This is a genomic window from Paenibacillus tarimensis, assembly GCF_021532315.1.
Taxonomy (GTDB): Bacteria; Bacillota; Bacilli; order Paenibacillales; family Paenibacillaceae; genus Paenibacillus_I; species Paenibacillus_I tarimensis.
Window position 1 is genome coordinate 1 of the sequence record NZ_JAKGAO010000011.1, and the last position, 57,671, is coordinate 57,671.

The following is a 57,671-nucleotide window of genomic DNA, read 5'->3' on the forward strand; positions in this document are numbered from 1 at the left end:
CCAGCGTTCGTCCTGAGCCAGGATCAAACTCTCCATTAAAGTGACTTTCGATTTCAGCCGAAGGCTGATGTCGAATGTGCACGGGTGAAGATTTGACTTGCTCATTACTATATCAATCTTGGATTGACGTGATCCATTTGTTCAGTTTTCAAAGAACTTGTAAGCAACCAAGTTATCGTGGTCACAAGATAAGATAATATCAGCTTTCGTCATTCCTGTCAACTATCCGATATATTTCAACTAAAGCTGTCAGTACCTATCAATAAATGTTGCTGATGTCGGGCTGATTCTACACTTATCGCAGTTGCTGCCTTCTTCTCCAGTCATTTAACAAAGAGCGTTGCCGGCAGCAGCGGCAGTTAATAATCTATCACGCCGCTCATTCCCTTTCAATGCAACAATTATGGCAGCCTAACCATACAGTAGCTGCAGGGATAATTGCTACCCTTGATAAGAAATGGCACCAGCCCGCCCAGCAGACTAGTGCCATTAGTATAGTCAGTATAGAGGTACCGCCTGTTATACAGATGACCTCCTCTATAAATAGGTAACGGCTACTCGCCCAGCATACGAACGAATTCCTCTTCGTCTTCAATTACGGCTACACCAAGATCGCGTGCTTTGGTCAGCTTGCTCCCTGCACTCTCGCCTGCAATGAGGAAGTCGGTTTTCTTGGAGACACTGCCTGACACCTTAGCGCCCAATGCTTCAAGCTTCTTAGCTGCTTCATCACGTGTCATTAAGGACAGCGTGCCGGTCAGTACAACCGTTTTACCGCTGAACGGGCTGTCTGTACGAACCTCCGCTGGCTTGTCGGCTTCCGCCTTTACTCCCGCTTCCCGCATCCGGCGGATGCTGTCCCGAACAACCGGGTCTGCGAAGAAGTTACTAATACTCTCCGCTACGATGCCGCCAACGTCCGGCAAAGCCATCAGTTCCTCCGGCGAAGCCTGCATAACCGCTTCCAGATCCCCATAGTGTTCAGCCAGCATCTTCGTTGTCGCCTTCCCTGTATTCGGAATACCAAGGGCGTACAGGAAGGCAGCCAGGTCACGTGATTTGGACTTGTCGATCGCATCGAGCAGCTTGCGGGCCTTACGATCCCCGAACCGCTCCAGATTAATCAGTGAGTCGTAATTCAGCTCGTACAGATCGGCTGGATCACGCACTTCACAGGCTTCGTACAGCTGCTCGGCCGTCATGACGCTGAAGGTATCGATGTCCATTGCATCGCGGGAGGCAAAATGAGCAATCCGGGCTACCGTCTGCGGCCGGCAGGACAGCTTATTGTTGCAGAACAGATGCGCGCCCCGCTGCTCTAGCGGCGTACCGCATGCTGGACAAGCGGACGGGTACTCGATCTCCTGCCCGACTTCCTCATCGGCCTTGCCTAATATTTCAGGTATGACATCGTTTGAGCGGCGGATAAACACCCGGGTGCCCAGAGCAAACTTCAGGTTCTTCCGTTCAATATCGCCTGCGTTGTTAAGTGTACAGTTCTGAACGGTAACGCCCGCCAGTTCAACCGGCTCCACGCGGGCGACTGGGGTTATTTTCCCGGTGCGGCCCACTTCCCAGTTGACTGTCTGCAGGATCGTTGTCGTCTCTTCGGCCTCGAACTTGAACGCGACCGCCCAGCGTGGAAATTTATCCGTATAGCCAAGCACTTCCCGTGTCCGCATATCCGTGAGCTTGACTACTGCACCGTCGATCAGGTAATCCAGCGCCGCACGCTTGTCTACAATTGCAATCATCTCTGCCATGACGTCTTCTATGTTATCAAAGTACTTGATGTAAGGATTCACATTAAAGTGATTCTCCCGCAAAAATCCAATCATCTCTTGGTGGGAGTTGAAGGAAACACCGTCGGCATAACCTACGTTATAGAAGTAGGCGTTCAGTTTCCGTTCAGCTGTCACCTTGGGATTCAGGTTGCGCAGCGCCCCTGCCGCAGCGTTCCGGGCATTCTTCAGCGGCTCAGCTGCCGTCTTGTTGTAAGCTTCCAGAACAGAGAGATTCATAATCCCTTCACCCTGCACCTCAATGATGCCGTCAAACGGTATGGACAGCGGCACAGAACGAATGGTCCGAACCTGTTCCAGTATCCCTTCGCCAACCACACCATTGCCCCTTGTTGCAGCCTGCACGAGCTGCCCGTCTTCATAAGTAAGGTTCAAGGTAAGGCCGTCGAACTTTAACTCGACCACATATGTAGGATGGGGGAGCGGGTTATCCGGATGCTTGCTGTTATAATCCGCAATACCCTTCATGACCCTGGCATTCCACGCCATAAGATCCTCACTGTCCTGAGCCTTATCCAGACTCCATAACCGGGAACGATGCCGGTGAGGCTCAAAGCCTTTAAGGATCTCGCCGCCCACCCGGCGGCTTGGCGAATGCGGCAGAACAACACCGCTTTCCTGTTCGAGCCTGATCAGTTCGTCATACAGCGCATCATATTCTTTATCACTGATTGTCGGTTGATCCATCGTATAATACTGATAATTATGCCGGTTAATCTCCCCGACCAGCTGTTCCATCCGTTCCTGAAAGCCCTGCTCCATCGACCATGTCATCCTTTCGTCCCCGCCGAGAAGAAACCGGCCGCTAGGCCGGTCCGTCTTCAGCTTACACTATATCAATTAAATGCCTGCCGTATACGGCTAGTATGCCCTAAACCTTCGTAACTGGTGCAAAAGCAGCCAGCAGACGTTTCACGCCGACCGGCGCCGGGAATGCAATCTGAAGCTCCATGTCATTGCCTTCGCCCTTGACGGCAACAACGGTACCGGTGCCCCACTTGGCGTGGGCTACCTTGTCGCCAGCCGCAAACGTGCGCGTCCCTTCGCCAGCCGCCGAGCCGCCGGCCATTGGCATCGTCATACGGACGCCGCCGCCACTGCCGCCTGCGGCGGCACCGGACGCCCCGGCCTGTCCCGGGCGTCCGCCAAAAGCAGGCGCGCCTGCTGCGGGGGCGCGCCCTCCGGCGCGGAAGCCAAAGCCGCCTCCGGCCGGCTCGGCTGCGCCGTATCCGCGGCTGCCGGCGCCTATGCCGCCGCCGGCAATCCGCCCGCCAGGAGAGAGCACGGTCTTCACCGTGTCCGGCACCTCCTGGAGGAAGCGGGACGGCGCGTTAGCCGCCGTGCGCCCAAACAGCGTGCGCATTCTCGCGCACGTCAGGAACAGCTGCTGCTCAGCCCGGGTGATGCCCACATACGCCAGCCTGCGCTCCTCCTCCAGCTCCTCGTTATCCGAGAACGCCCTGCTGTGAGGAAAGACCCCCTCTTCCATACCAATGATGAATACGACCGGGAACTCCAGCCCCTTGGCGCTGTGCATCGTCATCAGAACAACAGCGTCCTGCGCGTCCTCGTCGTCGGTTTTGTTCATTGAATCGATATCCGCGATCAGCGCAAGGTCGGTCAGGAAAGCAACGAGCGACTTGTCATCATTCCGCGCTTCAAATTCCATGGTCACTGACAGGAACTCATCAATGTTCTCCAGCCGTGACTTGGACTCCAGCGTATTCTCGCGCTCCAGCTCCTCACGGTACTTGATGAACTCCAGCATCTTCTCGGTAAGCTCCGTAACGGACAGATAATCGACCATGCGGGTCAGATTATCAATCAGCTCACGAAAATCTGTCAAAGCCGCCCGCGTCTTCCCGGCTACGTCAACGCCTTCCAGATTGCCGAGCACCTCGTACATCGATACGCCGCGAAGCGACGCTTCGGAAGCGATTTTGCCCAGTGTCGTATCGCCGATGCCTCGTTTAGGCACATTGATAATCCGTGCCAAGCTGATGTCATCAGTCGGATTGGAGATCAGCCGCAAATATGCGAGAAGGTCCTTGATCTCTTTACGGTCATAGAATTTGATGCCGCCCACGATCTGATACGGGATATCAGACTTAATAAGTATTTCCTCAATTACCCGCGACTGGGCATTGGTTCGGTAGAGAATGGCATGGTCGGCATATTTGCGGCCGTTCATCCGGTTTTTACGGATTTCTCCGGTCACAAAATAACCCTCCTCATGCTCCGAATCCGCTTGATACACGGCTATCGGCTCTCCCTCGCCCCGGTCGGTCCAGAGCTTCTTCGGCTTACGTCCGGTGTTCTGCTTGATCACCGCATTAGCCGCATTCAGGATGTTCGCCGTCGAGCGGTAATTTTGTTCCAGGAGAATCGTCTTCGCTTCGGGGTAGTCTTCCTCAAAATTCAGGATGTTCGTAATGTCCGCGCCCCGCCAGCGGTAGATCGACTGGTCACTGTCACCAACCACACAGATGTTGTGATGCTTATCGGCCAGCATTCGGCACAGCATGTACTGTGCACGGTTCGTATCCTGATACTCATCCACGTGGAGATAGCGGAACTTGTTCTGATAGAAGTCCAGGACCTCGGGCACTTCCTTGAACAGCTGAATCGTCGTCATGATCAAATCGTCGAAATCCAGGGAATTGTTGCTCTTGAGCCGCTTCTGGTAGGACTTGTAGACATCTGCCACTATCTGCTGAAAATAATCTCCCACCTTCTGCTCGAAGCGTTCCGGACTGATCAGCTCATTCTTCGCACTGCTGATTGCCGCCTGCACGGCCTTTGGCTCAAATTTCTTCGTGTCGATATTCTGATCCTTCATACAGTTGCGGATAACGGACAGCTGATCTGCTGAATCGAGGATCGAGAAGCTTGTGTTGAAGCCGATCCGGCTGATATCCTTGCGCAGAATCCGTACGCACATCGAGTGGAAGGTCGATACCCATATATCATCCCCGCCGGGTCCGACAAGCGCAGCTACCCGCTCCCGCATTTCCCTGGCTGCCTTGTTCGTAAAGGTTATCGCCAGGATGCTCCAGGGAGCAACCCGCCGTTTGTCAATTAAATAAGCAATGCGATGAGTCAGCACGCGTGTCTTGCCGCTGCCCGCGCCTGCCATAATCAGCAAAGGTCCTTCCGTTGCCTTTACCGCTTCCTGCTGGCGCGGATTCAGACGTTCAACGGCCTGATCGATATCTATCCGATTAAACATAATAATCTCCTTTGTTCGCGTTCTTGTTCGCCTGCTTTCAGTCTAGTCCACCCATCCGTGTGTGTCAATTTAAGTTTAGTGAAAGGAGAGCATGTAAATATATGCTTTTTGCCCCTGCTGCAAAAAAAATGCTTCTCCCGCCAGACAAGCCGTCAGCAGAGAAGCCTTTGGAATATATAGTAGGTACTACGAGATGTTAAAACCAGCTTTCTTCACAGCCTCAACAGTAGCCAAGGCAGCTCCCAAATCGCTGTAGATGACATTGCCAACGACAATGGTATCCGCCGCCTGAGCCGCCAGCACCGCCTTCTCCGGTCCGTCAATACCCCCGCCGTAGAACAGCCTGCCTTCAGACATTGCCAGCCGCATCGCCCGGACCAGCTCCATGTCGCCAAAGCAGCCGCTGTATTCCGCATATACGACAGGCAGCCGCATCAGCCGGTCCGCCAGCTTGGCGTAGGCTGCCGCATCAGCCGCACTAAGGGCTGTCTTGGCTTCCGTCAGCCGGGCAACCGCGGCATCCGGATTCAAAACAACGTAACCTTCGGCAGCTGTCATCTCCCATGGGATAAAAGCATCATACTGCGCAATCGCCTCCGCCTGCCTGCCCGTTACCCATTCAGCTGCCCCCGTGTTAAGAACCAGGGGGATAAAATAGTAGTCGAACCCCGGCACAGCTGCTTCCACGGTTGATACTTCAAGGGCGCACGGCACTTCATAGCGTCTGATCCGTGCCATCAGATCAACCGTATTATCGTAGGTGACGCCTGTTGTTCCACCCACCAGTATGGCGTCAGTCCCCGACATGCAGATCGCATCCAGCGAATCATCATCAAGCAGCCGCTCGGGGTCCAGTTTGAATACATGCCGCCATGCGGCAAATGGCTTGTCCTGCTGCCGGTTATTCATGCTGCGTTATCCTCCGTTCCATGTCACGTCCCTCTCAGTCTATTCGACTGGTGCTTGGCTGTCAATTATGGCAACGGACCGGTTGGGACCCGCACTCCTGCCGAACCTCACGATGGGGTACAGGCCTTTCGCGGAAGGCCATCCGCCTGTTTCAATCCTATGGAACGGTTGGTATTAACGTGTAAGACAAGCGTCATGATGTTTCCCGCAGGAAGCGTAGATGCCGCTGTTTCAAGGGAGGGAATTGTAATGAAGGAGCACTACTACGTATCCATTTCTTCAGGAACGATTGAGAAGCAACGGCCGGAAGCGGACTATATGGAAATAGAGGCCACCCCAGAGGAGCTAGAGCAGCTTCAGCGGCTGATTGTCCGGGAGGAAGCGGATGACCGGATCAGCCATTTTAAAGCGCAGATTCCATACAAGTCGAATGACAAAGAACAGACTGCTACCGATTTTAGCGATGACATCCGTGACCTCTACGCCATGATCTATAAGCTCGGCACAGAATCCACCAAGCAGTTTATCCGGGATAACCGCCTCATTGAAAAGCTTCAGGATACCGACTATGATTACCCAGGCTACGAAACGAGCAAGGGCGGCGGATAAGTATAGCGTAAACCCGAATATAACCATGAAGGTTCACGAAAGGGCAGCCCGGCAGCCGAACCATTCGGAAGCAGGCTGCCCTTACAGCAGTCTAATGACTAATAAAATCAGCTTAATAGCTCCCCGCTGGCTATTGCTCGCCCTCAAGTCCCGCTAAACGCTGCAAAACGGCATATTCATCCGGATAAATCATGACATGCTCCGTCAATCCGACCAGCCGGAACAGCTTCTGATAATGAATGGATACGCCACAAACAAACATACGGTATCCCGTCTTGCGCCCGTGCCGGGCAATACGGATGAGCATGGCCATCCCAGCGCTGTCCAAGTAGTTCACCATATGTAGATTCAAAATAAGATATTTGCAGTCCTGAAGACCATTCTCAACATCCAGTTCATCTCTTAATCTACCCAAAGTAGAATGAACCAGATCGCCTTCAAGTGTAACCGACAGAGCTTGATCGTGCCGCGCAGCCGCCACCTTCAGCTCCTGAACATTCGGCGGGGTAGAAGCCGTTTCCATCATATTCTCGTTCCCCCGATTTTCGTCAAACTTCTCCCAATAAGCGTTTTGTCTCGGCAAGAGGCTCCGTTCCGAGCTCCTCCCTGCACTTCTTCTCAAGACGCCTGTACCAGCTGAGCGCTTCCGCGCGCCTGCCGCGCTTAAGCCAGTAGCGGATCATTTCCTGATAAGCTTCCTCCTGGTCGGGACGAAGCTCTATCCAGGCGGAGAGCCATTTTTCCGTATGGCTGTCATCTGTTGAAGCCGCATAATACTCGCCTAACCGCCGGAGCATCTGTGTCTGCCGTTCGAGCAGCTGCTCACGCCAACGCACAAGCCAGTCCAGCTGCGGCATGTCCGCTCCCAGCAGCCCGTACAGTCTCACAGCGTCCTGATACAGGCGGAAAGCTTCCTCCCGGTCATCGGTCCAGAGATCATCCCCCACCTTGGAAAGCGTCATGTAATGTCCGACATCCACCACTTCAACCACCGATTCACGGAAGCCGATAATGCCTCCGCGCGCCTCTACCGCATCCTCAAAGCCCAGTGCAGCAAGTGCGCTCCGCAGTTCATGCAGGGAAACGTACAAGTGGTTAGCCAGCTTCGTCGGGTCGCCATCTCCGAACAGCTCGTCAATAACCTGCTCACGAATGGCTCTAAAATCCGGCTGCAGCAGCAGATAAACCAGCAGCTCCTTGGACCTTTTGCGCTTCCATTTCGGTGTCAGTACGGTTCCGTCCAAGCTCAGCAGGCGGATGCCTCCCATTAACTGAATGCGAAGCCGGTCTGCACCGTCTTGAGGGGTGCCTGGCAGCGGCTCATCCTCGAAGGAAAGGTTTGGCATGAGCGGCACATAACCGGAAGGACTGCTTAATTTGCCCCGCAACTCTTCCACCCAACCCGCTGTACGAGGCGTTGACATTTCCTCGGCCATCAGTTCCATCTGCCTCAGTGACATCGCCGCTTCCGTCCGTTCCCCGGTTGTCAGCTTGCGCGTCACGTTGGCGCGGGAAGCGAAGAGTTGAATTTCCACATCATATTTGAGATCACTGGCCGGCGGCTTAATCGGTCCTGTCGAATTCCACTGCTGAGTTGACTGCAGGATACCCACCATATAAGCAAACCGGCTTGGCAGCAGCATCAACGCCTCCTGCGGCAGCGTCTCTCCGCTGATCGCTCTCAGAACCGTATCGCATTCACGGCGGAGCGCCCCCCACTGGCGCAGATGGTTGAGCCGCTTCTGCCATTCAGGCAGCTGCATGCAGCTGCCGTCGTAGAGCCAACAGTCAAGGAGAAGATGCCCGAACGAAGCGGCATCCCCAGCCTCTGCAAAGCTGTCCGCAGCGCGTCCGAAATAAGCATCCGGGGAGAGAGATTGGATTACAGGAGCCATCCGGTTCCAGCTTTTCCCGCGGGCGAGCGCCCACCACACAAAGCCGCCGCAGGCCTCCGGCGACCGGAGCCCCTCATCCTCAAGGAACTGCAGCAGGGTTTCGGTTTCCGTGAAGTCACCGATCCGCACATATAATAATGTTAATAAACCGATCATTGACAGCATTTCAACGTGGTCCGCCTGGACCGCATAGCCTCTAATGGCTGCCTGAACCCATTCGCGGGCTTCCTGCAGCTGGCCTTCCATTATGAGACGGATTGACCCGGCGCGCAGCAGCAGCGGCGAACCAAGAAAGGCTTCCTCTGGCAACTGCTCCAGTATATCAGACTCCGGAACTCGCCCGTCCAGCACAGATTGCTCCAGCGCCAGTACAAGCTCCTTCACGTGATCCGGAATTTCAGGTTGAAACGATAGACGCATCGCAATCACCACATTGTTCTATATTTATAGGTTAATAGTACTAAAGGATTATAAAAAATGAAATCATTATTATTGATCTTGACTGGATTTCCTTATAAAAAGTTACAATTTCGACTAAAAAATTTTCCCGCCCTCTTCAACTAGACCCTTATTGAACGAAAAAAGCGTCACCCGGTTAAGTCCAGGTGACGCCAACTTTTTTTGTCCGAAAGGCACTCATGGCCTCCTTAAAGTCACATGAGTGGGCCCTTATACTATTTTACAAGCTGTCCACGGGTTACGCCCAGCTGGTTAATCGCTTTAAGGCTTCGCCAAACCTGCGTGCCCGTGATTCTTCCTGCTATTGCATCGGTATAGAGGCTGATGACTTCTTCCACCTTCTCAGCCGTCTCCTCCAGAAACTCCACCCGCAGGGAATGGACGCCCAGGTCCATGAAAGTTCGCAGGTATTCGGCTCCCGATTGCTCAATCGCATTGTAAACGGTATTCCGGCAGCCCTCATCCACCCTAACCGGGTGAGACATGCCGATTCTGTCCTGCAAAGATACATTGTGCTCCTCACACGGTCTGCCGCAATTCGTGTAATCCGTTCCTTCACTGAGAAAGGTGCAATAGACACAGTGCTCCGTGTGGAACATCGGCAGATGCTGATGAATCACTACCTCCAGCTTGGAGGTGTCCGAGCGCTCCAGCAGGTCCATCATCTGCTGCACATTCAGGTCGTACGATGGCGTAACCCGGCTGCAGCCCGCTTCTATGAACAGGTTAACGGTCTTGTGATTAGCCGCGTTAAGCGAAAAATCCCCGATCAGCTCTGGAAATGCCGCGGCAGGATTCTCCGCCCTGGCACGCATGTAGAAATACAGAGCACCAGTGTTCCGTACCAATATGGCATCCGGCTTCAGCTTCAGAATATTGTTATGGTAGCCGTTCTCGCCGGGCATATGAATCCGTGGCGTTGCCAGCGCGATACGTTTGCCTGCCTGTCTGGCAGTCTCCACCGCAGCCGGGAACTGCTTGATAAACTCAAAGTCCGCGTAAATCATGCTGACATTCGTCTTAACAGCCGCTTTAACCTGCTCCAGTGTCCGGCACAGAGCTGTCAGCTCCGGCACCCGGCCGGATACCTGCTTAGGACCCGCAGCATCAGCGAGCACATCAATCTTGTGATGATGCACATAGACCGGCGGCTTCGGACGCTCGCCCGTCAGCTGCTCAACCGCCACGCGGCGTATCCGGTTGAGTTCGCGGATTGGAACAATCAGATCACCTTCCAGCCCGAGCTCCAACGTCTCGAGCTGAAACAAGGTTCCACCGAGCCGCCCAAGCTGCTCGCGCAAAACCTCTTCATCCAGAGGACGCTTCTTCGCCTCCTCCAGCGGTAGCTCAGAGCATACCTCAACCGTTGTACCTTTTTGCAAATCTGTCCACAAGGTCCGCATCGGTTCGCCAGCCCGGCCTTCAGCTCTCACATGAAGCGGGAATACCCGGTAAGGCTTCTCCGTCTCGAAGGTCTGACGCAGCCGCTTGTCCAGAGCCGGATCGCTTGTTTTCCAGATTCGGTCGCCGACATGAACCTTCTGCAGATTTACATCATTACGGCCAGGGACGATCTCAATGACCGTATTTTCCTGCACCTCACCCTCTACCTTCACACCCTGCCGCCGCAGGTCATAGACGCGTCCTCCTTCTTCCTTCTTGGTCGGGTCGCCCGCATCAAAGACGATGCCGTCCCCGCGCTTAAGCGGCGCATCCAACCGGCAGACTACTGCGTCCCGCAGAATACGCTCTACTCGCCCGAGGTATACGCCACGGCTCTTCGGAAAGGTGCCCTCCACCAGCTGCTTGTTATTCGTCCCTTTCAGGAAGCCCGGAGTAAAGCCGCGTGAGAAGCTCTGCTGCAGCTCCCGCACTTCCTCCTTCGCAGGCGCTGAACGGTCACCGGCAAAATACCGGTCGATCGCCTTGCGGTACTTGCTGACCACATTGGCCACATACTCGGGACTCTTCAGCCTGCCTTCAATCTTGAAAGAGGTAACCCCCGCTTCAATCAGCTCGGGCACCAGCTCGATTGCTGCCAAATCCTTGGGCGATAGCAGGTACGCCACGTCCCCCATCGGCTTTTGCACACCGTCAATCATGAGATCATACGGCAGGCGGCAGGCCTGGGCACATTCCCCTCGGTTAGCGGAGCGACCTCCCCACATCTCCGATGTCAGGCATTGGCCTGAATAGGATACGCAGAGCGCACCATGCACGAATACCTCCATCGGAAGCTTGGCCTGTTCGCCGATCGTCCTAATCTGCTTGAGATTGTTCTCACGCCCGAGTACGACCCGCTCAAGATCAAAGGGCTTGGTGAATTCAACTGCTTCAGGCGAGGTAATGGTCATCTGGGTTGAGCCATGAATCGGGAAATCAGGAGAGATCTCACGGATCATTTTTACAAGTCCCAAATCCTGAACGATAACCGCGTCTACCCCTGCCTCAATGCAGGCTTCAATAAGCTGCTTCGCATCCTCCAGCTCATTCTCAAATACCAATATATTAAAGGTCAGAAACCCCTTCATGCCGTAGCTGTGCAGGAAAGCCATAATTTCGGGAAGCTCATCCATCCTGAAATTGTTAGCCCTGGCCCTTGCATTAAACTTCTCCACACCGAAAAACACGGCGTCGGCACCATTCGCCGCGGCAGCCCGCATACAGTCCCAATCCCCCGCAGGCGCGAGCAATTCTATATCTTCACGTTGTACTTGTATCATCTTGCTGTTATTACCTCCACTTCAGGGCGGATGCGCCCATTTCCACTACTAGTGTACCACCCGGCCCCGTCTGAATCCACCAGCCAAGCGAGCTAAATGCTTTTTGCTGACTTTTGTTGACTTTGTGTTCAAAATTGGCAAAGTACGCCTCCCCCATTTCATTGGTTTTTGGGGGCATGCTATAATACGTTGGAAAGCGATACCATTCGGTTAAGGAGGGCATTATTGAGATGAAACTGGGTGTATTCACTGTACTGTTCAGTCAAAAGCCGTTTGAGGAAATGCTGGATTTGGTCGCAGCCAAGGGTGTACAGGCCGTCGAGATCGGAACCGGCGGTTATCCCGGCGATGCCCACTGCAACAGAGAAGAGCTGCTCGCCGACGAAGGTAAACGCAAAGCCTTCAAGCAGGCTGTCGATTCGCGCGGCTTGATCGTCAGCGCGCTCAGCTGTCATGCCAACCCGCTCCATCCGCAGAAAGCCATCTCAATTGAGCACGACCGGCTGATTCGTGAAACGATAGATCTGGCTTCCAAGCTGGAGATTCCTGTAGTCAATACATTCTCGGGCTGTCCCGGCGACCATGAGGATGCCAAATATCCAAACTGGCCGGTAGCTCCCTGGCCGAACGATTATCAGGAAATTCTCGATTGGCAGTGGACTAACAAGGTCATCCCATACTGGACAGAGATCGGCCGTTATGCAGAAGAACGCAATGTGAAGATCGGGCTTGAGCTTCATGGCGGCTTCTCCGTCCATACACCGGCTAATATGCTTCGTCTGCGTGAAGCGGCGGGAGAGGCTATCGGTGCGAATCTTGATCCAAGCCACATGTGGTGGCAGGGAATTGACCCGGTACAAGCCATTCATATTCTTGGACGCGCGGGCGCCATTCATCACTTTCACGCGAAGGACACGACCATTGATCCGGTTAACGTCAACCGTCACGGCGTAACCGACATGCAGTCTTACTCGCTGATGCTTGACCGTGCGTGGCAGTTCCGGACGGTTGGCTACGGCCACGATATGAAGGTATGGGGCGACATCATCAGTGCGCTTCGCCTGGTCGGCTACGATTATGTTGTAAGTATTGAGCATGAGGACGGCCTGATGTCCGTCGAGGAAGGCTTCACCAAAGCGGTCGATAATCTTCAGCAGGTGCTGATTCGTGAGCCGCTTGGCGAGATGTGGTGGGTGTAAGGTGCTTCAAACAACAAGGAGACCCTGGGACATATCCCGGGGTCTCCTTGTTGTTTGTCCATATCGTTAGGTCAGGACGTTGGGGATTAGCCCATCCACACCTCAAAAATCATGATGTAATCCACATACAGGAAGGTTGCGAGCGACACAAACGTAAAGCCGATCGCAAAGAGATTCTTCCTCGGGCGGGCCAGCAATAGCCGGACAAATCCCAAGAAAATAAGCAGGGTAAACACTAGCATAAAGATATCAAAGGTGTTGAAATTACTCGCTGTTGCTGCTGCCTCTGTAGCTTCTTCTGCTGCCAAAAACATGTTGGACCTCCTTCACTAAAATCACACGTAACCTATCTTAGCTATATGTTAGCCTTTCCTTGGTGCGGATGCAATAAAAATGTTCAAAAAAATGTGATTTATGTCTCACTTAAACCCGTTAGTGCTGGCAGTCCCACTACTCATCGTCGGTTGACTGATCCGGTATGCCTTCATCCCCCGTAAGATGAGATGTACTACAAATATAATACCAATCATAAAGAGAAGATCTTCCTGGGCGAGCTGCCAAATTCTAACCACCAGATCATGCTCTTCACTTCCCGCAGCAATAAGACCACTAGATACAAGCTGCTGGATGAATTGATCATTCCAGATGGATAAGTCAGAGAACATGACGACCGCAAGTATAAATTGCAGGATGTGAACGACCATATCCAGTCCAATTAGAGGAAGGGACCACCTGCCGGCTGCGAGCTTGACACCCTCCATGAGAATATTCAAGGCCAGGAAGAACAAGATCAACGGGAGGAAACGCTGGAACTCCGTTTCATTGAACAAGGGAATGACCACCCAGTTCTGGCTGCCCTGGTTTGTCCATACCCCAAGAAGATCGGTAGAGGAAATGAACAGGATTGAGAATAAGATGGTGAATGTGATGCTAAAGAAGGAATCGGCTCTGTTGATCCGAGTCTGGCGGTCAGGCAGTGAAGGGAGTATCGATAGATCCCACGCTGCTGTATCTATCTTGACCGGTTCACCCTTCTGGGTCTTCCAGTATTCCAGTAATCCAAAGGTAATGGTAACCCAGCTGAACCCCTGAAAGCATGCATTAAGAGTATTTACCAGGTAGCTGATAAAATGCTCAAGCAGCGATCCCGGTTTCACCAGTATCTCAATTACGAAGACGGCCAGCATCGAAAAAGCTATCGAAGCAAGCACAATTTTCAGAACGGTCATATACGTTCCCATAAGTTCAGGCCCAATCAAGAACCTGCTGCCATCTCTGTATTGGTCTGCCAGCTTACCCGGCGCACCCAGCTCCATAAGCACCTGTTCCACATCCTTCTGGTCCGCCCTGCGGCCCCCGGTGCGCTCCTCCAGCATATCGGCGATCAAACTCTCAATTTCCTTTCCAATTTCCTCCCTTTGCTTCAAGGGCAGCTTCTGGGTAACTGCGTAAATATACCGCTCAATGATCTCCATCTCCATCGCCTCCTCTAATTAAGCTCTCCAAGCTTACAGACATACTCCTCCACTCCTCGCAGAGCTGCACATAAACCGTCCTACCCATCGGGCTAAGCAGATAATACTTCCGGGGTCTGGTCTGATCGGTATCCCAGCGGCTCTCTAGCAAGCCCTGCTTCTCTAATCTGCGCAGCAGCGGATAGAGTGTACCGGCATCGATAGAGAAGCCCTTCCCCTGTAAGACCGTTACCAATGAATAGCCATACTGGGGTTCAGCTAACTGGCTAAGCACCCCGATGATGATCGTCCCCCTCCGTAATTCCTGCGTCAACCCATTAATTGTTTCCTGCATATCCGTCATGGCAATCAGCTCCTGCGCTCATTATACTGTATGATACACACTATTGTGAATAACTGAATATTATTTATTTTCTGGTACAAAAAAGGAGCCACTCCCTGTCCGCTAAGACATGGAGTGGCTCTCATATGCTATCATCCGGCGTTATTCAGCTAACCCAGCAGCTACGCCATCCTCAATCTGCCGGCGTTCCTCTGTGCGCCTGCGGTCTCTCTCCAGTACAGGCTTCAGATAACGGCCTGTATAGGAAGCTTCCACCTCTACCAGCTTCTCCGGCGTTCCGGCTGCAACGATGCTTCCGCCACCGCTGCCGCCTTCAGGTCCAAGGTCGATCAGGTAATCGGCCGTCTTGATAACATCCAGATTATGCTCAATAACAAGTACTGATTCGCCTGAATCGACGAGACGATGCAGCACATGGAGCAGACGGTCAATGTCATCCACATGAAGGCCAGTCGTAGGCTCATCCAAAATGTACAGCGTCTTGCCTGTGCTCCGCCGATACAGCTCGGAAGCCAGCTTCACGCGCTGCGCCTCACCACCTGACAGTGTTGTAGCCGGCTGGCCGAGGTTCATATAACCAAGCCCCACATCCAACAGGGTCTGGAGCTTACGGTGGATCTTCGGAATATTCTTAAAAAATTCGCAGCCATCCTCAATAGTCATGGCCAGGACATCCGAAATGCTCTTGCCCTTGTACTTCACTTCAAGAGTTTCCCTGTTGTAGCGTTTGCCTTTGCAGATTTCACAGGGAACATACACATCCGGCAGGAAGTGCATCTCGATCTTGATAATGCCGTCGCCGCGGCATGCTTCACAGCGCCCGCCCTTGATATTGAAGCTGAAGCGGCCTTTCTTATAGCCGCGTACCTTGGCTTCATTCGTATTGGCAAACACGTCCCGGATGTCATCGAATACCCCTGTGTAGGTTGCCGGGTTCGAACGCGGTGTACGACCGATTGGTGACTGGTCAATGTCAATGACCTTCTCAAGATGCTCAAGGCCCCGGATTTCCTTATAGACGCCAGGGCGCACCTTCGCCTTATTCAGATCCCGGGCCAGCGTCTTGTACAGGATTTCGTTCACGAGTGTCGACTTGCCTGACCCGGACACGCCTGTTACAGCCGTAAAGACGCCCAGTGGCACCTTGACATTAATGCCGCGAAGATTGTTCTCCTTAGCTCCGCGGATCTCAATCCACCGGTCATCCGTCGGACGGCGCGACAGTGGAACGGGGATGAATTTCTTGCCGCTCAGATACTGTCCGGTTAGTGATTTCTCATCATTCATTACCTCTTCAGGGGTACCGGCGGAAACAACCTGTCCACCGTGAAATCCTGCGCCCGGTCCGATATCAATAATGTAGTCTGCTGCAAGCATTGTATCCTCGTCATGCTCCACCACGATAAGCGTGTTGCCGAGGTCACGCATATGCTCCAGTGTCTTGATCAGCCGGTCATTGTCCCGCTGATGAAGGCCGATACTCGGTTCATCCAGAATATACAGGACCCCCATCAGGCTGGAGCCGATCTGTGTGGCCAGACGAATCCGCTGCGCTTCGCCGCCGGACAGCGTACCTGCAGCGCGGCTGAGCGTCAAATACTCAAGCCCCACATTAACCAGGAAGCCCAGACGGCTGTTGATTTCCTTCAGGATCAGGTTGGAGATGGTCCGGTCCTTCTCACTGAGCTCAAGCGCACTGAAGAACCGGTCGGCCTCTCCGATGGATAACGAGGTAACATAAGCGATGTTCTGCTTGCCAACGGTAACCGCCAGACTCTCCTTGCGAAGACGGTGGCCCTTACAGGTACCGCAAGGCTTGGCACTCATATAGCCCTCGATATATTCGCGAATGCCATCCGATGCCGTATCACGGTAGCGGCGCTCCAGGTTGTGAACAATGCCTTCGAAGGCGACGTAAGCTTCCTTTTTATGACCAAAATCATTCTCATAACGGAATCGCACCCGGTCGCCGCCCGTGCCGTACAGCAGCTTCTTCAATTGCTCGGGCGCGAGCTCATTCACCGGCTTCGTCGTATCAATGCCGTAATGCTCGCAAACTGAACGGAGGAATTGAGGATAATAGTTGGATGTGCTTCCGGCCCATGCCTCAAAGGCACCTTCTTCAATCGACTTCTCCGGATTCGGAACCAGCAGGTCCGGGTCCACGATCATCTTCACACCCAATCCGTCACATTCCGGACATGCGCCATACGGGCTGTTGAAGGAGAACATCCGCGGTGCCAGCTCCTCAATGCTGAAGCCGCATACCGGACAGGCTAGATTTGAGCTGAACAGCAGCTCCTCCTGGTCCATAACATCGACCAGAACCTGCCCTTCCGACAGCTTGAGCGCCGTCTCAATCGAATCCGCAAGCCGGGATTCAATCTCGCTCTTGATAACAATCCGGTCAACAACTACTTCGATTGAATGCTTCTTGTTCTTCTCAAGCTCTATCTTCTCGCTGAGGTCACGAATCTCTCCATTGACCCGGACACGTACGAAGCCCTGCTTCTGGATATCGGCCAGCAGCTTGGTATGCTCGCCCTTGCGGCCGGATACGACTGGCGCCATAATCTGCAGCCTTGTACGCTCCGGGTATTCCATAATGCGGTCTACCATCTGCTCAACCGTCTGCGATGTTATCTCAATGCCGTGCTCCGGACAGTGAGGCTTGCCGATCCGCGCGAACAGCAGGCGGAGATAGTCATAAATCTCTGTAACCGTCCCTACTGTCGAGCGCGGGTTCCGGCTTGTTGTCTTCTGATCAATGGAGATCGCCGGCGACAATCCTTCGATCGAATCGACATCCGGCTTCTCCATCTGACCGAGGAACTGCCGCGCATAAGCGGACAGCGACTCCACATAACGCCGCTGACCTTCCGCGTAGATCGTATCGAATGCAAGGGAGGACTTGCCGGATCCGCTCAGCCCCGTCAGTACGACGAACTTATCCCGCGGAATCGTAATGTCGACATTCTTCAGATTGTGGGCACGCGCCCCTTTGATAACAATGTTTTCACTAGCCACAACTTATCCTCCCCTTAGGCTTCCGCCTTAAGCTCAAGCAGCGCATCACGCAGCTCTGCCGCACGCTCGAACTGTAAATTTTTTGCCGCTTCCTTCATCTCCGCCTCCAGGCGCTGGATAACAGCCTGACGATCCTTCTTGGACATTTTCCCAAGGTCTGGCCCCGCCAGATAGTCAGCCTTCTGCTCCGCAACCTTCGTTGCCTCGATCACATCATGGACCTTCTTGCGGATAGTCTGTGGTGTGATGCCATGCTTCTCGTTATAAGCAATCTGGATCTCCCGGCGGCGTTCTGTCTCGCTGATGGCCTTGGTCATCGAATCCGTCATCTTATCGGCATACATGATAACACGGCCTTCACTGTTCCTTGCGGCCCTGCCGATTGTCTGAATAAGCGACCTCTCGGAACGGAGGAAGCCTTCTTTGTCCGCATCGAGAATCGATACTAGCGAAACCTCGGGCAGATCCAGACCTTCCCGAAGCAGGTTAATTCCGACCAGTACATGGAAGGTACCGACCCGGAGGTCACGCAGAATGGCCATCCTCTCCAGCGTCTTAATATCCGAATGCAGATAACGCACCTTGATTCCGACTTCCTTCAAGTAATCGGTCAGGTCCTCCGCCATCTTCTTGGTCAGCGTCGTTACCAGTACCCTCTCGTCCTTGTCGATCCGGTCCCGAATCTCGCCCAGCAGATCATCGATTTGCCCTTTCGTCGGCCTGATCTCAATAATCGGATCAAGAAGCCCGGTAGGACGGATGATCTGCTCCACCATTTCCGGACAATGCTCAATTTCATATGGCCCCGGTGTGGCGGAAACATAGATAACCTGACTCAGCTTTTGTTCAAACTCCTCAAACTTAAGCGGCCGGTTATCCATAGCAGACGGCAGACGGAAGCCATGATCAACGAGCACTTCCTTCCTTGCACGGTCCCCATTATACATCGCCCGGATTTGCGGCAGGGTTACATGGGATTCATCAATAACCATCAGCATGTCATCGGGGAAATAATCCAGCAGCGTAAAGGGCGTAGCGCCCCGCTCACGGAAGGTCAGTGGGCCTGAATAATTTTCAATGCCCGAGCAGAACCCCATTTCCTGCATCATCTCGATGTCATAGCGTGTACGCTGCTCCAGCCGCTGCGCCTCCAGCAGCTTACCCTGCCCGCGAAGCTCTGCCAGCCGTTCTTCAAGCTCCCGTTCAATGTTAACGAGTGCTACCTTCATCGTTTCCTCGTGCGTAACGAAGTGAGAGGCCGGGAAGATCGCCGCATGGTCGCGTTCACCGATAATTTCTCCAGTCAATACATCAATCTCCGTAATCCGGTCGATCTCGTCCCCAAACATCTCGACCCGGATAGCCCGTTCATTGTTAGAGACCGGGAATATTTCAATAACATCCCCTCTGACCCGGAATGTACCACGGACAAAGTTAATATCGTTGCGCTGGTATTGAATATCGACCAGCTTGTGCAAAATAGCATTACGGGATTTCTCCATGCCCACCCGGAGAGACAGAACAAGGCTCTTGTATTCCATAGGAGAACCCAAGCCATATATACACGAAACACTTGCCACGATAATTACATCCCGGCGTTCAAACAAAGCGCTCGTTGCGGAGTGGCGCAGCTTATCGATTTCGTCGTTAATACTGGAGTCCTTCTCAATGTAAGTATCCGAAGACGGGATATACGCCTCCGGCTGGTAATAATCGTAATAGCTGACGAAATACTCAACGGCATTGTTCGGGAAAAACTCCTTGAACTCGCTGCACAGCTGCGCGGCCAATGTCTTGTTATGCGCTATGACCAGCGTCGGCCTGTTCAGCTTCGCAATCGTATTAGCAATCGTGTACGTCTTGCCTGTACCCGTTGCTCCGAGCAGTGTCTGATGCCGCCGTCCCTCTATCACACCTGTATACAGCTGTTCAATTGCACCCGGCTGGTCGCCCTGCGGCGTATAGGCGGACAGAAGCTCAAACTTCCTGTCCTGCACGTGTACTCCCTCTTTCATCGCGATGGCCTTTCACTCCCTTACAGAGGATTGTATAATAATAAACGATCTATAGGATGACATCTGGTTGCTTATTTAGAAGACTATATTATGATGTATACCCAAAGTCGGGTACATAATAGACAGGATTCATTTCATGAGAATGAATGTTCCCATCTATTATACCGGGATCATCCGCCGCATGCAATCGGTGGATCATCCCTTGATGCCCAATCTTAAGCAATGGCAAAAGGGCAGCGAATCCCGTCGAGAGGAACGCTGCCCTGCAGATATCTGTGTCATGATTCTTCTACCTTACATCGTGACCGTTGTCTCACGCCGACGCGTCATCCGTCTGCCCCGAAGCAGATCAACCAGCGAAGCCGCCAGTCTGCCGGCTACATGGGGGGCCCCCTCATCAGGAGCCAGCACAACGCCCAGCTGATGATGTTCCCCTTCAAACCGTGCCCGCTGAACAAATTTCACATGGCCTTCGTGATTGATAATCTCCATCTTGCAAAACGCCGAGTTAACTTGAAGACCGTTATAGAGATCTTCTGTTGTCCGCACCCGCGTACCGTTAACCTTGTGCAGAATTTCACCGGTCTGAATACCCATCTGGTCGGCCGGCATTCCCGGCACAACCGCCAGCACACGCAGTCCTTGCGCATCATGGACGAACACAGGGCTTGCCTGCTCCTCCCGTCTCAGCTCCAAATAATAAATCAGCTCATGACAAACGAAGGCAGCTGCCGCAGCCGCTGCTACCAGCGGCTCCCACCATACGGCCAGCAGTGCTGCAGCAATAAGACCGACACTGTAATACAGCTGGCTACCCGCAAGCTTGCGGGCCTTAGCCCGCGGAAGCCTCGAAGTGGCCAGGCTGCTGAAGCCGACCACTACCGGCAAGGCCAGCATCGTCCAGCTCCCGCTGTAGCCGCTGGAATAGGCTAAACCCGGCGTCCAGCTGAGCTCTGCTATGGCAGACGCCGAACTAGCTGGCACAAGAAGCAGCATAGGCACGGGCCAGAAGGCTGGCAGCTGGTAACCGCCTACAAGCAGGCCTCTCTTCCCTTCCACAATCAGAGCACCGGCCGCGTAGTCGCCCTGCCAGCGGAGCAGCAGCGCCTCCATCATATGCAGCAGTCCCGCAAGCAGCAGCAGAGCAGCCCCGTCCTGTTCCGCGAGAGATTCCAGTGCAGCACCATACCACTGCCCGTTGTCCAAGCTGCCGGAGAACAGCCCCGCAATTACACTCAGCAGAGCGATCACAGCCGCACTGTAGGCAATACAAAAATAACGTATACGTATAAACACAAGCACAACTGCGGCTCCCCAGAGCCAATATACCGTCTCGTTCGTGAAGGCAAATCCGATAAAGAGCGACATCGCGGAGATAAACAGTCCGGCAAGCAGACCTGCCACAACAGCAGGCACGATCTGCTTCGGCCAGGATGTTAGCTTAACATGAAACAGTCTCCGCTCAGTACGGGTCTGCCTGGCCAAAAGCAGAATGATAAACAAGACCGTCATATAGTAAAACGGCTGCATAAACAGCCTGACTGCAGCTAACCCGGTATGCCTGAGCAATTCCAGTGCAATATCCAACCTGCGTTCACTCCTTTGCTGAAGGCGAAACTAAAAATAAGAGGGCGAATCTCCAAACCGCGAGACCCGGCCCTCTTTATCATTCGACAGTTACCCGCCGGAATCCTCCAACAACCGTTGCCCGGCGTCTATCAGCTTTTGGAAAGCTGCTCTTTGACTGTCTTTACTGCTTCCTGAAGCTGAATGTCCTCGTCGCCGCTTATGATTTTTTCCAGCAGCTTCTGCTCCAGCAGCTCAGTTGTCTTCGGATCGCTTTCACCCGTTGGCGCGAGCCCGGCATCCTGCTGGAACCGTTTCAACGCTTCTGCCGTTGACGGGCTGAAGTAGCCGTCCTTCCGGTCCGGCTCATAGCCGAGTGCTTCCAGCATCACCTGGAGACTCTTCACGAATTCCCCGTTCGATTCGGGAACCAGGGTCACATCACGCGGTATCCGGGCGACCGTATAATATTCCGGCTGAGATATAGCCTTATCGGGCTCGACACCCTTCTCATTCACCCAATTGCCATCCGGTGTCAGCCACTTCGCAATCGTCAGCTTGATGAGACTGCCATCCCCGAGGAGCTTGTCATAGCTGACCTGTACAGTTCCCTTGCCATAAGAGGTTTCCCCAACGACCACTGCACCTGCGGATTCTCTCAGCGCCCCGGCAAGAACCTCCGAGGCACTGGCACTGCCCTTATTAATCAGAACGGCGATTGGATATTCCTTCCCCCCGCCCTTAGATAAGGTCTTCTCCCGCTCACCCTCCCGGTCTTCCACCTGAACAATCGTTTTGCCTTCCTCTATAAAATGCTGCGCGATCGTGACAACGACCGGGAGAACGCCGCCCGGGTTGCTGCGAACATCGATTACTAGCCCCTTCATGCCCTGCTCTTCCAAGCTCTCCAGCTCTTCGGCAAACCGTTCCGCCGAATTGACGGAGAACTGCCGGATCTCTATATAGCCAACGCCATCCTCGAGCATCTCGGCCTGTACGGTTTCTACATCAATGTCATCGCGGGTCAGCACCAGCTCAAACGGCTGGGATACACCCTCGCGCTGAATGACCAGCTTTACCTTCGTCCCCTTGGGACCGCGGATTTTGGCAACTGCCTCGGAAAGCTCCAAGCCTGCCAGTGCTTCTCCATCAGCGGACAGGACAACGTCCTTGGCATGCAGCCCCGCTCGCTCTGCCGGTGAGCCCTTCATCGCTGACATGATAACCACCTTGCCGTCTTTTAGCGTCACTTCGGCACCGATCCCCGAGAAGCTGCCTTCTATGGATTCGGAGAAGCGGGTAGCATCCGATGCTTCCATATAGGTAGTGTACGGATCTTCAAGGGAGCCCAGCATGCCCTGAATAGCTCCGTTCACCATGTCCTCCCGCTCGACACTCGTATAGTACTTGCTTTGAACGAGCGAGAACACCTTGTTAAGCTTCTCGATTTCCTTACTGCTTAGAGTTGTTAACCCATCAAACGCTCCGGTTGCCCCCGAGAGTTTCGCTTCCTCCCGCAGCAGCCAGCGGTCTGCCACTGTCAATGTTATTAAAGCCGTTGACACCATGGCAATCAGTACATATACGACTACCGTCCGTCCACGAAAATTCATGATGACCTCCTTCAGTTTAGAGCAGTATGCCCGTACATCACTCTATGAACATTGTAGACTAATTATTTGCCGCTGTCTGCTCCAGCCGGATAGGATGAAAAACCGCCATGCCGGTCAGAGCCGGCTGGCGGTGTCATCCCGGCAGCATGCTGTGCAGCCGGCAAGTTTAGTTTTTCTTCAGATAACTGATCGGGTTAACCGGCTGTTCATTCAAGCGGACCTCAAAGTGCAGGTGAGGACCAGTGGAACGCCCTGTGCTGCCTACCTCGGCAATCTTCTGGTCGCGCTTAACGGTCTCGCCCTTACTTACAAGAAGGCCGCCGCTGCGGATGTGTCCGTACAGCGTCCACAGGCCGTTGCCATGGTCAATAATAATACAGTTGCCGTATCCGCTCCAAGACTGGGATACAATGACGGTCCCGGCTTCAGCCGCGTAGATCGCTGTCCCCTGCGGTGCGGAGAAGTCGATACCATTATGCATCTTGCCCCTCTGCCCGGTTATCGGATCAATACGGGGGCCGAAGTTGGAGCTCATCCGGTAATTATCCCGTACTGGCAGGGCAAGCTTACCTCCTGAATAATAGACCTTGTTCTTCTTCTTCTGCTGCTTCTCGATTTCGGCCTTCTCCTTCTTGGCCAGCTCAATCAGCATCGACTCCTGCTCTTCGGAGATATCCTCAAGCTCTTCGGATTTCTCTTCAAGATCCTTCAATTGGGCATTATACTGAAGAATCATTTTTTCCTTTTCTTTTTCCTTAGCAACCAGGTGGTTGTAATACTTCTCCTGCTTATCATAGAGCTTCTTGACATCCCCAAGCTTAACTTCAACTTCGCTCTTCTTGGCAAGAATCAGTTCTTTATCCCGCTTATGCTCCTCGAGAATTTCCTTGTCCTGATTAAGAATCGACTGCAGTGCGTCAAACCGGTCAAGGAAGTCCGAGAAGCTGTTCGAGCTCATCAGAACATCCAGATAGGAGACAAAACCGCTCGTATACATCAGACGGACACGGGACTGCAGCAGCTCGTCACGGGCTTCAATGCGGGCTTCAGCATCCACCAACTCCTGGCCGGCCTTAAGCAGCTCGGCTTCCGTAGCGGCGATCTGGTCCGTTACGCTCTGCATATCGGCGCTGATCTGGTCGATCTGGCTCATCACCGCATTAATCGATTCAAGCGTCTGTTCCTTCTGGACCGATACCACCTGCTTGTTTTCCTCGATCTGCTGCTTCGTATTTTCCGTCTGGTTCATTTCCTTCTTCAACCGGTCAATTTGATTACGGATCTTATCCAGCTCCGAAGCGGCTTCCCCTTCAACTGGCTGGAATACAACAGCAGCAAGTACGATAAATGCGATTAATAAAAATGCTCTCTTCACGCTTCTTTATCACCTACACTTTCAGATACTTGCGCACGGATATCGTGCTTCCCCAAATTCCGATCAACGTTCCAAGTCCCAGCAGCAGCGAGCCGACTAAGAGACCGGATTCTTCAAGTGTTACAAGTTGAATCATCATCAGGCCGAGCTCCAGCTGCGAGACCTGAACGAGCTGGCCGTAACCAAACAGCAGAATACTCACCGACACAGCTGAACCAATAATGCCAAGCAGGGCGCCTTCAATAAAAAACGGCCAGCGGATAAAGTGGTTGGTCGCACCGACCAGCTTCATAATGCTGATTTCACGCCTGCGGGCAAAAATCGTCATCTTGATTGTGTTCGAAATCAAGAACATGGCGGTTACGCCAAGCGCCAGAACGAGCACAAGCCCGATATTCCGAACAGCAGTCGTCACCTTGAACAGCGATTCGACCGTACCCTGCCCATACTTCACGCTCATAAGCGGATTAGGCGATGCGGCCTCACCGGCCGCTTTGATTTTCTTCGCTACAAAAGATATTTCCTCCGGATTGACAACCTCAACGGTAAACGAGTCCGGCAGCGGGTTATTCGTCTCGTCGAAGCCTTCCAGCAGGTCCTGGCCGTCTTCCCCCAGGTTCTCCCTCAATATCTCAAGCCCTTCCTCGCGGGAAACGAACGTTACCTGGCTGACATCCTCCATATTGCCAATTACATTGTGCATCTCATCGATCTGCTGCTGCTCGGTGTTCAGCTGCAGGAATACCCGGATCTGCACCTGGCTCTCGATCTGCTCGGTCAGCTTGTTCACGTTAAGCGCAAGCAGAAGAAAGACACCTAATATAGACAGCGATACCACGATAGAACCGATTGAAGCAAAGGACATCCAGCCGTTGCGGACAATATTAAGCGCACCTTCGCGGATGTGCCGGAGCAGTGTACTAAATTTCATACCCGTACTCCCCTCTTGCCTGGTCACGGGCGATCAGGCCATCCTCAATCGCAATAACCCGCTTGCGCATCGTGTTGACGATTTCCTTGTTGTGGGTGGCCATCACGATTGTCGTGCCGCGAAAATTAATCTCTTCCAGCAGGTTCATAATCTCCCACGAGGTTTCGGGGTCAAGGTTGCCGGTAGGCTCGTCCGCCACGATGACAGACGGATTGTTCACAATCGCACGGGCGATTGCAATGCGCTGCTGCTCGCCGCCGGACAGCTGAGCCGGCAGGCTTGCATGCTTATGCTTCAGCCCGACAAGGTCCAGCACCTCCATGGTCCGCTTCTTGATCAGCCGTTTGGGAGCCTCAATGACTTCCATGGCAAAGGCTATGTTCTCATAAGCGCTGAGCTTCGGCAGCAGACGGTAATCCTGGAAAATAACGCCGATATTACGGCGCACATACGGTATTTTGCGCTGCTTCAGCTTGCCTATATTGAACCCGTTAACGGAAAGCTGACCCTTGGTCGGCACTTCCTCACGGTATATCAGCTTCATGAAGGTAGACTTGCCGGCACCCGACGGACCGACCAGATAAACAAATTCATTACGGTCGATCAGCACCGACACCCCACGCAGGGCATGCGTGCCATCGGCATAGGTCTTCCATATATCTTGCATTTCAATCACGGTATCACATCCTGTAGATAGTCAACTCTTAGTGTTTCGACATAAAGAGCGCATTTCCTTTTAAAAACTATTAAAACTTCATTTTTCACAATTCTCATTTTTGAAAAACCCGCTAGAATACTGAGTTTTTTCGCAATATAAAAATGTAGAACTATGTCGAATTTATTCGGCAGGCAACTCACTCGGCATTGTTTGTGGTTGAAAAACATATGTATACAGAATGAACACTGCATATCCGGAGGTTTGGAGGTCCTTATCATGATTCGCTATAAGAAGCTTGTTCTCATTGGCATAACGCTACTTCTGCTGGCAGCTGCGGCTTGGGGAGCGCTCTGGTTCTATGCCACACGCAGCCATATACCGGACGGTGTACGCGCCGGCGGAGCGGATATCGGCGGATTGCCCGCTGACGAGGCCATTACCCTGCTGTCGGAGAATTGGAATCAAGCCGAACAGCGCAAGGTTATCATTGAAGGAATCAACGGCAAACAGCAGACCTGGGCGCTGAAGGAGCTAGGCTATCAGATTAAACGCGAGCAAGCGCTGGCGGCCATCCGGAAGCTCGAGGAAGGCTCGCTCTGGGAGCGCGCTAGGTACCGCTATCATTTTCCCAAGGAGCTCGTTATAGAGGAACAGTGGCGGCAGGACATCTTCACGAAGATGGTAAAGAAGGAGTGGGCATGGATGGAAGCCATGAAGCCTGCGGATGCGGTGCGCAAGATTACGCCGGATGACCGGGTTCTATACCAGCCCCATAATGTCGGCTATAAGGTGGATGAGAAGAAGCTCCTGGAGCAGGTGAAGCAGGCAGTAAAGGCGGGCAGCGCACCTTCATCTGCTGAAGAGGCCGCTCCAATCAGGCTGCCGCTGCCCTTCACCAAGGTTATGCCCGCTGTCACCTTGGAACAGCTGAAGGCTCAGGGGGTAGACCGGATGATCGTCTCCTTCTCGACTTCGCTTGGCAGCAGCTCAGCGGGCAGAGTTCACAATGTATCGGTAACCGCACGGGTGCTAAGCGATCTGGAGCTGAAGCCTGGTGAAGTTTTCGATTACGGCAAGATCGTCCAGGCAGCCGAGCAGGAATACGGCTACCGTGAGGCGCCAGTCATTCTGAACGGGAAGCTCGCTCCTGGTATAGGCGGGGGGATCTGCCAGGTCTCCAGCACGCTCTACCACGCAGCGCTGCAAGCAGGGCTTGAAATTGTGGAACGGCGAAACCACTCCCTGCCCGTATCCTATATCCCGAGAGGACAGGACGCCACATTCGCGCAGGGCGCCATTAACTTCCGTTTCAAAAACACAACCGGCAAGCATCTCGTTATCAAAAGCCGGGTAGAAAACGGAACGCTTACCGTGAAGCTGTTCGGGACCATGCCGGAGAATGAGCGTTACGAGATTGAGTCGGAGACGGTCGAGCTGATCGATCCGCCTGTCAAGGAAATTACCGACCCAGGCGCTCCGCTTGGCAGCCGCAGGGTCATTGAACAAGGCAAGGCCGGGTATAAAGTGGAAACCTACCGGATCCATTACCGGGACGGCAAAGCAGTTAAGAGGGAACTCATATCCCGCGATACGTATAAAGGCCAGCCCACTGTCGTTCAGATAGGCGGCAGCAAGCCAAATAAGAGCAGCAGCTCGAAGAACAGCGAGCCTCTGCTTGAGGATGGTATCACAGCAGCAGAATGAAACAGCAAAGACCGCCGGGGCTGCAGAAGTCCCGGCGGTTTTCAAGATGATATAATCTTAACCTAGTGTGTGTAATGCTTTATTTGCTGCGCTCTGCATATTCTGCGACCCAGGCAGCTGTCTGCTCGAGCCCCATTTCAGCACGGGTAATCGCTTCGCTGACCTGTGCTGTAGCCGTGCCGCCGTATACGTTACGGGCGTTCACGACATTTTCCGGCTGCAGCACGTCATAGATCCGCTCGTCGAACAGCTTGGAGAACTGCTTGAATTCCTCCAGCGTGAGGTCCAACAGGAACTTGTTCTGCTCGATGCAATACAGCACCGTCTTGCCGATCACCTCATGCGCCTGGCGGAACGGCAGGCCCTTGCCGACGAGGAAATCCGCAATGTCCGTCGCATTCGAGAAGTCCATATTAACCGCCTCACGCATCCGGCTCTTGTTGACCTTCATCGTGGCAATCATCGGGGCGAAGAGCTGAAGGGCGCCCTGCATCGTCTTCACCGTGTCGAACATGCCCTCCTTGTCCTCCTGCATATCCTTGTTATAAGCCAGCGGGAGCGACTTAAGCACAGTCAGAAGGCCCATCAGATTGCCATAGACCCGTCCTGTCTTGCCGCGGACAAGCTCCGGAACATCCGGATTCTTCTTCTGGGGCATAATGCTGCTGCCTGTGCAGAAGGCATCGTCCAGCTCGACGAAGCGGAATTCGCTGCTCGACCAGAGGATCAGCTCCTCACTAAGGCGCGACAGATGCATCATGATGATCGAGGCGTGAGACAGGAATTCAAGAATAAAGTCCCGGTCGCTGACCGCATCCAGGCTGTTCTCGTAGATTCGGTCAAAGCCAAGCTGCGAGGCGACAAAATGCCGGTCGATCGGGAACGTTGTGCCTGCCAGCGCTCCTGCTCCGAGGGGCAGGGTATTGATCCGCTTATAGCTGTCCTGCAGCCGCTCCGCATCCCGTCCGAACATCGCCACGTATGCCATCAGATGATGGGCAAAAAGAATCGGCTGTGCCCGCTGCAAATGCGTATAGCCCGGTACGATGGTATCCAGGTTGGCCTTCGCCTGCTCCAGCAGCGCCGCCTGAAGCTTATGCAGCAGGTCTACAAACTCTACGACACGCTTGCGCAGGTACAGGTGCATGTCGGTTGCCACCTGATCGTTGCGGCTGCGCCCGGTATGCAGCTTGCCGCCTACGGCGCCGATGTCATCGATCAGCGTTTTCTCAATATTCATATGAATATCTTCATCCGCAACCGCAAACTCGATCTCGCCCCGCTTGATCTTCTGCATCACCCGGTGCAGTCCTTCCTTGATCGTATCCACGTCATCCAGCGGGATAATTCCCTGCTTGCCGAGCATGGTCACATGCGCCAGACTGCCCTGGATATCCTCCTCCGCCAGCTCTTTATCAAAGGTAATCGAAGCTGTATATTCTTCCACCAGCTGGTCGGTCTTCTTCGTAAATCGTCCGCCCCATAATTTACTCACGTATCCGAACACTCCTTTTGGGAGATCTGCTTGATAAGATCTATTGTTTTTTCGACTGCTCCACGCCAGAGGACACCTTCAGACGAAGGGCATTCAGACGGATAAAGCCTGTTGCATCGCCTTGGTCGTAGGCCTGTGTCGGATCGGCTTCCATTGTCGCAATATCAGGGTTGTACAAGCTGACCGGGCTCTTCACGCCGGCACCGATCACATTGCCCTTGTACAGCTTCAGGCGGACAACACCAGTAACGTTCTTCTGGCTCTCCTCAACAAGCGCCTGCAGTGCAAGCCGCTCCGGTGCAAACCAGAAGCCGTTATACACGAGCGTGCTGTACTTGGAAATCAGCGAGTCCCGCAGATGCATTACGTCACGGTCCATTGTCAGGGATTCCATCTTGCGGTGCGCCGTGAACAAAATAGTGCCGCCCGGCGTCTCATATACGCCCCGGCTCTTCATGCCGACGAAGCGGTTCTCCACCATATCGACGCGGCCGATGCCGTGCTTGCCGCCCAACTCATTCAGCTTCTCCATGACAGCCAGCGGGCTCATGCTCTCGCCGTTAACCGCTACGCAGTTACCTGCCTCAAACGTCAGCTCGATATATTCCGGCTGGTCAGGCGCTTTTTCCGGAGAAACGCTCAGCACATACATGCCCTCGTTCTCCTCCGCGCTTGCATCAAACCAAGGGTCCTCCAGCATGCCGCTCTCAAAGCTGATATGCAGCAGGTTGCGGTCCATCGAATACGGCTTGGCCGCGGAAGCCTGCACCGGAATGTTATGCTTCTCCGCATAGGCGATCATCTCCGCACGTCCCGGGAACTGCTCGCGGAACGCCTCAATGCGCCAAGGTGCAATCACCGCGATATCCGGTGCCAGGGCAGCGGCCGCAAGCTCAAAGCGTACCTGGTCGTTGCCTTTGCCGGTCGCCCCATGCGCAATAGCCGTCGCGCCTTCTGCGCGTGCAATGTCGACCATCCGCTTGGCGATCAGCGGTCTTGCAATGGAGGTGCCCAGCAGATACTGTCCCTCATACAGCGCTCCCGACTGAAACATCGGGTAGATAAAGTCCGCCGCGAACTCCTCGCGCAGGTCATCAATGTAGACCTTCGATGCACCGGTAGCCAGTGCCTTCTCCTCCAGGCCGTCCAGCTCATCCTTCTGTCCGATATCCGCCGTGAAGGCGATGATTTCAGCGTCGTAGGTTTCCTTCAGCCATTTGAGGATGACAGAGGTGTCAAGCCCCCCTGAATAAGCTAATACAATCTTTTCTTTTGCCATATCGGTCCAATCGCTCCTTATCCGTTGATCTCCCGTCCGTCGTGCCGCCGTGCAAGTATATCCTTACATTGTAGCTGCCATAATGGCCTTCTGAGCGTGCAGCCGGTTCTCAGCCTCGTCGAAAATGATAGAATGCTTGCCGTCGATGATACCCTCGCTTACTTCTTCGCCGCGGTGGGCCGGCAGGCAGTGCATGAATACGTAATCGTTCTTCGCATAGCGGACCAGCTCCTCGTTGACCTGGTAGTTCGCAAACGCAATTTCCCGTTCCTTCTGCTCGTCTTCCTGGCCCATGCTGGCCCATACATCCGTATACAGGACATCCGCCTGAGATGCCGCTTCCTGCGGATCACGAAACACTTCGATCACCGATCCCGTCTGGCTGCCAATCTCCTTCGCCTGCTTAACCAGCGCTTCGTCCGGCTCGTAGCCCTCCGGAGAAGCGACAGACATATGCATGCCAAGCTTGGCTGCGCCGATGAGCAGGGAGTGAACCATATTGTTGCCGTCACCGATATAGGCGATCTTCAGCCCTTCAAGGCGTCCCTTATGCTCAAGCACCGTCTGGTAGTCGGCCAGTACCTGACAGGGATGCGCATAATCGGTCAGCCCGTTGATTACCGGCACCGTCGCACCGCGTGCCAGCTCGATAACAGTGCGGTGCGCATAGGTGCGGATCATAATGCCGTCCAGGTAGCGGGACATCGTCTGGGCTGTATCCCATACGGTTTCGCCGCGGCCGAGCTGCAAATCGTTCTTGCTGAGAAACAGCGCGTGGCCGCCTAGCTGGTACATCCCTACCTCGAAGGAAACGCGGGTACGCGTGGAGGACTTCTCGAAAATCATGCCAAGGGTCTTGCCCTTCAGCGGCTGATATACTTCGCCTGCCTTCTGCTTGCGCTTCAATTCAATCGCAAGATCGATCAGATAGCGGATTTCCTCCGGTTTATAATCAGCCAGCGCCAAAAAATCGCGCCCCTTAAGTTTAGCGGCCATTTCTTCCTTCACGGTGTTCTGCACATGGATCACTCCTTTATCGTAAGCCGTGCCGCTCATGCAGCACCAGCATCAATCTGTTCATATGTTCCGTCCGTCACCCAGGATGAAGCCTGTGCTCAGACAGCCTTCTTGGCTTTTACGTTGTACGTTAACTTCCTAGACATGGGAAGCAGCATCCTCTTTTGACAGCAGGCTGACCAGAACGCCAACCGCCTGATCAATTTCCTCCTGCGTGACCAGCAGGTTCGGCAGCAGCCGAATGACATTGGGCCCCGCTGTTACGACAAGCAGCCCCTGCTCCCGCGCTTCCGTTACGAGCTCTGAGACCGCCGCTTTGCACTCAATTCCCAGGATCAGTCCCCTGCCGCGGATCTCCTTCACGAACGAGCTGCCTGACAGCTGATCCTCAAGCTTCTGACGCAGGTATTCCCCCATCTCCGCTGCACGCTCAGGCAGTCTGGCGTCCACAATTGCTTTCACTGTCGCCTTGACGGCTGCGCATGCCAGCGGTGTACCGCCAAAGGTGGAGCCGTGGCTGCCCGGCCCAAATGCCGGGGCAAGCTTGCCCTTGGCGAGCATCGCGCCCACCGGGAAGCCGCTGCCCAGCCCCTTGGCGAGCGTGAAGATGTCCGGCTCTATGCCATAGTGCTCGAACGCGAACAGCTTGCCTGTGCGGCCCATGCCGGTCTGAATCTCATCTAGGATCAGCAGCAGTCCATGCTCTTCACACAGCGCCGCCACTTCCTTCAGAAATGCAGGATCAACGAGGTTTACCCCGCCCTCCGCCTGGATCATCTCCAGCATGACCGCTGCTGTCTGGCTGCTTATTGCTCCTCTGAGCGCTTCCAGATCATGCAGCGGCACGTGCTTGAAGCCGTCCGGCAGCGGCTGGAACCCTTCCTTCACCTTATCCTGCCCGGTAGCGGTCAACGTGGCCAATGTACGGCCATGGAAGGACTGCTGGAACGTGATGATCTCATATCTGCCACTCCCCAGCACCTGCTGCTGATACCGGCGGGCCAGCTTGATCGCCGCTTCATTGGCCTCGGCTCCCGAGTTGCAAAAGAAGACAGCGTCTGCATGACTGTTCGCAGTCAGCAGCGCAGCGGCCTCTTCCTGTCCCGGAATCCGGAACAGGTTGGACACATGCCACAGCTCATCAAGCTGCTGCACAAGCGCTTCCTTGATTTCCTGGGGCGCGTGCCCAAGGTTGGTGACTGCCAGCCCGCTCATGAAGTCCAAATATTTATTTCCTTCCTCATCCCACAGCCAGCTGCCCTGACCCTTAACGAGCGCAACCGGGTTGCGCGCGTAGGTCGGGAACAGCGAGCTTCCAGCCGGGCTGCCCGGGGCCTGCTGACTTCCTGCTCCTGCTGCTTGCTGCATTCCTTTAACTTCGCTCATCACGTTCCACCTCCGCTTGTTTCAGCCCTGCACGATCCGCGTGCCGACTCCGCCCTCTCGTACCGCCTTTGTGAGTACGCCCGGCTCACTGCCGCTGACAATGACAACCTCGCGCACCCTGCCTGTAATACACTGAACAGCCGCCCGCACCTTCGGAATCATGCCGCCGTAAATATCGCCGCTCTCAATCATGGCCTCAATTTCTTCCACCGTTACTACCGGCAGCACCTGCAGCTCACCGTCAATCCTGCGCATGATGCCGGGAACATCGGTCACAACAATCATCCGCTCAACCCCAAGGTGAGAAGCCACCGCTCCTGCCGCTGTATCCGCGTTAATGTTATACCGCTGTCCAGCATCGTCGATTCCGACCGGCGCAAGCACCGGTATGTAATCCATCGCCATGATGCCTTCGATGACTTCAGCATTCACACCAGTCACTTCACCAACGAAGCCGATCTCACTGCTGTTCGGCACAGGGCGGGCCTCAATCAGCTTGCCGTCAATTCCCGATAAGCCGAGCGCTCTTGCGCCGCTGCCCTGGATTTTGCGGACAATCTCCTTATTAATCGTACCGGCGAGCACCATCTCAACGACATCAAGCACTGCCTCCGTCGTGACGCGCAGCCCGTTTACGAACCCTGTCTCAATCCCCAGCTTTCCCAGGGTATCGGAGATCGCCGGACCCCCGCCATGCACGATGACCGGCCGGACCCCGCTTTCCTGCAAGGATTTCAGTTCTTCAAAAAAGCTTGCCGGCAGGGCCGCCAATGTGCTCCCGCCGCATTTCATGACAAACCGTTCCTTCATAGCCTAACCGTTCCCTTCCTAAGTCCGATAAGCGGCATTGATCCGCACGTAATCATAGGTGAGATCGCAGCCCCAGCCCGTTGCTCTGCCTTCACCCATATGAAGCTCACAGTAGATATGAACCGTATCTCCCTTCAGGTAGGCGAGCGCCTTCTCCTCATCGAACGCCACAGGCCTTGACTGCTCAAGCACAACGATGTCGCCAAGGCGGATATCGACAGTCTCCGGGTTAACCGGTTGTCCCGCGCGCCCGATGGCACCGATAATGCGCCCCCAATTCGCATCCGCCCCGAACATGGCCGACTTCACCAGCGAAGAGCCGATGACCGTTTTGGCAATCGCACGTGCCGACTCATCCGTGATCGCACCGCCAACCTGCACCTCGACCAGCTTCGTTGCCCCCTCACCGTCCCGTGCAATCGCCTTCGCGAGAACCTCACACACATATTTCAGCCCCGCGCTGAACGCTTCCCAATCCGGGTGGCGCTGGGTCAGCTCTTCATTGCCGGCAAGTCCGCTCGCCATAGCCAGCAGCATGTCGTTCGTGCTTGTATCCCCATCTACGGTAATCATGTTGAACGTCACATCCGTTGCCTGCCGGAGCAGGTAATGAAGTGATTCACTGCCAATGGCCGCATCGGTTGTAACGAAGCCGAGCATGGTCGCCATATTAGGATGAATCATCCCGGAGCCCTTCGCTGCACCGGCAATATGGACGGTCTTCCCGTCCACCTCTACCGCTACACAGACGGTCTTCTGCACAAGATCGGTCGTCAGAATCGCCTGGCAAAAATCATCCGCGCCTTCCTGCGTGCCCATCAGACGCGCCGGCATTTCCTGAATCCCGCTCAGCACCCGGTCCATCTTCAGCAGCTCGCCAATGACGCCTGTGGAAGCTACCGCCACCTGATGCGGCTCAACCTGCAGCTGCTCGGCGAACCGGCTGCGCATCGTATAGGCATCCTCTTCACCTTGCTTCCCCGTACAGGCATTGGCGTTGCCGCTGTTCACGAGAACCGCACGCAGCCGGCCTTCCTGCCCGATACTCTCGCGGGTCACCTGCAGCGGAGCCGCCTGGAATACATTCGTTGTATAAACAGCCGCTGCCGCGGCGGGCACATCACAGACAATAGCCCCAAGATCGTGTCTTGTTGTCTTCTTCAAACCGCAGTGCAGACCGCCCGCCTTGAAGCCCTTCGGCGTAATGACCGATCCCTCCGGCACCACGTTATATGGCGCTTCAGCTCCCATGTTCAATCGAACTCCTTCATGTCCGTAGTTGGTACGGATACTCCCGCATCCGCTTATGGATAGACCGGCACGAACTGCAGGCCCAGCCCCTCTTCCCAGCCCATCATCAGGTTAAGATTCTGGATCGCCTGGCCAGCCGCGCCTTTGACGAGATTGTCGATGACGGAGATGATCGTAATCCTTCCCGTCCGCTCATCGACCGCAAAGCCGATATCGCAGTAATTTGAGCCATACACTTCCTTCGTCCCCGGCCACTGGCCTTCGGGCCGGATGCGCACGAACTGCCTGCCTTCATAATACTCCCGGTATAAACCGATAAAATCCTGCACACCCCGACGCCCTGCAATCGATGCATAGATTGTGCTCATAATGCCCCTTGTCATCGGCACGAGATGAGTGGTAAAGGTTACCGTCACCTCCGTACCCGCCACACGTGCAAGCACCTGTTCAATCTCAGGAATATGCTGATGCTGGTTTACCTTATAGGCTTTAAAATTCTCATTCAGCTCAGAATAGTGCGTTCCAAGGCTGGCGCCCCGGCCTGCGCCCGATACGCCCGACTTCGCATCAACAATAATTGACTTCGGGTCAATCCAACCAGCCGCAACGGCCGGAACCAGGCCAAGCAGTGTCGCTGTCGGGTAGCACCCCGGATTAGAGATCAGCTCCTGGCCCTGCACCTCACTGCCGAACACCTCGGTAAGACCGTATACCGCACGATCAAGGTATGCTTGCTCTGCAGGTGCTTTCTTATACCATTGTTCATATAAAGCCGGTGATTTCAGCCTGAAATCCCCCGACACGTCGATCACCTTAAGCCCCTGCTCCAGCAGCTGCGGTACGATTCCAGAGGCTACGCCTGCAGGGGTCGCCAGGAAGACGACATCCGCTTTGGATTTAATTTCAGCAGGGTCTATGCCATCCAAAAGCTCTGTACGAATTTCCTGCAGATGCGGATAACCTGCCGCGATTGGCTCGCCTGCACTCGATGATGAAATCACCGAAGTAATCGCAACCTGCGGATGCGCCGCAAGAAGTCGAACTAGCTCCACCCCGCCGTAGCCTGTGGAACCGATAATTGCCGCTCTAACCTTCGAACTCATTGCCCGCTCTCCCCCATCCTGTTGATTAGCCTCTCTACCAGCTTTCCCGCTATTAAGGGGAATTCCGCCATAAAGATCCGTAGCCATTAATTTCTGTATTATTATACATGCCAATTTATATAAATACAATTGCTTTTTAATAGGACTGCCTACCTGACCTGCGGCAGTTGAAAGCCTTCACCGAGCACCTCGGCCGTATCGCTGATAATGACAAAGGCATTCGGATCTACTGACCGCACCGCCAGCTTAAGCTTCATCACTTCACTTTGGCCGACCACGACCATCAGCACCGTCCGGCTAGCTCCGGTAAAACCGCCATGTGCATCAAGCTTGGTTAGCCCCCGGTCAAGATCATGCAGGATAGCCTTCGCGATTTCCTCAGACTTCTCGGATATGATAAAAGCCACCTTCGATACCTTCATCCCCGTCTGCACGACGTCAATTGTCTTGCTGGTGACGAAGAGTCCGATCAGCGCGTAGAGTGCGTTTTCCTGGGATATTACAATGCCAGCCGCTATGATAACCATCCCATCAATAAAAGCAAGCGCCAGCCCAAGCTTGATGCCCGTATACCGGTGAACAATCTGCACAGCTGTATCCAATCCGCCTGTCGACCCTCTGCCCCTGAATACGAGTCCAAGACCCAGTCCCACCCCAATGCCACCATAGAGTGAAGCTAGCAGCGGATTCCCTGTTGGCGGTGTCCAGTGAGCGGTTAGCAGGACGAACAACGGCAGCATCAATGTACCGAGCAGCGACTTTAGGGCAAAACGTTTTCCCAGCAGGAGCAGCCCTGCTATGAACAGCGGAATGTTGAGCGCCCACTGCGTGTAAGCGGGCCGGACGTTAAGCGTCCGCTCTACAAGAATCGAAATACCCGACACGCCTCCAGATGCAATTCCATTAGGAAGTAAAAATAAGTTAAAGCTGAGTGCCACCACAAACGAACCGGCCAGCATCAAGAAGACGTCCACAGCAGCGGCTAGCCTCGGATGATTCTCCGACATGTTATGCCTTCGCATTCGATGCTTGTTAGATTTACCTAGTATCATGTTTAGATCTCCCGTCAACCATTATGTCGTTTAAAATTACCCGAAACAGCAGGCTTTGCACCCACTTATGTACGCATCTACTCTTATTGTTACCTATACAGAAAATATATGTGCGTCATCCTGGCACCAAGCAGGCGAGCTTGTTGAAAAAATACCGGCTTCAAACCAGCGTCTGCCCGCCTCATCTACTATATTAGCCCGCACAGGGCACCGTGCCTGTCGCCCGCCTACAAAATAAAGGCCGTCTAGGCAAAGGCTGTATTGACCTTTGCCTGAACGGCCTTTTTGAAACGCTTAGCGCGCCCTAAGCTATTCCTGTCTGATCTGGCTCCGGAGATAACCATCAATGAAGGCATCCAGGTCCCCGTCCATGACGGCTCCGACATTACCTGTCTCCACCTGGGTTCTGTGATCCTTGACCATGCTGTAAGGGTGGAATACATAGGATCGGATCTGGCTGCCCCAAGCGATATCCGATTGTTCGCCGCGGATTTCGGCCAGATGCTTCTGCTGCTCCTCGATCTTGCGTTCATAGAGCTTGGATCGAAGCATCTTCATCGCCCGCTCCCGGTTCTGGATCTGTGAGCGCTCAGTCTGACAGGCCACTACGATCCCGCTAGGCACGTGAGTTATTCGAATAGCGGATTCCGTCTTGTTGACATGCTGTCCGCCCGCACCGCTGGAGCGGTACGTATCCACCTTTAGATCCTCAGGCCTTATCTCGATCTCGATATCATCTGAAATTTCCGGCATGACATCACAGGATACGAAGGAGGTGTGACGGCGTCCTGAGGCGTCAAACGGAGATATCCGCACGAGACGGTGGACCCCTTTCTCCGCTTTAAGGTAACCGTAGGCGTTATAGCCTTTGACCATAATGGTCACACTCTTGATCCCCGCTTCATCCCCGGGCAGATAGTCGAGTACTTCCACCTTAAAGCCGCGCTTCTCTGCCCAGCGTGTATACATCCGGTACAGCATCTGGCCCCAGTCTTGGGACTCCGTACCGCCTGCTCCCGGATGCAGCTCCAGAATCGCGTTCAGCTTGTCATAAGGCTGATTCAGCAGCAGCTGCAGCTGGAAATCGCTAACCTTCTGGACGAGCGCTGCTACTCCCTCCACAATGTCACCTTCCAGCGACTCGTCGCCTTCCTCTTCTGCCAGCTCCAGCATCGTCTCCATGTCTTCCTGCTCGGCGGCCAGCTTCTCGTACTGCTCAACGACCGATTTCACGGCATTCAGCTCAGATATGGTTGCCTGTGCTTTGTCATTGTCGTCCCAAAAATCCGGCGCCGTCATCTTCTCTTCGTAGTTGGCTATGATCTCCTGCTTGAGATCTAAGTCAAAGAGACCCCCTGAGTTCTTGGAGCCGCTTTGCCATCTCGCGCAGGTCTTGTTTAACCGATGCGTCTATCATGGTTGTCGTCACCTCAAAATAAAATTTGCGGTTGATCCGCTTCTTGCCAGCCGCCGGGCCCTCATCCCTGCCGGGATGAAAAGGGCGCACACGCGGCAGGAACCGCCCGTGTCAGATCTGCTGCGCGAGCGGTTCCCAGTTTATTACGAATTGCCGTGACACTGCTTATATTTCTTGCCGCTGCCGCATGGGCACGGATCGTTGCGTCCTACGCGGTCATCCCGCTTGGCCGGCTTCTTCACCTGCGGTTCACCGCTGCCGCCTGTCTCTGTCTGGCCCTTGGCAACCTCCTGGCGCTCCAGGTTGTTCTCAACATGAGCCTTCATAATATACTTGGTGACTTCCTCTTGAATATGGTCAATCATTTCCTTGAACATCTCGAAGCCTTCGAACTGATACTCGCGGAGCGGATCGGTACCGCCGTATGCGCGAAGGTGGATACCTTGGCGCAGCTGATCCATCGCGTCAATGTGATCCATCCACTTGCTGTCCACCGCGCGGAGAACAACAACCTTCTCGAACTCGCGCATCGTCTCTTCGCCAAGCTGCTCTTCGCGCTCATCATACAGCTCATTCACCTTGGACAGAAGGAATTCCACGATCTCTTCCTTCTCCTTGCCCCAAAGGTCGTCCTTCGTAATCGTATCTTCTTTGAGGAAGGTTGCGTGTGCATAGTCCACAACAGCCTGCAGATCCCAATCCTCCGGAACCTCATCAGCCGGACAGTGCGCTTCTACAATCCGCTCCACAACCGGCTTGATCATCTCCTGGACAACCTCGCGGATATTATCCGAGTAGAGAACCTCACGGCGCTGCTTATAGATGACCTCACGCTGCTGGTTCATTACATCGTCATACTGCAGGACGACCTTCCGCAGATCGAAGTTATTGCCCTCAACCCGCTTTTGTGCCGATTCAATGGCTCTTGTGATCAGTCGGCTCTCAATCGGCTGGTCTTCGTCAAAGCCAAGACGATCCATCATGCCCATGATATTCTCGGCACCGAAACGGCGCATCAGATCATCCTGCAGCGAGAGATAGAACTGGGTTGAACCTGGGTCACCCTGGCGTCCGGCGCGGCCGCGCAGCTGGTTATCGATCCGGCGGCTCTCATGGCGCTCCGTACCAATAATATGCAGACCGCCTGTATCCGGCACACCCTCACCCAGCAGAATGTCAGTACCCCGGCCAGCCATATTGGTGGCAATGGTTACAGCGCCAGCTTGTCCGGCACGGGAGATAATCTCCGCCTCTTCCGCATGGTACTTGGCATTCAGAACTTTATGCGCGATGCCGCGGCGCTTCAGCATCTCGGACAGCTTCTCCGAGTTCTCGATCGAAACCGTACCGACCAGCACCGGCTGGTTCTTCTGGTGGCGCGCTACAATCTCTTCCAGCACCGCCTTAAATTTGCCGTCCTCCGTCTTGTAGACGACATCAGGCATATCAATACGGATATTCGTCCGGTTCGTTGGAATCTGAACCACGTCTAGTCCGTAAATCTTCTTGAATTCTTCTTCCTCTGTCTTCGCCGTACCGGTCATGCCGGCAAGCTTGCGGTACATTCGGAAGTAATTCTGGAACGTGATGGTAGCCAGCGTCATGCTCTCATTCTGAACCTTCAGCTGCTCCTTCGCTTCAATCGCCTGGTGAAGCCCGTCGCTGTAACGGCGTCCGGCCATCAGACGGCCAGTAAATTCGTCAACAATGACGACCTCGTCATCCTGAACCACGTAGTCGACGTCACGCTTCATAATAGCATGCGCCTTCAGCGCTTGCTGGATATGATGGTTGAGCAGCACATGCGCGTGGTCGAACAGGTTGTCGATGCCGAAAGCCTTCTCAGCCTTCTCTACACCAGACTCCGTCAGCGTAACACTGCGCAGCTTGATATCGACTGTGTAATCCTCTTCTTCCATCAGCCGTGATGCTACAAATCGGTCCGCCGCAAAATAAAGCTCGGTTGACTTGGCTGCCTGACCCGAAATGATGAGCGGCGTCCGGGCCTCGTCAATCAGAATGGAGTCCACTTCATCGATAATGGCATAGTATAACGGCCGTTGGACCATCTGCTCCTTGTAGAGCACCATATTATCGCGCAGGTAGTCAAAGCCGAATTCGTTGTTCGTTCCATACGTAATATCCGCCGCATACGCTTCCTGCTTTTCGGCATGGGTTAAGCCGTGCAGGTTGCAGCCGACTGTAAGACCCAGGAATTCATACAGCTGTCCCATTTGGGCGCTGTCACGCTGGGCGAGATAATCATTAACCGTAATGACATGAACACCTTTGCCCGCAAGGGCATTCAGGTATACCGGGAGGGTGGCGACCAGCGTCTTGCCTTCCCCTGTCTTCATTTCGGCGATCTTGCCGTCATGCAGAACCATGCCACCGATCAGCTGCACATCGAAGTGGCGCATGTTCAGCACACGCTTGGAAGCTTCTCTGACCGTAGCGAAAGCTTCCGGCAGAATAGCCCCTGTCTGTTCTCCCTTCTCGATCCGTGCTCTAAATTCATCTGTCTTGGCACGCAGCTGCTCATCCGAGAGCTTCACGAAATCGGGCTCCATGGCGTTGATTTGATCGACGGTGCGGGTGAGACGCTTAATCTCGCGTTCGTTTGCATCGCCGAATATTTTTTTGACAAGTCCGAGCATCAGGTTATGCCCCTTTCGTATTCGACTCATTGCCTAAATTGTATCAGTTTGGACATGCCGCCGCAATGACACTCAGCCAAAAAACGCCTGAAATTCCCAGCTGACCGCCCAGCGCCTGCCTTTCCGTACACACTACACAGAAACCTAGTGTTGCCAACGCCGGTTTCCCTTATGAACCGCGCTTCTTAAACTCACACTTTGCCTGTTAAATGTAAAGCCGGACCCTGAAGGGGCCCGGCTGAATTTGCATCGTCAAGGTCATTCTTCGGCAGATGCTTTACGCATCATTTACGCTTGTTCAATTAATCCGTACTTGCCGTCGTTGCGCTTATACACAACGTTGACTTCCTTCGTATCCGAATTGGCAAAAACGAAGAAGCTGTGGCCGATCATGTTCATCTGAAGGATCGCCTCCTCCACATCCATCGGCTTCAGTGCGTGGCGCTTGGTACGGACCACTTCCAGCTCGTCATCCTCTTCCTCAAAGGCCTGGGGAGCCACTGGCTCTTCCCTGAACAGGGCGCGGATGCCGCCATCCTGGCGGAACTTCCGGTTCAGCTTGGTCTTGTGCTTGCGGATCTGGCGCTCCAGCTTGTCCACCACAAGGTCAACCGCAGCATACATATCATCATGCTGTTCTTCCGCCCGCAGCACTACGCCGGTCAGCGGAATCGTTACTTCTACACTTTGCTTATTACGAATAACAGATAAAGTCACATTTACATCGGAGGTTAAGGGTGCTTCAAAATACCTGTCCAGTCGGCTTATTTTCTTCTCGACATAGTCTCTTAGCGCGTCTGTAACTTCGATTTGTTGACCACGGATGTTGTATTTCATTGTGCACTCCTCCTTTACTTAATCCCATCATACCATATTCATAAACCGTTAACAAAATGAAAACACGCACAGTTTTGAATTTTTTGAAAATTTAATTTTGGGATCGTAAAGGAGCAGGAGGAGCAGTGCCGGAACAAATAAAAGACCCCCGGTTATCCCGGGGGATTGTGTCCAGCACTGGTCAATTGTATACCATCTATCGATCGGCTCAAGGCCGGATGATTACAGTTTGACTACGTTAGCAGCTTGTGGACCGCGTGCGCCTTCAACGATGTCGAATTCGACCGACTGGCCTTCTTCGAGGGTTTTGAATCCTTCGGATTGGATCGCGGAGAAATGAACGAAAACGTCGCCGCCTTCTTCAGTCTCGATAAATCCGTAGCCCTTCTCTGCGTTAAACCATTTAACTTTACCTTGCATCCGTAAACATTCCCTTCATCTTCAAATAGCTGTGAGGCGTACATGTGTTCATGGCCCACAACCAAACTATAGCACCAGGGTTTGGAGATGTCAACAAGGTTTGTAAGCGAATTCATTGTGAGTGTATGATCCAACCAATGCGGTCATATTTTGTAGCGCTGCACCACTGTGTTAACAGCTTCTATTACATCCTGTATGTCTTCCTTCGTCATCTTCGGGAAGATCGGCAGAGACAAGGCCGTCTCATAATAGGCCTCCGCATTTGGACAATGGACACCTGCAAAACCATTAGCCCGATAATACGGCTGCTTATAGACAGGAATATAATGAACCTGTACACCGATCTGCAATTCTCGCAAAGCTTCAAATATTTCTTTGCGACCAACTTTAAAGTGTTGAGGCTCCCACCGCAGAACATACAGGTGCCAGCTGGACTCCGCTTCCGCATGTTGACGAGGCGTTACCAGACCAGGAATATTGTCGAATGCCCGATCATACTTCTTCGCTATCTTTCGACGGGAAGCTACAAATCCATCCAGCTTGTCCATCTGCGAAACGCCAAGCGCGGCCTGCAACTCCGTCATCCGGTAGTTGTAGCCCAGTGCCTGCATTTCGTAATACCAAGATCCTTCGTTATATTCCATCTTACCCGGATCTCTAGTCATCCCATGATTGCGGAACAGCAGCAGCTTCTCATACAGGTCTGCACGATTCGTTACGATCATTCCACCCTCTCCGGTTGTTACAAGCTTAACAGGGTGGAAGCTAAACATAGTCATGTCCCCAAAGGTGCCCACCTTACGGCCGCCATATGAGGCGCCAAGGGAATGGGCCGCGTCATGAATAATGGTTAACCCGTGGTCGCGGGCAAGCATTTCGAGACGATCCATCTCAGCAGGCTGCCCTGAGAAGTCTACCGGTATAATCGCTTTCGTGCGCTCATTAATTTGTTCAGCTACGCGGTCAGGGTCAATATTGTATGTTATCGGGTTGATGTCCGCAAACACAGGCTTGCCGCCCATATACATCACGCAGTTGCTGCTTGCCAGAAATGTGTTGGGTGTCGTAATAACCTCATCACCTTCACCAATTCCGGCTGCGTAGCACGCGGCATGCAGAGCTGCTGTACCGTTACAGAAGGCAACTGCATATTGGACACCCGCGTAATCCGCGACTTTACGTTCGAACCTCTCAATTTGAGGTCCTTGTGTTATAAAGTCGCTATGAAGCGTCTCAAGCACCGCCTGTATATCGTTGTCATCCAGCCACTGTTTGCCGTAAGGCAGTAAGGAGGTGCGAACAGGGCGACTTATGTTATTTTCATCGATTTGTTTCACCGGTGTAGAACCCCGTTTCTCGTTCTATGTTCGTCTATTACTTTGATTCCATCCTCTAACCGTTCCCAAATTTCAGTCAATAATGCAATATTAACTGTTTTAGATTCCTTCACTTTCATGACTTTATTTTATAGAATTCCGGCTATCCTCGATCCAGCGCAGCAGCCCCTTATCTTGTGTCAGAGACTCCGCACGGTCAAGAAACTGACGTGCCTTGTCATCATCTATCCGTATGAACTCCCGGCCCAGCTGCATCCACATACGCGCGTTAGTCTGATCTTCCTTCAGGGCTTCAATCATCATTTCTAGGTTGCGCTGCTTTTTCGCGTAAACATCGGTTACGGCTGGATCGTAGCCGTCATGCAAAATGTGTATGTCACTTTTAACGATTACAACGTCTTTGCCATCAGTGTCCACAACCTCATGAATTTTGTCCTTATACCGTAAATCAGACGGAAAAAGTCGCATAATCGCATCTATTGAGCTTGTTATCTCTCCGTTAACCGTGTTGTCACAGACGATATACATCCCCGCCCTTACTCCCTGTTTCTCGTAATGCTCGCAATATAGCCGAAGCTTTTTCCGTTCGGATTCAGGGAGTTCGTCGTCCGAATCCATGACAAACACCCAGTCATGCGTTACCAGCGATAGTGAGTAGTTACGTGCTGCTGCAAAATCACCTGTCCATGCAAAGTGATGCAGTTTGATTTTGTCGTGCTGCTCTGCCAACCCTTGTATAATCTCAATGGTGCGATCCGTTGAACCCGTATCCACGATAATAAATTCATCCACAGAATCAAGAGTACTGACTATGGCCCGCTGAATGGATCGCTCCGAATCTTTACAAATCATAGCTGCCGATAATCCCATTTTATCCGTCCTAACATGGCGTTTTTTAATTATGGATATCTTTGACCAGCTTGCATATTTCATATGTTTAAGCTTTCCAAGGTATTATTTATGATGCTCATTGAACATGACCAAATAAGCAACTACCTCGGATTCGCTTTTCATGCCCAGATGCATCTTTTTACTTTAGTATGAATATATAGCTTTATGCTGCGTGCTTCAGCTATATAAAGTTTGGGTGCGCTGTTACTTCTAGATCATAGTATTTTCGCACTTTACTCTTCTAGTCCCGAGCTACCAATCTCAAATGAGATCAGTTGTAGAAATCCATCCTTTCGTTCTTTGTATACCTTCTTCGAGACTGACTTGGGGCTCCCAGTCGAGCAGCCGCTTAGCTTTGTCATAATTACAAAGAAGCTTCTGGATTTCGCTCTGCGGATGGATGTGCTCGACATGCTTGATACGCGACTCGTCCCCGGCAATGAGCTTTGCCAGATCATTAATCGCAATGTCACGACCAAGACCCGCGTTGACGATCTCACCGTTAACTTTGTCGGAATATCCCGCTTCTACGACAAATCTAGCGCAATCCTCGACATACAGCAAATCCCGTGTTTGCGTTCCTTCTCCGTAAATGCTGAGATCTTTCCCTGCGAGCTCGTTCTTGATGAAGATGGCTACAACACCACCTTCTCCGCCAGTTTTCTGATAAGGCCCGTAAGTATTGAACGGACGGATGACGACCGTAGGAAGACCATATGCGTAGAAGTAAGATAACACCATATTCTCAGCTGCAATTTTGGAACCGGCATAAGGAGACGCTGGCTTAATTGGATGAGATTCGCTGATTCCTGCCTCATCCGTGCAACGATCATACACCATGCAAGTGCTCATGAAGACAACCTTTACATTATGCTTGCGTGCCTGTTCCATTACATAGAACGTGCCTACCGTATCATTATTGAAGGTCGTCCGCGGATCGTCAATGGAATCCTGCACGTTAATAGAGGCACCCAGATGGTAGCAGATATCGAAGTTATTCTCCGCGAACAGTGTTTCAAGAAGTGGTTCATCAAGAATAGAACCCTCAATAAATGCCTTAAGACCGCTGTGTTCGCGAAACTCAGCAATATTCTCTTCTCTTCCGTTCGACAGGTCGTCCAGAATCCAAACCTGATGTCCGTCATTCAAAAGACGCTTGGCCACCCAACGGCCGATAAACCCGGCTCCGCCGGTAAGTAGTATATTCATTTCCATTCCTCCAGTTATGATGAAACCAAGTTTTCAATTGCGTATAAAGTTATATCCGGCACATACAATTCATAGCAGATCCCATGTCACCGGGGTTCCTTTCTTCAGATCCTGTTTTGCCTTCTTCCCCAACAATTGATCCAAATATTTAGTCGGAAGACCCATACCAGGACGAACCGAACGTATATTATTCTTAGTGAACGTTTCCCCTTCTTTAATATCCTCGGATACATAGAGTGAGCGCCTATGCTTCATGGATGGTTTCTCAGCATCAGTTGCCCCGTATCTTACGACTCCGAGAGATTGCCAAGCACGTTCACTCTCTACAGTTAGAGACTTAAATTCGGCTGGTTCCATTGAAAATGCCGAATCCACCCCTCCTTCTGCTCTTGATAAAGTAAAGTGCTTCTCGATTACGGTAGCACCTAATGCTACACTTGCAACTGATACGCCTATGCCCATCGTATGATCAGAAATACCGACCTGACAACCAAACAACTGTTCCAGATGAGGGATTGTCAGTAGATTTGTATTAGCAGGTGTTGCTGGATACGTGCTTGTACATTTCAACAGCACAATATTTTCTGCTCCGGCCTCACGGGCAGCACGGACTGCTTCATCCAACTCAGAAATGGTTGCCATGCCCGTAGACATGATAAGCGGCTTTCCAGTTGATGCAACTTTTCGAATAAGCTGTATGTCATTGTTTTCAAATGAAGCAATCTTATAGGCTGGGACATTGAGAGTCTCCAGAAAATCTACAGCGGATTCATCAAATGGTGTACTAAAAGCGAGCATCCCCTTTTCGGCGCAGCGAGCAAAGATCGCTTCATGCCATTCCCAAGGTGTATAGGCTTCCTTATACAAATTATAAAGAGAAGCTCCCTTCCAAAGACTGTTTGGATCCTCAATAAAAAACTCCCCATCATGTATGTCTAGCGTAATCGTATCAGCTGTATAAGTCTGCAACTTTAATGCATCTGCACCCGCTTCAGCAGCAGCGTCAACTATGGCAAGTGCCCGCTCAAGCGATTGATTATGATTTCCCGACATTTCGGCTATTATAAAAGGCTTATGTCCCCGTCCTATAAAGCGGTTTCCTATTTTAAATTGCATACGCGGCTACCTTCTCCCGATTAATTTATGTGATGGTTTCAGTTATGAACAGGTCGTTGTTAGTTTAAGACGTTATATGTGTAATTATCGGATGTTCACATGTATTTCTTAATGGCGCCATGTAGGCTGAGATCGTTTCACTTGAGTGTCGCAGCAGATCCGGCCGAGCTATAATATCCTTCAGCAAATTATATATGTCTTCTTCCGTAACTTCTTTACTAAGTCCTAAATACCAGCATAAAGCGTGACTCTCGGCCGCCCTAACTGTCTCTACCTGATTATCCGCTACGCTTATGACTATAGAAGGTACACCCATATAACATCTTTCCCATAAAGAAATACCACCCGCCCCGATCACAAGATCAATCCCAGATAACATTTCTGCCATATTCTTATACTGCTCATAATATACAACATTAGGCATATTACTGCAGTACTGTTCAATCTGCGGGCTTCTCGAATTAGCCGGTCCTGCAATAACATGAAAGGTTATGTCAGCAAACAACACCTTGTCATGGATGCTTTTAAGAACCTTTAAGATCTCTCCTGTAGGGTCACTACCGCCAAAATTAATAAGTACATTCCTGCATAGTGTACGTATATACAACTCTTCTTTATACTCTAGGAATTCTTGCCGAAGAAGTATATTAGAAGGGCCCAGCAACAGCTCACAATTGAGCGGAACAAGTCCCTTATAACGCTCTTCAAGATTTGCATATAGATTCTGATCCAGCAATATATCGCAATCATGCACCCGATTCGCCAGGTCATCAATTACAACAATTCGTTCTGTATGAGGTCGAACCAGCCTTTCCCATTTAGCATCTAATCCGTAATGATCAACGATAATTACAGTAATAGAATATGGGGAGATTAAACGAAGAAAATGATATGCATCTTCCGTGCAGTCAATTTCCCCTGATTGTTCCGATGGGCTAAGAAGCAGGTGATAGCCACTACTTGTTATCATCTGCTGGGTCTGCAACGGGAGGTCTCCATTACATACAAAATGAATCTCTACCCCTTGTTTCGATAGCATATCGGCCAGCGTCAGACAACGCATGATATGTCCAACCCCTATTAATCGCGAACCATCGACTCTAAAGGCAGCATGAAACATATAATCACACTTTCCACGACTTTATTATTGGCAGCAATTCCTCCAAATTGTCTACATACATGTCAGCATGATACTCGGGTGTCTTTTGAAGCTCACTAAAAGGACCTCGTTTTATCTGTATCGTCCGGAAACCAAGCGGTTTAATACCTACAAAATCTTTATGAGGGTTATCTCCAATATACACGATTTCTGAAGGAGGGACATGTTCCATTTGAGCAATTTTTATAAAGCAGTGCGGGGAGGGCTTGGAATGATGTCGCCCATAACGATAAGTTATGAATGCTTTCTGTATGCGGGGGTATAGTCCGAGTGCCGCTATCTTTCGATGTTGTACTACCTTGTTGCCGTCGGTCACAATATATATGGGATAACCCTCTGCATTTAAACTATCTAATACTAGATTCGCATCAGGCAACAATTTGATATCTGGATTATGAAGTCGGTAGACAGATAGGCATTTGCGAATATTTCGCTGCGTACAGGCGATACCGTACCGCTGTAAGACACTATTAAAAACCGCCCCTCTGCCCTCCAACTGCAGTATAGTCCACATATGATCAAAAGCTTCCAGCTTATCTACCTTAAAATTTTCCTCTAAATAGGTAGCAACAGCTTGAAACCCGCTTCGAACAAACGAAATTTCACTGTACAACGTGTCATCAAGGTCAAAAACTATCACCGTCATTGTATATAGTCCTCCGGATGACGAATTAATGTTCTTTCTTCAATGCTTCTCATAAAAGGTGCAGTTTGCTCGATTAATTCTCCTCTGCTTTCTCTAATAAACCAACCGAAACTATCCATACCAGCAGCGAGGCTTAATGTAGACGCTCCACCGAACCGTGCATTACATTCAACAATATGCGGGTTTCCTTCTTGATCTATAATGATCTGCAGTAACACATGACCACGAAAGAAATAACGTTCCGCTATACTTGTACATAAACGCTCTATATCAGGAACACGTACTGTTGATGTAATTTGAGACTCGCCTTTGACAACATGCCGTCTTTCCCGAGCAACAATTCCTTGTACTTTTCCTTGTACATTCACATAAAGATCTATACTATACTCGGTCCCACTGACAAAGGGTTGGACGATTGGACTACACAACTTGTTAAGTAATGACTCTGCATCTCCCCGGGAAAGGTTCACCCCCGCATTTAATGCACCAGCGCCAAAGCGTTCTTTTACGACATACCGTTCCGTTGCAATGTCGAATCGTTCAGAAGTGCTAATCACCGGATATCCATGCTCGCTAAGTGTCTTAAAGAACAATAACTTGTCCATACACAATTCTATAGCAGCAGGTTCAGATATCATGACATGAATGCCTTGATCCAGCAATTGACTACGAAATTCCGCAAAATAGGCCAACTCACCATCACGGCTTGGAAATATCACCGTAATATTGTTGGCCTTACAAAAACTAATTAGGAGATTGATAGAGATATCCCTCAGGGGTGGACAGTGCCAAAAACAGTCTACAAAATGCTGCCCAAGGCAATTCGCGTCAGTATCTGCTCCAAACAGACGTGAATTTTCATTAATAAGCTTCATTGCACGTCTTACTGCTTTTAGCATAGGTACTTTTTGGGCTATGCTCATGACAAGTACGTTCATTCTTCAATGCCTCACTTCTTGAATACTCGCTTGCATGGCCACTCTCTTATTCCCCGAGCTTCTTTTGTTCTATGTGGGCGTTAATCATCGCTAGTTGCGGCCTATCCTGCAGTAATTGAAGTACATCAGACCAATAAAATATTGATCCATTGTAGATTTCCCTGTATATAGTGGATATAAGCTCCCAATCCTCGGCCGTGTCTAAGGTCAACCTATACCGCGAGTAGTCTGGCTCACAAGCATAAGCGCTTAAGGAGAATTCCTCAGGATGAAGATATATATAAGGAGTCACATGTTCCAGCTCATAATCTTCTTCTGCTTGTTTATACGCCCGTTCAAGCGCTGAGAATGTAAAGACCTCTGTATCCAAGCCGCGAGGGAAAGTCTGACTAAGCCCGCTGCTCACATAATCAAACTTATTATTAACAAAATGTTCAATAACTTCATTCGATATTCTAGGGTCCAAAAGTGGACAATCCGAGGTAACCCGAACGATTGTGTCTCCCCCTGCCTGAATTGCTGCTTCATAGTATCGACTTAATACATTATCCTTACTCCCGCGATATATTTCAGCCCCATGAAGTAGTGCTTCATGACAGATTTCCATATCCTCATCCAAAACCGTAGTCGCAACAACTACCTTGTCCACAGAAGGAATGGCTTGGCATCTGGAAATCACATGACCAAGCACGCTTTTGCCTTCCAGGACTTTCAAAACCTTCCCAGGAAGCCTGGTCGAGCCCATACGGGCTTGTATAATAACTGTGGTTGTCATGTCAATAACCTCTATTTAATAGTAACTTAAACTTATTATCAGTCCCAGAGCTGTTAGGCATTCAATAATATCAATGTTTTTTCCGGAAGAATCCGATTAGACTTCTCCCCAGACCCATATCCCCAAGAGCTGCGTATAGATTTATAGTCTGCTCAACTGAGATATCATTCAAAAAATTCTCAATCACAACTCGCTCATTATGACATGACTTTCCTTTAGTACTGTCATCAATGTAATTAGTGTTTGGATTTAATAAGTTGAAATCTATTGGAAAATCCCCCATGAAGAATTCTTCATTTAAACCTACTTCTTCACATAAACTTTTCAAACCTGTTTTATTAAAATATGATATATGGTCAGGACTAACTACCCAGTAATTTCTCGAAACATACTGTTCACTAAATAATTTCTTTTGAAGGAGAGAAAAATCATTTGGCACCTCTACAATGAGTATACCATCTGAGCTCAGAAGCTTTGAGCAATCATTAAGTGTTTCTAATGGATCCAGTAAATGCTCAAGCACATTATCCAAGAGAATACAATCGAAAGTTTCTCTGTTTATTTTCAGTTTAATACTTTCTTCTATATCACCGGTTATTACATCAGCGGCACAACCTGGATTGAACCTTTCGCAACCATATCTGCTAAAGTCCATACCTGTCACTTGCCACGCTTTATCTTTAAAATATTGTAATGCCCAACCCTCACCGCAACCAACATCTAAAAACTTATATGTGTGGCTGGATAGCCCATCGATAAGTCTATTCAAAACATTGTACTTTCTATCCAGATGGTTATTAAAAAAACTTATCTCTTCAGAGGAGTATGTAGCTTCATAGCTCCCTCGGGGATCCTGGTAATACTTTTTTGTGTAATATTCATTTAATTCAGCTTTGCTTGGTTTATTTCTTAGTTCATAATATCCATACTTATTTAAAATTACTTGCTCAAACATTAGCCCGCACTCCTTCTAAGTTCGATTAACGGTTACTAATACCTTCCACTATAAGAGATCACTATTCAATAACAATGTAGGAACAGAATGGAGTTAATGGGCTTCTTCGAATGCGATATTTAGTTAAACCAAATACCTCCATTAACGCAATGGTTTCCCCAGGAAAACCTGGGTGGTTTAATTCATCGAAAGCAATTATACTTCCTTTTGTTACCCTTTCCTTGATAGCTTCAAGACACTTCTTCGTAGGTGAATAAATATCGAAGTCGAAATACGCAAAGGCGATAATTGTCTCAGGATGTGCAGAGAGATATTGATTAATTGTTTCAGTTGCGTCTCCCTTAACAATTTCATATTTCTTTATATGAGATAGAGGGCTTTCCGATTCATGATATGCTAAAACGGAATCCAAATATTGCTCATAATTATCTGTCACACTATAATCACCCTCATTCGATTCACTACCATCGTTCATATGGATCTCCGGAAAGCCAGTAAAGGTGTCAAACCCAATAATTTTACGATTATAGTTATAAGGTTCGTACATACCCCTAAATGAATGAAATAGTGATAAGTTCTGACCCCAACGAACACCGAATTCCATGACAACTCCGTGCACATCAATAATTTGTTTATAAAGCTCGTTCATGAAGATAATTCTTGATAAAGTCTGCCTCTTTAAAAAAAGACCTAAATTATCTAAAATTTCGCTACCCGGTATTGGAGTGTTTCCCATCAATTCTCTAAAGTATTCTCTTTGAGTTAGCTCCATCTTATTAGAATGCGTTTTTTGCACTCTGAAATCAGTCATATTCGGCTCCTTAAGTTCAATTGATTAGACTTATTATTATACCGAAAACGACTTTTTATTATTGTAGTTTGTATTATTGTATGAATCCAATAAATCATTTTCCAACAGCATTCGCCGTACAAATTCTTTTGGCATGCAGGTTTCACTGTGTGAACTATAGCTTTGCATGTTGGCAGGCTTGCCTCCGGGATAGCTCGGCTTGTCCACAAACTGGTTGCTAATTACAAACATTTCTTGAAGTTCAATGGCGTGCACTGCTTCTTCTTCCGTCATGAGTTCTTCGTACATTTTTTCTCCTGGTCGCAGACCAATTTCTTCAATTTTTACGGAGGTAGGATGAATGCAAAGACGCTTTGCCGTTTCTTCAATTACACATTCCGCCAGATCTTGCAGACGAATGATCGGCATTTTCAGTACGAATACTTCTCCACCTTGAGAGAGCATCATTGCTTTTATGGTCAGCTCAGTTGCTTCCTTCTTGGTCATCATAAAACGGCTCATGTCTTTACATGTTACTGTAATACTGGAGCGTTCCGCAATTTGCTGCTGGAAGAGCGGAATGACAGAACCGCGGGATCCCATTACGTTGCCAAAGCGAACAGAAGAAAACACCGTTTTGCCCGCACTACCGTAGTACTGCGCAGCTGAGATCAGTCGCTCGGCCATCAATTTAGAAGCCCCGTAAGTATTCGTTGGCGCAATCGCTTTATCTGTACTTGTAAATACTGTCTTCTCTACTCCACAATCAATTGAAGCTTGGATGACATTTTGTGTTCCTAATATATTGGTTTGAACCGCTTCAAACGGATTATACTCACAAGAAGGCACATGTTTCATCGCTGCGCAGTGAAACACGTAATCAATGTCCTGCATCGCTCTCTTCACACGCTCAAAATCTCTTACATCACCAATTAAATAACGTATATTATTATAGCCTCTGAAGGACTGCTGCATTTCAAACTGCTTATATTCATCACGACTAAATATGCGAACAACCTTAGGGGAGTCCTGCAGTATAGTGGTTAAAAGGGATTTCCCGATTGTCCCCGTACCGCCGATAATTAGTACACGCTTGTCTGTAAAGAATCCATTCATCAGACTTTCCCCTTTCGGATACTGCTATTGTAATAATTGCCTATGCTTACTCGTATACTTTATCGGATAATTGTTTAAAAAAAATAAGAAAAACCGCCAGAAAACATCTGGCGGCTTGGTTTATTTTTTTCCATAAGGATGCAAGTGAATCTTAAGAACTAGTATGCCCAGGGATGAGTCTTTTAAGTGTCTCCTCCGTAATATCGACTAGCTTAGGGGTATATTCTATTAAATAAGCGATCAATGGCCTCATAGTCTCATGATAAAATGATACTTGTTCCCTCAATGTGGAAGCTGCAGTCAATTGGGGAAGTGCAACTTCGAACTGCTTTAGCTTTCCCTGACAAGCTCTGAGATATAGTCCCAGGAATGCATCGGTTCTCGTAACCTGCTCCCATTCTTTATCAATCGCAGTTATCATTAGTTCACATTTCCGCATATTTTTACGGGATAATATCGGAAGCTCTCCAATACGCTTATATAGATTCTTTAGACTCTGCTCACACAACAGCAGTTGCTTCGGCAGGTCTCTGATCCGTTCACACGTCTTTTCTATGCGATCCTTGTTGTAAAGTGGCAAGTCCGTTAACTTGTTAATCAGGATATCATCTGCAATATTCTGATGCTCATGACGGGCAAGCACATCCTCCATCGATTCCCATACTGTGTGCTGAATCTTAGCACCCATTCTGCTCGTATTAATAAACCGAACCTCACTAAAGCTCGCGATCAGCTTTTCTATATCGGCTAGAGTCAGCATCATGCCCTGATTTGTACGATTTAATGTACCTGAAACATTTTCCACTTGCAGCATCGCTTCTTGCACTATGGTCCTCATTAACTCCTCAGAGACATGCTTCGCTCCGGCTGCATACATGGACACAGTCGGGTACGAGAGATCCTGTCCCGCCAGAACGATTTCCTCACAGCCCATATAGATCGCTGCCTGAATAGCAGTGCCTGTTACGGAATGAGTCGTTGTAAATACTGGATCCTCACTGGTAAGTCCCATAAAATGATTGGCGCACGTATCACCCGAAATAAAAGCATGCAGCATCCGCATCGTCTTTCTCTCAGTAATACGATGTTCGATCATTGGAGCAAACAGCATTGGTATATGATTAATATCCATATTCTTAAACACGTTATAGTTAGCTTCTGCTCCATCAATCGAAACAATCAAATGCGGTTCGATGCCATGGTGAAGCAAAGATTGTATCGATGAACCAGCCGCAATTATTAAAGCATGATTCTTTAGTTTGCGTAAGGTTCTAATATCCTCCTCCAATGATGGCCCGGCACCCACAATAACTGCAGTCATCCCTTTAAACTTCATCCTTAAGCCTGCCAAGGAGGGAGTAGCAAGCACTGCTTGCATATTGAACATACTATTCTGAGTCCACATTAGACCGAACAAATCAGAATTGTAGATAACATGTGCAAAGTAGGACAACGCAGCCCCCGCTTTAGTAAGAAACTCTTTGACTTCCGCAGTTCTCAACTTCTCGTATATAGGATGAATTACAGCTTCGGGTTCCCCCTGCTGCTGGCTAAACCGCTGAAGCATATTATCCGTTAAGCTTGTGTCTGAACCGATAATGAAATCCTCGATATTTAATTCTTCAAAAAATAATTTTATGTCGATAAGGTATAACGCATGCAAAAACACCTGTTCATCCGGCTCGTAGATATATAAGCTTTGTTTGGGAAATACCTTCCCATATTGTTGTGCAAGATACCCCAAACCAAATCCATACATAAGGATTTTAGATTTGTTTTCAACCTTACCAGTTAACCTTACAACCCGGCACTCAACCTCAAACAATGGATCGTATTGACTGTACCAGTGAACCGGCTTGTTCTCCTTATCCAGCACACAGAGATTGGGCATGCCAGTTCGGGTATAGCATATATGATATCGCTGTTTGTCACGTTTAATAGTTTTTACTTCTTCGTATAGCTGTGGGTATTCCCTCTTTAGGAAATCCATGTTGGTTGTAAACCGCTGCTCCCTCGTGCAAACCGGTTCTCCTAATTCATTAGTGAACTGCTGAAGTAGGGGAATGAGCTCATAACGCAAACAGTCGCCAGCATCACTATAATGCTCCATATCCATAAAAGCATTCAGCTTCTGGAATTTCTCGTTTATTCCAACTAATGTTCGACTTATACTCGAATGAAGCACGTGGAAATCTTGTGCATGTTGTGACTCAGCTTGAAGAACATTTAACGTCTTATAGAGATCATCTATTCCCTCTACTATGTCCCCGAAATGCTGCCATGTTTGTTCCGTAATTGTTTCGTAGAGCATGTTGGCTGCATCTTCGCTTGCACAGATCAGTTTAGGCATAAAATCCTTAATATCCTCTAGGATATTACCGAATTGGTTCTCAACCATAACACACATCCATTCTCTTTAACCTGCCAGCTCCGGCATCCGCTCTTTGATTCTTCTTGCGCCTTCTTCTGCTTTGACCAACAGACTTGGTGTTCTAGCTATCATTTCCTTCACAAGCGGCTGCATAATGGTTTGAGCCAGCTTGGCTTTATTAATTAAATTCTGTTCATAAGTCAATTCAGGCAGATCGCGTTCGAAGTCATTCAGTTCGTTCCGGAAGAGCATATTATACAAGCCTTGAAATGCTATGTCATCGATAACAAGCTTCCATTCCTTCTCAATCTCTTCGAACATCTGGAAGCACTTCTTCTGATTGGTCCGGCTTAACCCAAAAACCTTATCTATATATTGATCAATAGATTTAAGCCGTTCTTGACATCTCCTAATATTGTCCGGCAACCGTAACATGCGGTAGGCAACATCCTTCTTCCTCTGTTCTTCATAAGTATTCAGGATTTTCATTTCTTTTATGAAGAAATCCGGTTCAATCGTATCGCCTTTAACTTCTTCCAAGACTTCTCTCATCGGCTTAAATATCGTATGTTTGATTTTGGCCCCAAGACTTGAGGTGTTAACAAACGCAATCTCCGGATATTCAGCTAGCATGTCTTCAATATCAGCCAATGTTGTTCTCATCCCATCATTGGTACGGTTCATGGTTCCTTGGACGTTCTCTACTGTCTGGACGGCCCCTTTAATTATGCGGTCATTATGATCCGCAGATAAATGTCGGGCGCCAGGAGAATATAAATTTTCACCAGGGTAGGAAAGATCCTGTCCAGTAAATATAATTTTCTTGCAGCCCATATAGATTGCCGCCTGTATTGCGGTGCCTGTCACCGAATGACTAGGTGAAAATATAGGATCATCTGGTGTCAGATCCATAACATTTCGGGTTACATTATCATTCGTAAAATGAACATGCAGGAGATTATCCCCTTGCTCATCAATAATGCGATATTTAATCGTTGGCGTATAAAGCAAAGGAATGTGCTGGATATTTAATCCCTTGAAAGCCTCATAATTCGGCTCCCCACCATCCATGGATACAATTAAATGGGGTTCAACCCCATAATGGAGCAGAGATTGAATCGTCGATCCAGCTGCGATAATAAAAGCATGATCTTTCAACTCTCTCAATATTTCAATATCTGCAGCCAAAGAAGGTCCCGCCCCCGCTACAACAGCCGTCATCCCAGTGAACCTGTCCTTCAATCCCTTAACAGAAGGACACGACAGAGTTGCGGCCATATTGTTCAAACTATTCTCAATCCACTCATCACCGAAATGTTTATATATTTGCAAAGATCCGATATAGTCCAGCATGGCTATTTGCGCATCTTTGGAGAATTGCTCTGTATCAATTTTATTCAGTCGATAGTAATAAGGAAGAACAATAAACTGGGGGTCTCCTTTAAAAAACTTCAGAAACTTATAAAACATCTTATCTCGCAGACTCTTCTTGCTGCCTACGACGATATCGACCACGTTCAATTGCTTTAACAGTATTTCCAGATCTACTACACGCATTGCCGCGAGGAAAATTTGCTCGTCCGGTTCATAGATGGTTAGACGGTGCTCTGGATATGCCTTAGCATAAGCTTCAGCATGATAACCGAGACCAAGACCATACATAATGATATCTGTTTTCTCTTCTACCTTGTCCGCAATCTGTCTAATCCATCGAGCAGCCTCTTCCGCCGGATTATAACGGCTGTATATACATAAATCTTCCTCGGTATTATCTGTATTGCATAAATTAGGTTGCCCATTCCTGCTGTAAATTAGCTGATACCTGCCATGATCCATTTCAAGACCGTTTATTTCCTCACAAGCTTGAGGAAACCTTGCCTGCAGCACCTTCATGTTCGCTTGAAACCTCTGATCCAAAACAGCCTGTTCCTCACCCAGCTCGTTAGCGAGCTGCTCGAACAATGGAATCAACTCATATCTAATTGTGTCACTTGCTCCAATATGATCCTCGACATCCACGCATTCATTTAGAGCTTGAAACTTCTCACTCAGCTCCGAGACCGCCTGTACTATGGAAGAGTCTAGTGCCTTATATATATTCAGCTCACTAAT

At 50.9% G+C, this 57,671-nt stretch carries 45 protein-coding genes (1 of these 45 running past the window's edge); 3 read left to right on the plus strand and 42 right to left on the minus strand.

The genetic code is table 11. The features are described 5' to 3' along the window. Window positions 1-554: 554 nt before the first annotated feature. The 3 genes from ligA to pcrB all read right to left on the minus strand — a co-directional run bounded on the left by ligA (window position 555) and on the right by pcrB (window position 5,940). A complete protein-coding gene (gene ligA, locus L1N82_RS10675) occupies window positions 555-2,576 on the minus strand; it encodes an NAD-dependent DNA ligase LigA (protein WP_235287384.1) in 2,022 nt (673 codons plus the stop codon). Window positions 2,577-2,673: 97 nt separating this feature from the next. Beyond that, window positions 2,674-5,031, minus strand: coding sequence for a DNA helicase PcrA (gene pcrA, locus L1N82_RS10680; RefSeq protein ID WP_235287385.1), 2,358 nt, complete (start codon window positions 5,029-5,031; stop codon window positions 2,674-2,676). Between the two features lie 186 nt (window positions 5,032-5,217). Then, complete coding sequence (pcrB, locus tag L1N82_RS10685) at window positions 5,218-5,940, minus strand: heptaprenylglyceryl phosphate synthase (protein WP_235287386.1); 723 nt, start codon at window positions 5,938-5,940, stop codon at window positions 5,218-5,220. A gap of 159 nt (window positions 5,941-6,099) precedes the next feature. On the opposite strand from pcrB, the gene L1N82_RS10690 reads away from it, so the two are divergent. Continuing rightward, complete coding sequence (locus L1N82_RS10690; protein WP_235287387.1) at window positions 6,100-6,549, plus strand: hypothetical protein; 450 nt, start codon at window positions 6,100-6,102, stop codon at window positions 6,547-6,549. Between the two features lie 130 nt (window positions 6,550-6,679). Here the strand turns inward: L1N82_RS10690 and L1N82_RS10695 are convergent, their stop codons facing one another. The 3 genes from L1N82_RS10695 to L1N82_RS10705 form a co-directional block, all read right to left on the minus strand. Beyond that, window positions 6,680-7,075: an STAS domain-containing protein gene (locus L1N82_RS10695; RefSeq protein WP_235287388.1), complete on the minus strand. Its 396-nt coding sequence runs from the start codon at window positions 7,073-7,075 to the stop codon at window positions 6,680-6,682. Window positions 7,076-7,097: 22 nt separating this feature from the next. Further along, window positions 7,098-8,864 (minus strand): AfsR/SARP family transcriptional regulator, encoded by a 1,767-nt coding sequence (locus L1N82_RS10700; protein WP_235287389.1) that lies wholly within the window; start codon window positions 8,862-8,864, stop codon window positions 7,098-7,100. A 254-nt stretch (window positions 8,865-9,118) separates the two neighbouring features. Then, window positions 9,119-11,626 (minus strand): DUF3656 domain-containing U32 family peptidase, encoded by a 2,508-nt coding sequence (locus L1N82_RS10705; protein ID WP_235287390.1) that lies wholly within the window; start codon window positions 11,624-11,626, stop codon window positions 9,119-9,121. Window positions 11,627-11,856: 230 nt separating this feature from the next. Here L1N82_RS10705 and L1N82_RS10710 point away from each other — a divergent pair, with 230 nt between their 5' ends. Continuing rightward, window positions 11,857-12,825, plus strand: a complete 969-nt coding sequence (locus L1N82_RS10710; RefSeq protein ID WP_235287391.1) for a sugar phosphate isomerase/epimerase family protein — start codon at window positions 11,857-11,859, stop codon at window positions 12,823-12,825. 86 nt (window positions 12,826-12,911) lie between these two features. Here L1N82_RS10710 and L1N82_RS10715 read toward each other — a convergent pair whose 3' ends face one another. The 10 genes from L1N82_RS10715 to ftsE all read right to left on the minus strand — a co-directional run bounded on the left by L1N82_RS10715 (window position 12,912) and on the right by ftsE (window position 25,846). Continuing rightward, window positions 12,912-13,139: a hypothetical protein gene (locus tag L1N82_RS10715; protein WP_235287392.1), complete on the minus strand. Its 228-nt coding sequence runs from the start codon at window positions 13,137-13,139 to the stop codon at window positions 12,912-12,914. A 105-nt stretch (window positions 13,140-13,244) separates the two neighbouring features. After that, window positions 13,245-14,300, minus strand: coding sequence for an HAAS signaling domain-containing protein (locus tag L1N82_RS10720; RefSeq protein WP_235287393.1), 1,056 nt, complete (start codon window positions 14,298-14,300; stop codon window positions 13,245-13,247). After that, window positions 14,287-14,643, minus strand: coding sequence for a PadR family transcriptional regulator (locus L1N82_RS10725; protein WP_235287394.1), 357 nt, complete (start codon window positions 14,641-14,643; stop codon window positions 14,287-14,289). Before L1N82_RS10725 ends, L1N82_RS10720 begins: the two co-directional genes overlap by 14 nt. A 141-nt stretch (window positions 14,644-14,784) precedes the next feature. Next, on the minus strand, window positions 14,785-17,670 hold the full coding sequence (gene uvrA / locus L1N82_RS10730; protein WP_235287395.1) for an excinuclease ABC subunit UvrA: 2,886 nt from the start codon (window positions 17,668-17,670) through the stop codon (window positions 14,785-14,787). Between the two features lie 14 nt (window positions 17,671-17,684). After that, complete coding sequence (uvrB, locus tag L1N82_RS10735) at window positions 17,685-19,685, minus strand: excinuclease ABC subunit UvrB (protein ID WP_235287396.1); 2,001 nt, start codon at window positions 19,683-19,685, stop codon at window positions 17,685-17,687. A gap of 294 nt (window positions 19,686-19,979) precedes the next feature. Further along, window positions 19,980-21,272, minus strand: coding sequence for a PDZ domain-containing protein (locus L1N82_RS10740; protein WP_235287397.1), 1,293 nt, complete (start codon window positions 21,270-21,272; stop codon window positions 19,980-19,982). A 131-nt stretch (window positions 21,273-21,403) separates the two neighbouring features. Then, window positions 21,404-22,864, minus strand: coding sequence for a S41 family peptidase (locus L1N82_RS10745; RefSeq protein WP_235287398.1), 1,461 nt, complete (start codon window positions 22,862-22,864; stop codon window positions 21,404-21,406). A 166-nt stretch (window positions 22,865-23,030) separates the two neighbouring features. Beyond that, complete coding sequence (locus tag L1N82_RS10750) at window positions 23,031-24,239, minus strand: murein hydrolase activator EnvC family protein (protein ID WP_235287399.1); 1,209 nt, start codon at window positions 24,237-24,239, stop codon at window positions 23,031-23,033. 13 nt (window positions 24,240-24,252) lie between these two features. Then, window positions 24,253-25,170, minus strand: a complete 918-nt coding sequence (ftsX, locus tag L1N82_RS10755; protein ID WP_235287400.1) for a permease-like cell division protein FtsX — start codon at window positions 25,168-25,170, stop codon at window positions 24,253-24,255. Further along, window positions 25,160-25,846, minus strand: coding sequence for a cell division ATP-binding protein FtsE (ftsE, locus tag L1N82_RS10760; RefSeq protein ID WP_235287401.1), 687 nt, complete (start codon window positions 25,844-25,846; stop codon window positions 25,160-25,162). Before ftsE ends, ftsX begins: the two co-directional genes overlap by 11 nt. Before the next feature lie 258 nt (window positions 25,847-26,104). Between ftsE and L1N82_RS10765 the strand changes: the two genes are divergently transcribed. Then, on the plus strand, window positions 26,105-27,532 hold the full coding sequence (locus L1N82_RS10765; RefSeq protein WP_235287402.1) for a VanW family protein: 1,428 nt from the start codon (window positions 26,105-26,107) through the stop codon (window positions 27,530-27,532). Window positions 27,533-27,611: 79 nt separating this feature from the next. On the opposite strand, the gene argH is transcribed toward L1N82_RS10765, so the two are convergent. From argH to L1N82_RS10895, 26 genes are all read right to left on the minus strand, one after another. Then, window positions 27,612-29,027, minus strand: coding sequence for an argininosuccinate lyase (gene argH / locus L1N82_RS10770; protein WP_235287403.1), 1,416 nt, complete (start codon window positions 29,025-29,027; stop codon window positions 27,612-27,614). Between the two features lie 40 nt (window positions 29,028-29,067). Continuing rightward, a complete protein-coding gene (locus L1N82_RS10775; protein ID WP_235287404.1) occupies window positions 29,068-30,306 on the minus strand; it encodes an argininosuccinate synthase in 1,239 nt (412 codons plus the stop codon). A 63-nt stretch (window positions 30,307-30,369) separates the two neighbouring features. Beyond that, the gene (argF, locus tag L1N82_RS10780; protein WP_268821952.1) at window positions 30,370-31,302 is read right to left on the minus strand and encodes an ornithine carbamoyltransferase; all 933 of its coding nucleotides are present in this window, start codon (window positions 31,300-31,302) and stop codon (window positions 30,370-30,372) included. A gap of 159 nt (window positions 31,303-31,461) precedes the next feature. Next, on the minus strand, window positions 31,462-32,691 hold the full coding sequence (locus tag L1N82_RS10785) for an acetylornithine transaminase (RefSeq protein ID WP_235287820.1): 1,230 nt from the start codon (window positions 32,689-32,691) through the stop codon (window positions 31,462-31,464). A 39-nt stretch (window positions 32,692-32,730) separates the two neighbouring features. Next, the gene (argB, locus tag L1N82_RS10790) at window positions 32,731-33,519 is read right to left on the minus strand and encodes an acetylglutamate kinase (RefSeq protein ID WP_235287406.1); all 789 of its coding nucleotides are present in this window, start codon (window positions 33,517-33,519) and stop codon (window positions 32,731-32,733) included. An 18-nt stretch (window positions 33,520-33,537) separates the two neighbouring features. Then, window positions 33,538-34,770 carry a bifunctional ornithine acetyltransferase/N-acetylglutamate synthase gene (gene argJ / locus L1N82_RS10795; RefSeq protein ID WP_235287407.1) on the minus strand — a complete coding sequence of 411 codons (1,233 nt, stop codon included), beginning with the start codon at window positions 34,768-34,770 and terminating at the stop codon, window positions 33,538-33,540. Between the two features lie 53 nt (window positions 34,771-34,823). Further along, window positions 34,824-35,873, minus strand: coding sequence for an N-acetyl-gamma-glutamyl-phosphate reductase (gene argC / locus L1N82_RS10800; RefSeq protein WP_235287408.1), 1,050 nt, complete (start codon window positions 35,871-35,873; stop codon window positions 34,824-34,826). A 149-nt stretch (window positions 35,874-36,022) separates the two neighbouring features. After that, complete coding sequence (locus L1N82_RS10805; RefSeq protein WP_407946749.1) at window positions 36,023-36,895, minus strand: YitT family protein; 873 nt, start codon at window positions 36,893-36,895, stop codon at window positions 36,023-36,025. Window positions 36,896-37,234: 339 nt separating this feature from the next. Beyond that, window positions 37,235-38,342 (minus strand): peptide chain release factor 2 gene (gene prfB, locus L1N82_RS10810; protein WP_235287822.1). Its coding sequence is split into 2 segments (ribosomal slippage): window positions 37,235-38,269 and window positions 38,271-38,342, totalling 1,107 coding nucleotides; the frame shifts between segments, so codons are not numbered across the junction. Continuing rightward, complete coding sequence (locus L1N82_RS10815; RefSeq protein WP_235287850.1) at window positions 38,268-38,432, minus strand: hypothetical protein; 165 nt, start codon at window positions 38,430-38,432, stop codon at window positions 38,268-38,270. The genes prfB and L1N82_RS10815 overlap by 75 nt, the downstream gene beginning before the upstream one ends. 53 nt (window positions 38,433-38,485) lie before the next feature. Beyond that, complete coding sequence (gene secA / locus L1N82_RS10820) at window positions 38,486-40,999, minus strand: preprotein translocase subunit SecA (RefSeq protein WP_235287823.1); 2,514 nt, start codon at window positions 40,997-40,999, stop codon at window positions 38,486-38,488. 288 nt (window positions 41,000-41,287) lie between these two features. After that, entirely contained in the window at window positions 41,288-41,836 is a 549-nt protein-coding gene (hpf, locus tag L1N82_RS10825) for a ribosome hibernation-promoting factor, HPF/YfiA family (protein WP_235287409.1), read from the minus strand. Window positions 41,837-42,058: 222 nt separating this feature from the next. Beyond that, window positions 42,059-42,256: a cold shock domain-containing protein gene (locus tag L1N82_RS10830; RefSeq protein ID WP_111144814.1), complete on the minus strand. Its 198-nt coding sequence runs from the start codon at window positions 42,254-42,256 to the stop codon at window positions 42,059-42,061. Between the two features lie 143 nt (window positions 42,257-42,399). Then, on the minus strand, window positions 42,400-43,584 hold the full coding sequence (pseC, locus tag L1N82_RS10835) for a UDP-4-amino-4,6-dideoxy-N-acetyl-beta-L-altrosamine transaminase (protein ID WP_235287824.1): 1,185 nt from the start codon (window positions 43,582-43,584) through the stop codon (window positions 42,400-42,402). A 132-nt stretch (window positions 43,585-43,716) separates the two neighbouring features. Further along, window positions 43,717-44,445 (minus strand): glycosyltransferase, encoded by a 729-nt coding sequence (locus L1N82_RS10840; RefSeq protein ID WP_235287410.1) that lies wholly within the window; start codon window positions 44,443-44,445, stop codon window positions 43,717-43,719. A 300-nt stretch (window positions 44,446-44,745) separates the two neighbouring features. After that, entirely contained in the window at window positions 44,746-45,693 is a 948-nt protein-coding gene (locus L1N82_RS10845; RefSeq protein WP_235287411.1) for a dTDP-glucose 4,6-dehydratase, read from the minus strand. A 69-nt stretch (window positions 45,694-45,762) separates the two neighbouring features. Beyond that, the gene (gene pseI / locus L1N82_RS10850; protein WP_235287412.1) at window positions 45,763-46,809 is read right to left on the minus strand and encodes a pseudaminic acid synthase; all 1,047 of its coding nucleotides are present in this window, start codon (window positions 46,807-46,809) and stop codon (window positions 45,763-45,765) included. 64 nt (window positions 46,810-46,873) lie between these two features. Then, window positions 46,874-47,929: a UDP-2,4-diacetamido-2,4,6-trideoxy-beta-L-altropyranose hydrolase gene (gene pseG / locus L1N82_RS10855; RefSeq protein WP_268821934.1), complete on the minus strand. Its 1,056-nt coding sequence runs from the start codon at window positions 47,927-47,929 to the stop codon at window positions 46,874-46,876. A gap of 4 nt (window positions 47,930-47,933) precedes the next feature. After that, a complete protein-coding gene (locus L1N82_RS10860; protein WP_235287414.1) occupies window positions 47,934-48,614 on the minus strand; it encodes an HAD family hydrolase in 681 nt (226 codons plus the stop codon). Next, entirely contained in the window at window positions 48,611-49,552 is a 942-nt protein-coding gene (locus L1N82_RS10865) for an ATP-grasp domain-containing protein (RefSeq protein WP_235287415.1), read from the minus strand. Before L1N82_RS10865 ends, L1N82_RS10860 begins: the two co-directional genes overlap by 4 nt. Window positions 49,553-49,598: 46 nt before the next feature. Then, window positions 49,599-50,327, minus strand: a complete 729-nt coding sequence (locus L1N82_RS10870; RefSeq protein ID WP_235287416.1) for a glycosyltransferase family protein — start codon at window positions 50,325-50,327, stop codon at window positions 49,599-49,601. Window positions 50,328-50,397: 70 nt separating this feature from the next. Continuing rightward, window positions 50,398-51,282, minus strand: a complete 885-nt coding sequence (locus tag L1N82_RS10875; RefSeq protein ID WP_235287417.1) for a class I SAM-dependent methyltransferase — start codon at window positions 51,280-51,282, stop codon at window positions 50,398-50,400. A gap of 61 nt (window positions 51,283-51,343) precedes the next feature. Beyond that, window positions 51,344-52,093, minus strand: coding sequence for a TylF/MycF/NovP-related O-methyltransferase (locus L1N82_RS10880; protein WP_235287418.1), 750 nt, complete (start codon window positions 52,091-52,093; stop codon window positions 51,344-51,346). A gap of 36 nt (window positions 52,094-52,129) precedes the next feature. Further along, window positions 52,130-53,188: a UDP-N-acetylglucosamine 4,6-dehydratase family protein gene (locus L1N82_RS10885; protein ID WP_235287419.1), complete on the minus strand. Its 1,059-nt coding sequence runs from the start codon at window positions 53,186-53,188 to the stop codon at window positions 52,130-52,132. Between the two features lie 151 nt (window positions 53,189-53,339). Beyond that, window positions 53,340-55,586 carry a motility associated factor glycosyltransferase family protein gene (locus L1N82_RS10890; protein WP_235287420.1) on the minus strand — a complete coding sequence of 749 codons (2,247 nt, stop codon included), beginning with the start codon at window positions 55,584-55,586 and terminating at the stop codon, window positions 53,340-53,342. Between the two features lie 18 nt (window positions 55,587-55,604). Beyond that, window positions 55,605-57,671, minus strand: partial view of a motility associated factor glycosyltransferase family protein gene (locus L1N82_RS10895; protein ID WP_235287421.1) — the 3' portion only. The gene runs 195 nt beyond the window's last position; only the last 2,067 of its 2,262 coding nucleotides appear in the window; its start codon lies beyond the right edge, outside the window — the gene reads right to left on this strand; the stop codon is at window positions 55,605-55,607.

Coding starts and splice junctions, on each gene's coding strand:
- L1N82_RS10865 (WP_235287415.1), bottom strand. CDS start 49,552: ATGAACGTACTTGTCATGAGCATAGCCCAAAAAGTACCTATGCTAAAA.
- argB (WP_235287406.1), bottom strand. CDS start 33,519: ATGAAGGAACGGTTTGTCATGAAATGCGGCGGGAGCACATTGGCGGCC.
- L1N82_RS10765 (WP_235287402.1), top strand. CDS start 26,105: ATGATTCGCTATAAGAAGCTTGTTCTCATTGGCATAACGCTACTTCTG.
- L1N82_RS10840 (WP_235287410.1), bottom strand. CDS start 44,445: ATGATTTGTAAAGATTCGGAGCGATCCATTCAGCGGGCCATAGTCAGT.
- pcrB (WP_235287386.1), bottom strand. CDS start 5,940: ATGAATAACCGGCAGCAGGACAAGCCATTTGCCGCATGGCGGCATGTA.
- L1N82_RS10885 (WP_235287419.1), bottom strand. CDS start 53,188: ATGAATGGATTCTTTACAGACAAGCGTGTACTAATTATCGGCGGTACG.
- L1N82_RS10845 (WP_235287411.1), bottom strand. CDS start 45,693: ATGAATATACTACTTACCGGCGGAGCCGGGTTTATCGGCCGTTGGGTG.
- L1N82_RS10710 (WP_235287391.1), top strand. CDS start 11,857: ATGAAACTGGGTGTATTCACTGTACTGTTCAGTCAAAAGCCGTTTGAG.
- L1N82_RS10700 (WP_235287389.1), bottom strand. CDS start 8,864: ATGCGTCTATCGTTTCAACCTGAAATTCCGGATCACGTGAAGGAGCTT.
- L1N82_RS10695 (WP_235287388.1), bottom strand. CDS start 7,075: ATGATGGAAACGGCTTCTACCCCGCCGAATGTTCAGGAGCTGAAGGTG.
- L1N82_RS10875 (WP_235287417.1), bottom strand. CDS start 51,282: ATGTTTGAGCAAGTAATTTTAAATAAGTATGGATATTATGAACTAAGA.
- pseG (WP_268821934.1), bottom strand. CDS start 47,929: ATGTTTCATGCTGCCTTTAGAGTCGATGGTTCGCGATTAATAGGGGTT.
- L1N82_RS10785 (WP_235287820.1), bottom strand. CDS start 32,691: ATGCAGCAAGCAGCAGGAGCAGGAAGTCAGCAGGCCCCGGGCAGCCCG.
- L1N82_RS10805 (WP_407946749.1), bottom strand. CDS start 36,895: ATGCGAAGGCATAACATGTCGGAGAATCATCCGAGGCTAGCCGCTGCT.
- argJ (WP_235287407.1), bottom strand. CDS start 34,770: ATGGGAGCTGAAGCGCCATATAACGTGGTGCCGGAGGGATCGGTCATT.
- L1N82_RS10830 (WP_111144814.1), bottom strand. CDS start 42,256: ATGCAAGGTAAAGTTAAATGGTTTAACGCAGAGAAGGGCTACGGATTT.
- secA (WP_235287823.1), bottom strand. CDS start 40,999: ATGCTCGGACTTGTCAAAAAAATATTCGGCGATGCAAACGAACGCGAG.
- L1N82_RS10880 (WP_235287418.1), bottom strand. CDS start 52,093: ATGACTGATTTCAGAGTGCAAAAAACGCATTCTAATAAGATGGAGCTA.
- L1N82_RS10720 (WP_235287393.1), bottom strand. CDS start 14,300: ATGGAGATCATTGAGCGGTATATTTACGCAGTTACCCAGAAGCTGCCC.
- ligA (WP_235287384.1), bottom strand. CDS start 2,576: ATGACATGGTCGATGGAGCAGGGCTTTCAGGAACGGATGGAACAGCTG.
- uvrB (WP_235287396.1), bottom strand. CDS start 19,685: ATGAAAGAGGGAGTACACGTGCAGGACAGGAAGTTTGAGCTTCTGTCC.
- hpf (WP_235287409.1), bottom strand. CDS start 41,836: ATGAAATACAACATCCGTGGTCAACAAATCGAAGTTACAGACGCGCTA.
- L1N82_RS10725 (WP_235287394.1), bottom strand. CDS start 14,643: ATGACGGATATGCAGGAAACAATTAATGGGTTGACGCAGGAATTACGG.
- L1N82_RS10715 (WP_235287392.1), bottom strand. CDS start 13,139: ATGTTTTTGGCAGCAGAAGAAGCTACAGAGGCAGCAGCAACAGCGAGT.
- L1N82_RS10705 (WP_235287390.1), bottom strand. CDS start 11,626: ATGATACAAGTACAACGTGAAGATATAGAATTGCTCGCGCCTGCGGGG.
- pcrA (WP_235287385.1), bottom strand. CDS start 5,031: ATGTTTAATCGGATAGATATCGATCAGGCCGTTGAACGTCTGAATCCG.
- argF (WP_268821952.1), bottom strand. CDS start 31,302: ATGGCCGCTAAACTTAAGGGGCGCGATTTTTTGGCGCTGGCTGATTAT.
- ftsX (WP_235287400.1), bottom strand. CDS start 25,170: ATGAAATTTAGTACACTGCTCCGGCACATCCGCGAAGGTGCGCTTAAT.
- L1N82_RS10690 (WP_235287387.1), top strand. CDS start 6,100: ATGGAACGGTTGGTATTAACGTGTAAGACAAGCGTCATGATGTTTCCC.
- L1N82_RS10870 (WP_235287416.1), bottom strand. CDS start 50,327: ATGACAACCACAGTTATTATACAAGCCCGTATGGGCTCGACCAGGCTT.
- L1N82_RS10890 (WP_235287420.1), bottom strand. CDS start 55,586: ATGGTTGAGAACCAATTCGGTAATATCCTAGAGGATATTAAGGATTTT.
- argC (WP_235287408.1), bottom strand. CDS start 35,873: ATGAGTTCGAAGGTTAGAGCGGCAATTATCGGTTCCACAGGCTACGGC.
- L1N82_RS10745 (WP_235287398.1), bottom strand. CDS start 22,864: ATGAATTTTCGTGGACGGACGGTAGTCGTATATGTACTGATTGCCATG.
- L1N82_RS10775 (WP_235287404.1), bottom strand. CDS start 30,306: ATGGCAAAAGAAAAGATTGTATTAGCTTATTCAGGGGGGCTTGACACC.
- L1N82_RS10860 (WP_235287414.1), bottom strand. CDS start 48,614: ATGACGGTGATAGTTTTTGACCTTGATGACACGTTGTACAGTGAAATT.
- pseI (WP_235287412.1), bottom strand. CDS start 46,809: ATGCAATTTAAAATAGGAAACCGCTTTATAGGACGGGGACATAAGCCT.